48 protein-coding genes and 1 pseudogene (1 of these 49 running past the window's edge) are annotated in these 41,970 nt (G+C 57.6%); 42 read left to right on the top strand and 7 right to left on the bottom strand.

All coding sequences use genetic code 11. From position 1 onward, the window contains the following. Positions 1-14 precede the first annotated feature (14 nt). From tuf to M504_RS17715, 16 genes are all read left to right on the top strand, one after another. A complete protein-coding gene (tuf, locus tag M504_RS17790; protein ID WP_047492748.1) occupies positions 15-1,202 on the top strand; it encodes an elongation factor Tu in 1,188 nt (395 codons plus the stop codon). Positions 1,203-1,503: 301 nt separating this feature from the next. Continuing rightward, positions 1,504-2,232 (top strand): DUF882 domain-containing protein, encoded by a 729-nt coding sequence (locus M504_RS17785; protein WP_052200989.1) that lies wholly within the window; start codon positions 1,504-1,506, stop codon positions 2,230-2,232. Between the two features lie 203 nt (positions 2,233-2,435). After that, the gene (locus M504_RS17780; protein ID WP_047496504.1) at positions 2,436-4,694 is read left to right on the top strand and encodes a GH92 family glycosyl hydrolase; all 2,259 of its coding nucleotides are present in this window, start codon (positions 2,436-2,438) and stop codon (positions 4,692-4,694) included. A gap of 314 nt (positions 4,695-5,008) precedes the next feature. Further along, positions 5,009-5,329 (top strand): 30S ribosomal protein S10, encoded by a 321-nt coding sequence (gene rpsJ, locus M504_RS17775; protein ID WP_047496501.1) that lies wholly within the window; start codon positions 5,009-5,011, stop codon positions 5,327-5,329. A gap of 63 nt (positions 5,330-5,392) precedes the next feature. Beyond that, positions 5,393-6,127, top strand: coding sequence for a 50S ribosomal protein L3 (gene rplC, locus M504_RS17770; RefSeq protein ID WP_047496498.1), 735 nt, complete (start codon positions 5,393-5,395; stop codon positions 6,125-6,127). Between the two features lie 159 nt (positions 6,128-6,286). Continuing rightward, positions 6,287-6,961 carry a 50S ribosomal protein L4 gene (rplD, locus tag M504_RS17765; protein ID WP_047496492.1) on the top strand — a complete coding sequence of 225 codons (675 nt, stop codon included), beginning with the start codon at positions 6,287-6,289 and terminating at the stop codon, positions 6,959-6,961. After that, positions 6,961-7,254 carry a 50S ribosomal protein L23 gene (locus M504_RS17760; RefSeq protein WP_047496489.1) on the top strand — a complete coding sequence of 98 codons (294 nt, stop codon included), beginning with the start codon at positions 6,961-6,963 and terminating at the stop codon, positions 7,252-7,254. Before rplD ends, M504_RS17760 begins: the two co-directional genes overlap by 1 nt. A gap of 140 nt (positions 7,255-7,394) precedes the next feature. Further along, positions 7,395-8,219 carry a 50S ribosomal protein L2 gene (gene rplB, locus M504_RS17755; RefSeq protein WP_047496486.1) on the top strand — a complete coding sequence of 275 codons (825 nt, stop codon included), beginning with the start codon at positions 7,395-7,397 and terminating at the stop codon, positions 8,217-8,219. A gap of 21 nt (positions 8,220-8,240) precedes the next feature. Beyond that, positions 8,241-8,522, top strand: coding sequence for a 30S ribosomal protein S19 (gene rpsS / locus M504_RS17750; protein WP_047496483.1), 282 nt, complete (start codon positions 8,241-8,243; stop codon positions 8,520-8,522). Positions 8,523-8,578: 56 nt separating this feature from the next. After that, a complete protein-coding gene (gene rplV, locus M504_RS17745) occupies positions 8,579-9,100 on the top strand; it encodes a 50S ribosomal protein L22 (RefSeq protein ID WP_047496479.1) in 522 nt (173 codons plus the stop codon). Between the two features lie 113 nt (positions 9,101-9,213). Continuing rightward, positions 9,214-9,882 carry a 30S ribosomal protein S3 gene (gene rpsC / locus M504_RS17740; RefSeq protein ID WP_047496476.1) on the top strand — a complete coding sequence of 223 codons (669 nt, stop codon included), beginning with the start codon at positions 9,214-9,216 and terminating at the stop codon, positions 9,880-9,882. Positions 9,883-10,007: 125 nt separating this feature from the next. Next, on the top strand, positions 10,008-10,454 hold the full coding sequence (gene rplP, locus M504_RS17735) for a 50S ribosomal protein L16 (protein WP_047496472.1): 447 nt from the start codon (positions 10,008-10,010) through the stop codon (positions 10,452-10,454). A gap of 43 nt (positions 10,455-10,497) precedes the next feature. Then, positions 10,498-10,752: a 50S ribosomal protein L29 gene (gene rpmC / locus M504_RS17730; protein ID WP_047496469.1), complete on the top strand. Its 255-nt coding sequence runs from the start codon at positions 10,498-10,500 to the stop codon at positions 10,750-10,752. A 2-nt stretch (positions 10,753-10,754) separates the two neighbouring features. Then, positions 10,755-11,072, top strand: coding sequence for a 30S ribosomal protein S17 (gene rpsQ / locus M504_RS17725; protein ID WP_052200988.1), 318 nt, complete (start codon positions 10,755-10,757; stop codon positions 11,070-11,072). Between the two features lie 186 nt (positions 11,073-11,258). After that, positions 11,259-11,630: a 50S ribosomal protein L14 gene (rplN, locus tag M504_RS17720; RefSeq protein WP_047496466.1), complete on the top strand. Its 372-nt coding sequence runs from the start codon at positions 11,259-11,261 to the stop codon at positions 11,628-11,630. A 95-nt stretch (positions 11,631-11,725) separates the two neighbouring features. Further along, entirely contained in the window at positions 11,726-12,145 is a 420-nt protein-coding gene (locus tag M504_RS17715; protein ID WP_047496463.1) for a BLUF domain-containing protein, read from the top strand. 26 nt (positions 12,146-12,171) lie between these two features. Here the strand turns inward: M504_RS17715 and M504_RS17710 are convergent, their stop codons facing one another. Further along, positions 12,172-12,912, bottom strand: a complete 741-nt coding sequence (locus tag M504_RS17710) for a 3-keto-5-aminohexanoate cleavage protein (protein WP_047496459.1) — start codon at positions 12,910-12,912, stop codon at positions 12,172-12,174. A 221-nt stretch (positions 12,913-13,133) separates the two neighbouring features. Here M504_RS17710 and M504_RS17705 point away from each other — a divergent pair, with 221 nt between their 5' ends. Continuing rightward, positions 13,134-13,379: a hypothetical protein gene (locus M504_RS17705; protein ID WP_156993957.1), complete on the top strand. Its 246-nt coding sequence runs from the start codon at positions 13,134-13,136 to the stop codon at positions 13,377-13,379. Positions 13,380-13,486: 107 nt separating this feature from the next. On the opposite strand, the gene M504_RS17700 is transcribed toward M504_RS17705, so the two are convergent. After that, positions 13,487-14,395: a TIGR03435 family protein gene (locus tag M504_RS17700; protein ID WP_084214501.1), complete on the bottom strand. Its 909-nt coding sequence runs from the start codon at positions 14,393-14,395 to the stop codon at positions 13,487-13,489. A 679-nt stretch (positions 14,396-15,074) separates the two neighbouring features. Between M504_RS17700 and rplX the strand changes: the two genes are divergently transcribed. The 20 genes from rplX (at position 15,075) to M504_RS17590 (ending at position 27,534) form a co-directional block, all read left to right on the top strand. After that, on the top strand, positions 15,075-15,401 hold the full coding sequence (rplX, locus tag M504_RS17685) for a 50S ribosomal protein L24 (protein WP_047496446.1): 327 nt from the start codon (positions 15,075-15,077) through the stop codon (positions 15,399-15,401). 197 nt (positions 15,402-15,598) lie between these two features. After that, a complete protein-coding gene (gene rplE, locus M504_RS17680; protein ID WP_047496443.1) occupies positions 15,599-16,138 on the top strand; it encodes a 50S ribosomal protein L5 in 540 nt (179 codons plus the stop codon). A 26-nt stretch (positions 16,139-16,164) separates the two neighbouring features. Then, positions 16,165-16,350: a type Z 30S ribosomal protein S14 gene (locus M504_RS17675; RefSeq protein WP_047496440.1), complete on the top strand. Its 186-nt coding sequence runs from the start codon at positions 16,165-16,167 to the stop codon at positions 16,348-16,350. A gap of 176 nt (positions 16,351-16,526) precedes the next feature. Next, positions 16,527-16,925 (top strand): 30S ribosomal protein S8, encoded by a 399-nt coding sequence (rpsH, locus tag M504_RS17670; RefSeq protein WP_047496437.1) that lies wholly within the window; start codon positions 16,527-16,529, stop codon positions 16,923-16,925. A 216-nt stretch (positions 16,926-17,141) separates the two neighbouring features. Then, on the top strand, positions 17,142-17,681 hold the full coding sequence (gene rplF / locus M504_RS17665) for a 50S ribosomal protein L6 (protein ID WP_047496434.1): 540 nt from the start codon (positions 17,142-17,144) through the stop codon (positions 17,679-17,681). A gap of 156 nt (positions 17,682-17,837) precedes the next feature. Next, positions 17,838-18,203 (top strand): 50S ribosomal protein L18, encoded by a 366-nt coding sequence (rplR, locus tag M504_RS17660; RefSeq protein ID WP_047496432.1) that lies wholly within the window; start codon positions 17,838-17,840, stop codon positions 18,201-18,203. 26 nt (positions 18,204-18,229) lie between these two features. Next, a complete protein-coding gene (gene rpsE, locus M504_RS17655; RefSeq protein ID WP_047496429.1) occupies positions 18,230-18,736 on the top strand; it encodes a 30S ribosomal protein S5 in 507 nt (168 codons plus the stop codon). 51 nt (positions 18,737-18,787) lie between these two features. After that, the gene (gene rpmD / locus M504_RS17650) at positions 18,788-18,976 is read left to right on the top strand and encodes a 50S ribosomal protein L30 (RefSeq protein WP_047496428.1); all 189 of its coding nucleotides are present in this window, start codon (positions 18,788-18,790) and stop codon (positions 18,974-18,976) included. 224 nt (positions 18,977-19,200) lie between these two features. After that, the gene (rplO, locus tag M504_RS17645) at positions 19,201-19,680 is read left to right on the top strand and encodes a 50S ribosomal protein L15 (protein WP_047496911.1); all 480 of its coding nucleotides are present in this window, start codon (positions 19,201-19,203) and stop codon (positions 19,678-19,680) included. 162 nt (positions 19,681-19,842) lie between these two features. Further along, the gene (gene secY / locus M504_RS17640) at positions 19,843-21,240 is read left to right on the top strand and encodes a preprotein translocase subunit SecY (RefSeq protein WP_047496426.1); all 1,398 of its coding nucleotides are present in this window, start codon (positions 19,843-19,845) and stop codon (positions 21,238-21,240) included. Between the two features lie 6 nt (positions 21,241-21,246). After that, positions 21,247-21,999 (top strand): nucleoside monophosphate kinase, encoded by a 753-nt coding sequence (locus M504_RS17635; RefSeq protein ID WP_052200986.1) that lies wholly within the window; start codon positions 21,247-21,249, stop codon positions 21,997-21,999. Between the two features lie 9 nt (positions 22,000-22,008). Continuing rightward, the gene (map, locus tag M504_RS17630) at positions 22,009-22,758 is read left to right on the top strand and encodes a type I methionyl aminopeptidase (RefSeq protein ID WP_047496423.1); all 750 of its coding nucleotides are present in this window, start codon (positions 22,009-22,011) and stop codon (positions 22,756-22,758) included. Between the two features lie 44 nt (positions 22,759-22,802). After that, complete coding sequence (gene infA, locus M504_RS17625; RefSeq protein ID WP_014787172.1) at positions 22,803-23,021, top strand: translation initiation factor IF-1; 219 nt, start codon at positions 22,803-22,805, stop codon at positions 23,019-23,021. Between the two features lie 61 nt (positions 23,022-23,082). Next, positions 23,083-23,196: a 50S ribosomal protein L36 gene (rpmJ, locus tag M504_RS17620; protein WP_047496418.1), complete on the top strand. Its 114-nt coding sequence runs from the start codon at positions 23,083-23,085 to the stop codon at positions 23,194-23,196. Positions 23,197-23,389: 193 nt separating this feature from the next. After that, entirely contained in the window at positions 23,390-23,770 is a 381-nt protein-coding gene (gene rpsM, locus M504_RS17615) for a 30S ribosomal protein S13 (RefSeq protein ID WP_047496414.1), read from the top strand. Continuing rightward, positions 23,770-24,186 (top strand): 30S ribosomal protein S11, encoded by a 417-nt coding sequence (gene rpsK, locus M504_RS17610; RefSeq protein ID WP_047496412.1) that lies wholly within the window; start codon positions 23,770-23,772, stop codon positions 24,184-24,186. The genes rpsM and rpsK overlap by 1 nt, the downstream gene beginning before the upstream one ends. Before the next feature lie 134 nt (positions 24,187-24,320). Further along, positions 24,321-24,950 carry a 30S ribosomal protein S4 gene (gene rpsD / locus M504_RS17605; protein ID WP_047496409.1) on the top strand — a complete coding sequence of 210 codons (630 nt, stop codon included), beginning with the start codon at positions 24,321-24,323 and terminating at the stop codon, positions 24,948-24,950. A 210-nt stretch (positions 24,951-25,160) separates the two neighbouring features. Then, positions 25,161-26,249, top strand: a complete 1,089-nt coding sequence (locus M504_RS17600) for a DNA-directed RNA polymerase subunit alpha (protein WP_047496405.1) — start codon at positions 25,161-25,163, stop codon at positions 26,247-26,249. Between the two features lie 175 nt (positions 26,250-26,424). Continuing rightward, positions 26,425-26,895, top strand: coding sequence for a 50S ribosomal protein L17 (gene rplQ / locus M504_RS17595; protein WP_047496399.1), 471 nt, complete (start codon positions 26,425-26,427; stop codon positions 26,893-26,895). A 114-nt stretch (positions 26,896-27,009) separates the two neighbouring features. Further along, positions 27,010-27,534 (top strand): VanZ family protein, encoded by a 525-nt coding sequence (locus M504_RS17590; protein WP_047496397.1) that lies wholly within the window; start codon positions 27,010-27,012, stop codon positions 27,532-27,534. On the opposite strand, the gene M504_RS21530 is transcribed toward M504_RS17590, so the two are convergent. Beyond that, entirely contained in the window at positions 27,482-28,201 is a 720-nt protein-coding gene (locus M504_RS21530) for a VanZ family protein (RefSeq protein WP_052200985.1), read from the bottom strand. The two genes, M504_RS17590 and M504_RS21530, sit on opposite strands and share 53 nt — an antisense overlap. 518 nt (positions 28,202-28,719) lie before the next feature. On the opposite strand from M504_RS21530, the gene rplA reads away from it, so the two are divergent. The 5 genes from rplA (at position 28,720) to rpoC (ending at position 40,213) form a co-directional block, all read left to right on the top strand. Continuing rightward, a complete protein-coding gene (gene rplA / locus M504_RS17580; RefSeq protein WP_369792920.1) occupies positions 28,720-29,451 on the top strand; it encodes a 50S ribosomal protein L1 in 732 nt (243 codons plus the stop codon). Between the two features lie 67 nt (positions 29,452-29,518). After that, positions 29,519-30,172 (top strand): 50S ribosomal protein L10, encoded by a 654-nt coding sequence (gene rplJ / locus M504_RS17575; protein ID WP_047496392.1) that lies wholly within the window; start codon positions 29,519-29,521, stop codon positions 30,170-30,172. Positions 30,173-30,349: 177 nt separating this feature from the next. Then, on the top strand, positions 30,350-30,727 hold the full coding sequence (rplL, locus tag M504_RS17570; RefSeq protein WP_047496389.1) for a 50S ribosomal protein L7/L12: 378 nt from the start codon (positions 30,350-30,352) through the stop codon (positions 30,725-30,727). A gap of 654 nt (positions 30,728-31,381) precedes the next feature. After that, positions 31,382-35,863 (top strand): DNA-directed RNA polymerase subunit beta, encoded by a 4,482-nt coding sequence (gene rpoB / locus M504_RS17565; protein ID WP_047496386.1) that lies wholly within the window; start codon positions 31,382-31,384, stop codon positions 35,861-35,863. Positions 35,864-36,019: 156 nt separating this feature from the next. Beyond that, positions 36,020-40,213 (top strand): DNA-directed RNA polymerase subunit beta', encoded by a 4,194-nt coding sequence (gene rpoC / locus M504_RS17560; protein ID WP_047496385.1) that lies wholly within the window; start codon positions 36,020-36,022, stop codon positions 40,211-40,213. A gap of 69 nt (positions 40,214-40,282) precedes the next feature. Here rpoC and M504_RS17555 read toward each other — a convergent pair whose 3' ends face one another. The 4 genes and pseudogenes from M504_RS17555 to M504_RS17545 all read right to left on the bottom strand — a co-directional run. After that, the gene (locus M504_RS17555) at positions 40,283-40,870 is read right to left on the bottom strand and encodes a hypothetical protein (RefSeq protein WP_047496382.1); all 588 of its coding nucleotides are present in this window, start codon (positions 40,868-40,870) and stop codon (positions 40,283-40,285) included. Continuing rightward, a complete protein-coding gene (locus M504_RS22550) occupies positions 40,871-41,215 on the bottom strand; it encodes a hypothetical protein (RefSeq protein ID WP_156993953.1) in 345 nt (114 codons plus the stop codon). Positions 41,216-41,269: 54 nt separating this feature from the next. Further along, a pseudogene (locus M504_RS22795) lies at positions 41,270-41,746 on the bottom strand (hypothetical protein); the annotation flags it as partial. Between the two features lie 47 nt (positions 41,747-41,793). Further along, a protein-coding gene (locus tag M504_RS17545) for a DUF1080 domain-containing protein (protein ID WP_084214500.1) crosses the window boundary here: on the bottom strand, positions 41,794-41,970 show its final stretch. The gene runs 585 nt beyond the window's last position; only the last 177 of its 762 coding nucleotides appear in the window; the start codon falls outside the window, past its right edge; its stop codon occupies positions 41,794-41,796.

Here is a 41,970-nt window from a genome sequence, read left to right as displayed (position 1 = left end):
GGAGCAAGAGAGCAATGGCGAAGGAAAAATTTGACCGTAGTAAGCCTCACGTAAACGTTGGCACGATTGGTCATATCGATCACGGCAAGACGACGTTGACAGCGGCGATCACGAAGGTTCTTTCGAAGCACAACCCGAAGAACAGCTTCCGTTCGTTTGACACGATTGATAACGCACCGGAAGAGCGCGAGCGTGGTATCACGATCTCGACCTCGCACGTGGAGTACGAGACGGCGAACCGTCACTATGCACACGTTGACTGCCCGGGCCACGCTGACTACATCAAGAACATGATCACGGGCGCAGCGCAGATGGACGGCGCGATCCTGGTGGTTGCAGCGACCGACGGCCCGATGCCCCAGACGAAGGAGCACGTTCTGCTCGCTCGTCAGGTTGGCGTGCCGTACATCGTTGTGTTCCTGAACAAGTGCGATGCTGTGGAAGATCCCGAACTGATCGACCTGGTCGAGATGGAAGTTCGTGAACTGCTCAGCAAGTACGAGTTCCCTGGCGATGACGTTCCTGTCATCCGTGGCTCGGCTCTGGGCGCGCTGAACGGCGAAGCTCAGTGGGAAGCAAAGATCGACGAGTTGATGCAGGCCGTGGACGACAACGTTCCGCAGCCTGACCGTCTGGTCGACCTGCCGTTCCTGATGCCGATCGAAGACATCTTCTCGATCTCGGGCCGTGGAACTGTAGTGACGGGCCGTATCGAGCGTGGTCGCATCAAGGTTGGCGAGCCGGCACAGATCGTGGGCTTCCGCGATACGCAGGCGACGACCGTGACCGGCGTTGAAATGTTCAAGAAGCAGCTGGACGAAGGTCTTGCTGGCGACAACGCAGGTCTGTTGCTGCGTGGTACGGCGAAGGACGACGTGGAGCGCGGCATGGTTCTGGCGAAGCCGGGATCGATCACGCCGCACACCGTGTTCAAGGGCGAAGTGTACGTTCTGTCGAAGGAAGAAGGCGGCCGTCACACCCCGTTCTTCAACGGCTACCGTCCCCAGTTCTACTTCCGTACGACGGACGTAACGGGTTCGGCAAAGCTGCCGGAAGGCACCGAGATGGTGATGCCAGGCGACAACGTGGCTCTCGAGATCACGCTGCACACACCGGTTGCTATGGAAAAGGGTCTGCGCTTCGCCATCCGTGAGGGTGGACGTACCGTAGGCGCTGGCGCTATCTCAGAAATCGTTAAGTAAGCACTTCGTGCCGTTCTCGACATCGCTTCGCGATGTGTGTTCGGGATCGGCAGAAGATATCAACACAAGAAGGGTCAGCCGAAAGGCTGGCCCTCTTGCTTTGCCTGAAGTGAACCATTCCCGATTCGGGCTAGCACGATGCAATTTTCGGCACAAGTGTTGCGTCAGGATCACCTATTGCCTACTATGGAAACCTAGGGCTGAGTTTGCTGATTGGTTCGTATGCCTCCGGTGCTGCCGGACCCAACGAAGATGATCACCACGTCGGCGCCGCGAATCGAACCCAGGAGCTTCCGTCGCTGTGCCACTGCGCTTCTCTTCGTTAAATCTCGGCTTTGTGTCTGCTCGTACAGTTACCGCTTTCGGCGTGCTTTTGGCGCTCGGCATGACCGCTCCTTCCGCCTGTGCGCGCAAGTTTGAAGTCCGTAAGCACCCGCGCATCCGCGCTGTGGCTCACGCTTTCGTGAATGCCACCCTGCCAGGCCTCGGGCTGCTCCCCATTGAGGGCGACGAAGTGACGACGCCTTCCGAAGGCCAGAAGTACGAACTGAAGTTTGCTCACCAGGGCGGCGAGATGATCGACGTGGTGTATCGCGTAGGCGACACCTATATCCCTGAAGCGCTGGACAAGCTCAACCACTTTCTCCGTGACAGCCACAACCAGGAAGTCACAACGTTTGATCCGCGCACCTTTGACGTTCTGCACACGTTGATGGCAAAGGTGGGCAAGGGCGGTGGCGTGATCAGCGTGCTTTCTGCGTATCGCTCGCAGGAAACGAACGACGCGCTGCGCGCCAGCGGAACAACCAATGCAGCGGAGCACTCGCAGCACATTGAAGCGAAGGCCGTCGATATGCGCGTGGAGGGTGTTCCGGCTGCGCGTCTCCGCGATGCAGCCTTATCGCTGGACGCGGGTGGCGTCGGTTACTACCCGAAGAGTCAGTTCGTGCATGTTGATACGGGCCCGGTCCGCAAGTGGACGTATTCCCCGCATGCTTCCGGACATAAGCGTCGTCACAAGCGCGCCTAGAGTCGAGATCATCAGGTCAGCGAAAGCCCGGTCCCATGGATCGGGCTTTTCTGTTTGCAGATTGCAAAGGTGAAACACCCAAATTCACCGTGAAGAATCACCATCCCCAACATGCAGGCGCGCCATTGCGGATAGACTTCATGATGCGCACGCAACATGGATTCGGCATGTTGTGCGCGGATCTCTGGTAAGGACCCACCTTCATGGCTGCAACACGACGCGATTTTCTGAAAGGCACCGGTGCTCTTGCCGTTGCCGCCGGTACACCTGCTCTTACTGCGGAAGCGGCGACGCAGAAGCACAGCGCGAAATCCGCAACGCAGGCGCCGCCTACCGGTGCATTGAGCGATTACGTCAATGTGTTGCAGGGAACGAATTCCAATCCGCAGTTTTCGCGCGGCAATACGCTGCCAATTGCCGCAGAGCCGTTTGGCATGGCGCACTGGACGCTGGAATCGCGCAGCGGATCGCCGTGGATGTTTTCGCCGATCGACCAACGCATTCAGGGCTTCCGCCTGACGCATCAGTTGAGCCCGTGGCTCAGCGATTACGGGTTCACCACCATTCTGCCGGTGACCGGAGAACCAGATGTGCGTGCTTCAGCGCGAGCCAGCTCGTATCGTCCCGATGAACTGGTGGCGCATCCGTACGGCTTCAAGCTGAACCTGCTGCGTTACTGCATCGATGCGGAGCTGACACCGACGTGTCGTGGCGCAGTGTTACGTGCCACAAGCCGCTTGGGCGACGACATTTCGCTCGTGATTGATGTGCCGGAGAAGGGTGCAGAGTTTCAGTGGGATGCCAATTCTGGCACCTTGCATTGGAAGACCTCCGCAAGTGCAGGCGGTACGCCGGAAGGATTTGCAACGTACTACATTTTGCGCGCTGGCAAAGGCGCGACGTTTGAGCAGAAGGCGCTGAAGAGCAATGCTCCGGGACGCAATAACAGCGGCAGCCTGATTGGCATATTGAATCTGAAGTCGGCGAAAGCTGAGGTTGCAATCACGCATTCGTTCATCTCGTTTGATCAGGCACACCGCAACATCAATACCGAAATGGGCACGAGCGGCTTTGACGCGGTGCAGGCGAAGACGAAGGCCATGTGGGAGGAGCATCTTCGCGCAGTGGTGATTCATGGCGCAACGGAGACGCAGAATCGCACGTTCTATTCCTGCCTGTATCGCACGCTGTTGTTCCCGCGCATCTGGCATGAGATGGACGCGAGCAACAAGCCCGTCCACATGAGCCCATACACCAACAAGCTGACGCCCGGCGTGATGTACGCCGACCACGGCTACTGGGACGTGTACCGCGCCTGGTATCCCATGATGACGCTGCTGTATCCAGAGCGGCTTGGTGAGATTCTGCAGAGCTGGGTGAACGCTGGCGCCGAAGGTGGATGGATGCCGCAGTTCCCATGCCCGGGCTATCGCGCCTGCATGACGGGCTCGCTGATTGATTCGCTCTTTGGCGATGCAGTGGTGAAGGACATCTCCGGCTTTGATCGCGAAGCCGCATACCAGTTGCTGAAGAAGCACGCGACGCAGGTTGGCGATCCTTCAAAGGGATATGGACGTCGTGGCTCGGCTTCGTATCAGAAGCTGGGTTACGTGCCGAACGATGAAGTCGAACAGGCCTGCGTGGAGTCGCTGGATGCGCACTATGGCGACTTCTGCATTGGCCAGATCGCCGCGAAGCTAGGGCACGCGGAAGACGCTGCGTTCTTCGCTAAGCGCTCGAAGAACTGGCGCATGATGTGGGATCCGCAGGTGAAGTTCTTCCGTGGCAAGAATGCCGATGGCAAGTGGGCGCCTGAGTTCCGGCAGTACCAGTGGGGCTCGCCTTACGTTGAGGGCAGCGCATGGCAGCATCGCTGGAGCGTGCCGCACGAGCCTGAGGCCATGATGAATGAAGCCTTCGGCGGCAAGGATGTTTTCATTGCGGAACTGACGAAGTGCGTTGAGCAGGAGCCGCGCTTTGAGGTCGGCGTCTATCACCAGGAGATCCACGAGATGAGCGAGATGGCTGCGGTGCGCTTCGGCCAGTACGCGCATTCGAATCAGCCATCGCACCACATTCTGTGGATGTTCACGGTAGGCGGTCGTGCCGACCTGACGCAGAAGTGGGTGCGCAAGGTGCTGGATGAGCTATACACGCCCGAAAACTTCTGCGGCGACGAAGACACCGGTGCAATGGCTGCGTGGTACGTGCTGGCATCGCTGGGGTTATACACGCTGTGCCCGGGCAAGCCGGAGTGGATGCTGGGTTCCCCCATGTGGCAGAAGGCGGAAGTTCGTCGCGGTTTGAAGGGAAGCAGCTTGACGGTTGAGGCTGCGGGTGATCCCGCGACGAAGCCATACCGTGCGGGCGTTGCCGTTGATGGCAAATCACACAGTGGCGATGTGATCTCGCACGGTGATCTGGTGAAGGCCGCGACGCTGCGCTTTACCGTCAAGGCATAGCGAAATACCCAACCAGTAAGGCATCTGCACTGGAATTGGTGCAGATGCCTTTCTCTTTGTTGAATGCCGTTGAAGGCAGGTTAATTTCTGGCAGAAATGCTGCTATGATCAATTGTCTGCTGCGTGAAGGTCGCTTGCGGTATTGGCGGCTGGTTCGGGATGGCGAGTGAGTCCCGGCGCGGTGGTCCCTGACAAATTTTTGCCGTTTCACCGCATTTTCCTGTGGGAAAAGAGTCGTGCTTCGGTTACACTCAAAAGGTTGGTCTGAAGGCCAGCCGCAGTTGTAGATCTTTGCGTAAAGAGAGTTCGAACACATGGCTGCACAGCAGAGAATTCGCATTCGCCTGAAGGCGTATGACTATCGTGTCCTGGACACGTCGACCGGCGAGATCGTTGAGACCGCCAAGCGCACCGGAGCACAGGTTGCGGGTCCGATTCCCCTTCCCACGATGAAGAACAAGTACTGCGTGCTCCGTTCCCCGCACGTCGACAAGAAGTCGCGTGAGGCGTTCGAAATCCGTACGCATAAGCGGCTGATCGACATCCTGGAACCGACGCAGCAGACGGTGGACGCGCTGATGAAGCTCGACCTGCCCGCTGGCGTTGACGTGGAAATCAAGACCGTAACCAAGTAACACCAAATTCAATACACCGGCAGTGCCCCGCTGCGTGCGCGGGCATGATGAGGAGAGAATCACATGGCAGTAACAGGTTTGCTCGGCAAGAAGATTGGCATGACCCAGGTGTTTGACGACGCCGGTGTTGTGCACCCGGTCACCGTGATCAAGGTTGGCCCCTGCGTTGTCACCCAGGTGAAGACGCAGAAGACTGACGGCTACGATGCCGCACAGATCGGTCTGGTGGAGTTCGTGAAGGCCTCCAAGCTGACCAAGGGTCTGGCTGGTCACCTGGCGAAGAGCGATGCTCCGCCGGTTCGTGAGATCCGCGAAGTGGGCATCGAGTCCACCACGGGTGAGAACGAGGGTGAAGGCGCTGTGAAGGCTGGCGATCGCGTTCTGGTCGACATCTTCGACGGCGAGCGTTTCGTTGACATCATTGGTAAGTCGAAGGGCCGCGGTTTCGCGGGCGTGGTTCGTCGCCACGGCTTCGGCGGTGGCCCCAAGTCGCACGGCCACATGTTCCAGATTCAGGGTTCGATCGGTGCATCGTCGTTCCCCTCGCGCGTATTCCCGGGCCAGCGTATGCCGGGTCACCACGGTGACGCGCAGATCACGGTTCGCAACCTGCGTATCCGCGGCATCGACCTTGAGGACAACCTCCTCTTGGTTGAGGGTGCAGTTCCGGGACCCCGTGATGGTGTGATTTTGATCTCGAAGTCGAAGAATCCGCCGCGTGAGCGTCGTGGATTCGCCGGCTCCGGTACGGTCGATCCGTTGAAGGCTTCGAAGAAGGCTTCCGGTAAGAAGAAGTAAGGACTGACGGCAGAGCAATCTCTGGTTGCTCTGCCGCTTAGTTTTGTAAGTGAAGTACATCGCATCGTCTGCGGACTTGGTCGAAATGAGTAAGTCGACGGCAGGATGACAAATTGAACTTAGGGCGCTCGCAATAGAACGAGGGCCAGAGGAAGCAAGATGGCAAAGATTAACGTAGTCGATCTCGGCGGGAACAAGGTCAGCGAGCTTGAGCTTGCGGACGAAGTGTTCGGCGTCGAAGTGAATGAGGCCCTGCTGTGGGAGTCGGTGAAGCATTACCGCGCTGCCCTCCGTCAGGGAACCGCCGCCACCAAGAACAAGAAGCTCGTGTCGGGTTCCGGCAAGAAGCTGTGGAAGCAGAAGGGAACCGGTCGTGCCCGTGTGGGTTCGGTTCGTTCGCCCATCTGGCGCCACGGTGGTACGGTTCACGGACCCCAGCCCCGCTCGTATGAGTACGCCTTCCCCAAGAAGAAGCTGCTCGGCGCTCTGAGCTCCGCTCTCGCTTCCAAGCTGCAGGACGGCAAGCTGACGGTTGTTTCCACTCTGGATGTTGCTGAGCCGAAGACCAAGCTCTACCGCCAGGCCCTGGACAAGCTGGATGCCAAGAAGACCGCTCTGCTGGTCGTAAGTGGCCAGAAGCTGACCGACAACCTGTTCTTGGGTTCGCGCAATCTTGACGGTGTTGAGCTGGTGCTGAGCTCGGAGGTTCACCCCTACGATCTGCTGCGCTACGAGCACGCCATCTTCTCCCAGGATGCCATTGAGGCTCTGCAGGAGACGCTGAAGAAGAATGTGTCGCGCCGTAAGCTGGCTGCGAAGAAGGAGGTTGCGTAATGGCAACTGTTTACACCACCATTCGCCGCCCGCTGATTACGGAAAAGGGCATGATCGCCAAGGAGACCGAAGGCACTCTGGTGTTTGAGGTTGCTGCTGGCGCGACGAAGAATGAAGTGAAGCATGCAGTGGAGAACCTGTTCAAGGTGAAGGTTGCTGCGGTTCGTACCGCCAACTACCTGGGCAAGGAGCGCCGCCGCGGTCGCTTTACCGGTTTCAAGCCGGACTGGAAGAAGGCATACGTTCGCCTGGTTCCGGGTTCGAAGATGCCGGAGTATGTCAACTCGCTCTAAGGAGCGAAACAGGCCAGCAAGTCAGCGAGTTTGCAAGTCAGCGGATCTCGCGCAGTAAGTGAACTTGAGGGCTTGAGTACACGAAGTAACCCCAATCCGCGCGCCTGACTAGCTATGCGGATGGTAAGGAAGTTAGGGAAATGCCGATTAAGACATTCCGACCGATTACGCCGACACTGCGCTTCCAGTCGAAGCTGGTGAACTCGGACATCACGACGAACCAGCCGTACAAGCCGCTGCTGGCAACCAAGCAGCGCACAGGCGGCCGTAACTCCACCGGTAAGCTGACGATCCGTCATCACGGTGGTGGCCACAAGAAGAAGCTTCGTATTATCGATTTCAAGCGCGACAAGTTCGGTGTTCCCGGAACCGTTGCGACGATCGAATACGATCCGAACCGCTCCTCGCGTATTGCTCTGATCAGCTACCGCGACGGTGAGAAGCGCTACATCATTCAGCCGGTTGGCCTGAAGGTTGGCATGACGGTGACCTCTGGTCCCGACGCCGACATTCTGGTTGGCAATGCTCTGCCGCTGCGCAACATCCCTGCTGGTACGACGGTCCACAATGTGGAACTGCGTCCTGGTAAGGGTGCACAGATGGTTCGCTCTGCTGGTTCGTCCGCGCAGTTGGTTGCGAAGGAAGGCGATTACGCTCTCCTGAAGCTGCCCTCCGGCGAAACCCGCCGCGTGCTGGTGGATTGCATGGCAACGGTTGGCCAGGTTGGCAACACGGATCATGAGAACATCTCGCTCGGTAAGGCCGGTGCAAGCCGCTGGCGCGGTATCCGTCCGACGAACCGTGGTGTTTCTATGAACCCGGTGGATCACCCGCACGGTGGTGGTGAAGGTAAGACCTCAGGCGGACGTCATCCTGTTACGCCGTGGGGACAGCCGACACGTGGCTACAAGACCCGTAACAACAAGCGGACCGATGTGTTCATCGTGAACCGCCGCAGCAAGTAAGTCAGGGAGCGAGAGGAAAATATGGCACGTTCTACGAAGAAGGGCCCATTTATCGACGCCCACCTGATGACGAAGGTTGAGGTGCTGAACACCGCGGACAAGAAGGAAGTCGTTAAGACTTGGTCGCGTCGTTCCACCATCTTCCCGGAGTTCGTCGGTCACACCATTGCTGTGCACAACGGCAAGAAGTTCATCCCGGTCTACGTGACGGAGAACATGGTGGGTCACAAGCTGGGTGAGTTTGCCGCGACGCGTACCTTCAAGGGTCACGCAGCCAAGGCTGAAACCGCCAAGGGTCGTTAAGTCGGGATTTAGTTACGTCAGCCTCCGGTTTTGCCGGAGCGCGATAAGGAAGAGTTATGGCGAAGACAGCCGAGAAGAGTGCAGTACGTGAGTTCCGCGCCGAGGCGCGGTTCCAGCGGACCAGCCCGCAAAAGGCGAAGCTGGTGCTGGACACGATCAAGGGCCAGAGCGTGGAAAACGCTCTGAACACCCTGATGTTCACCCGCAAGCGCATCGCTCCCATCGTGGAGAAGGCGCTGCGTTCCGCAGTGCAGAACGCAAACTACCTGAGCCAGGAACAGGGCTTCGATCTGGACATCGATCGTCTGTTCGTGAAGCAGGCTGTTGCTAACGAAGGCCCGCGTATGAAGCGTATCCGCCCTGCCCCCATGGGCCGTGCGTTTCGCTATCAGCGTCGCCTTGCTCACATCATCGTAACGGTGGCGGAGAAGAAGTCTGTTGAGGCAACAAAGCAGGCTGAAGCTCCGGTAGCGGCTGCGGAGGGTGGCAAGAAGAAGGCTGCTCCGGCAAAGAAGGCTGCTGCCAAGAAGGCTCCGGCGAAGAAGGCCGCGAGCAAGAAGGCTGCCGCGACTGCGTAAATTTATGGCCGGGCTGTAAGCCGGCCCGGCATCGCCGAGAAGTTGAGGCGGCGAGTAAGTACTGAGTAAGTTCGGAACTAAGTTCTCCGGACGCGAAGTGAAGGGATTAAGTTATGGGTCAGAAGGTCCATCCGTATGGTTTCCGCCTCGGCGTGAACAAGCCGTGGAAGTCGCGCTGGTTTGTGGAGCGTGACTACGACAAGCTGCTGGTTGAGGACGTGAAGCTCAAGGCTGAGCTGCGCGAAAAGCTGAAGGCCGCTGGTGTCTCGTCCGTTGAGATCGAGCGCCCGGGCAACAAGCTGCGCCTCATCATCAAGACCGCCCGTCCGGGCATCATCATCGGCCGCAAGGGCGCTGAGATCGACAAGCTGAAGGCAGACATCCAGAAGCGTACGAACCGCGAAGTGTTCATCGACATTCTGGAAGTCAACAAGCCTGAGCTGGATGCGCAGCTGGTCGCAGAGAACATCGCTCTGCAGCTGGAGAAGCGTGTGTCGTTCCGTCGCGCGATGCGTAAGAGCGTTGATTCGGCTCTGCGTTTCGGCTGCAAGGGTATCAAGGTTCGTGTATCGGGCCGTCTGAACGGCAACGAAATCGCACGTTCCGAGTGGTATCTGCAGGGTCGTCTGCCGCTGCACACGCTGCGCGCAGACATCGACTACGGCTTTGCCGAAGCGAAGACCACCTACGGCATCATCGGCGTGAAGACCTGGGTCTACCGCGGCGATATCTATGAGCAGAAGCGCCGCCGTGACAATGTCACGACGACGGGTGCGTTCTAAGTAACGCCAAACATTGCGGGGTTGAGCAATCAACCCCGCGTAACACCAAGAACAGAAGGCGCGCGGAGACTGGGCCACTTATCTAACTAAGTGACGCCAAGGCCGCAGCGGGAAAGAGTGCAGTTATGTTGCAGCCCAAGAAGGTTAAGTACCGTAAACAGCAAAAGGGCAAGATGCGCGGTAAGGCATGGCGCGGTTCCGAGCTTGCATTTGGCGACTACGGTTTGAAGGTTGTGGAGTGCGGCTACATCACCGATCGTCAGATCGAAGCAAGCCGTATCGCAATGACCCGTTACATCAAGCGTGGCGGTAAGGTTTGGCTCCGGATCTTCCCGGATAAGCCGATCACCAAGAAGCCGGCTGAAGTTCGAATGGGTTCCGGTAAGGGTGCGTTGGATCACTGGGTTGCAGTGGTTCGCCCCGGCAAGCTGCTGTTTGAGATGGAAGGCGTTCCGGTTGAGATTGCGAAGGAGGCCATGCGCCTTGCTTCGAACAAGCTTCCGCTCCGCACCGTTTTCGTGCAGCGTCCGAACATCAAGGCGATTGACCCCAAGGCTTCCGCAGCCGCGTAACTGCATAGCGTCTCTGAATGCAGACGCTGAATGAGAGATTGAAATGGAACTGAACAAGATCCGCGAATTTACGGACAGCGAACTGAAGGAGCAGCAGGCCCAGGCGGGCGAGCAGCTCTTCCGCGTTCGCTTCCAGAAGAGCCTGGGCGATGCCGCAGGCGTGAACAAGCTGCGCGAACTGAAGAAAGACATCGCGCGCATCAAGACTGTGGCGCGCCAGCGTGAGCTTGGCCAGGCCGTGGCTCCGACGGAGTCGGCTGCGCCCGCGAAGAAGACCCGTAAGGCGAAGAAGGCATAACGATGGCTGAGACGACTGCTACGACTACTGCTACGGCAGAGAAGATTGGCCACCGCACCGAGAAGATCGGCCTGGTGACCTCGACCAAGATGGACAAGACGATCGTTGTTTCGGTGGAAATGCGCAAGGCGCACCCCAAGTACAAGCGCATCGTGAAGTCGAACAAGAAGTTCTACGCGCATGACGAGCAGAACTCAGCCCGCGTTGGCGATCAGGTCCGCATCCGTGAGACCCGTCCCACCAGCAAGCTGAAGCGCTGGAACCTCGAAGAGATCGTTCGCCGCTCGAGCCTGAGCGAAGCGACTCCGGCTTCGAAGTAAGATAAGAGTTTGCCCGTCGCCGGCATCGTTCGGTGACACTATGGGCATGACGCGTCCAGCGCGACGATCGTTGAAGATGTCGTTCAGCGATCCGCTCCGCGGCCGCGACCATTTAGTGGATTTGACTGGGGCGAGATAGCCCCCGGCCTTAGGCTCTGGAAGCCTCGAAGGTCAGGAGAAGAAGCAATGTCCGTACAAATGCGTACGATTCTGGACGTAGCCGATAACTCTGGCGCACGCCGTCTGCAGGTCATCCTGCCTCTCGGTGGTGGTCTCGGTAAGAAGGCTGGTCTGGGCGATGTGGTGACGGCAGCGGTGAAGGAAGCTTCGCCCGACGGCACCGTGAAGAAGGGCAAGGTTGTGAAGGCCGTGATCGTGCGCACCCGCAAGGAAGCGCGCCGCAAGGACGGTACCTACATCCGCTTTGACCAGAACGCAGCCGTCGTGATCAACGACGCAGGCGAGCCGGTGGGAACCCGTGTATTCGGACCCGTAGCCCGCGAACTGCGCGACAAGAAGTTCCTGAAGATCGTTTCGCTCGCTCCGGAAGTTATCTAACTCTCTCGAAGCGTAGGTTCCATACAAAGACCGCCGGCAGTCGCTGGCGGTCTTTGTCGTCTGGACACATAACTTTCAGAGGGAAGAATAGAACCATGGAGTACCGACTTATCTATTGCAGCCGTAACCGGATCGAGGGCTCGGAGCAGCAGATTGCCGAAGAAATTGAAAAGATCCTTGTGAGTTCCCGCAGGAATAACGAGAAGCACAACATTACAGGTGCTCTCCTGTTCAACGGCCTTGCGTTTGCGCAGGTGCTGGAAGGGCCACGTCTCGCCGTGGAAACTCTCTACGCAACGATCTGTGAGGATAACCGGAACAGCCACAACGTACTGCTGGAGACCGCCGACATTGCAAAGCGGGACTTCGGTCGTTGGTCGATGGCGTATTCCGGCCCGGATTCCGGTGGCCATCTCTACGAACACCTGAAACTCGCCGATGTCGAGACAGATGGATCGGGTGTCGCAAAGCGTGTGCTGGACCTATTGAAGAGCGTGGTGCACGCACACGTATAGGCTCCGCGCTATATGCACCTGCAGTGCTAGCGCAGACGACTGCCACTGTTGCGGATCAGTTCAACTGCCGCGGTTGTGAGATCAGCATTGTTTGCAGCGGGGCTTCCATCTGGGAGTGTGATCACATCCTCAAGCCCTGTGCGGATGCTATGGCCGCGTTGTAGAGCCCGCCGATTCACATCCCAGCAAGCCATTCCATAGCCGTGGTGGAGCTGTTCAAGCTGGATACCGGCATCGGTCACGATTCGCTCCATTGCGGCTGCTCGTTGCAAGGCGACTTGTGGATCAAGATCGAGCGGCTCAATCAGGATGCAGCGACAATGCCTTGCCAAACCGGATGCAACAAATGCTTCTGCATCGCTTTCCGTCAGGAGACCGGCTTCGATTCCGACACCGCGACCCAGAAGGTGTTCACAGAGTGGAATGATGCCGGGCTCTCCCTGATTGGCTGAGACCAGATCCGGCAAATCATCCCAATCCTGAATGAGCCGCAGACGTTCCGCAGGATTGCTGACGATGGCAGCGGACGTTGTGAGCGATATCGGAGTGTCAGGGCACAGTCTCCGAATCGCACGAAGAACCTGACCGCACTCGTGTCCGTGAAGTGTCTCTTTCCCATCGCTGTCGTAGGCATGAACGTGGACGGAATGGGCCCCGGCATGGACGACCGAAAGGGCCACCTCTGCAATGGCTTCTGGAGTACGCGGAGCAGCGGGGTGAGGGGAGTCTCCGTTGAGCGCTACCTGAAGGAAGACTGGGGTGACCATGAGTTTCAGACTACGGGATGGTTGGCCTAGTCCGGTGTTGGCTGGGCGATGTGGTCCACAATCAACTCTTCGATTTGACCTGTGCCTTTCTTAAGGCGCAGGTCAGGTTGTTTTTCCAGGGCGCCGGTAAAGGTCTGGGCGCCGCCATTCTGGCATAATCTTTTCGCAAACAAAGGCGGGCAGAAGTGCTATTTGATCGGTTCAATTTGGCGATACTTCGAGTGGAAGATGCTTTGGGCGAGCAGCAGGTACGCCGGGCGCGGTTAAAGCGGCTTCGGGTACAGGCTATGATCCTGCTTATTGTGACCGCGATTCTTGGCGGGCTACGCTATCGCGGCGCCGATTTGCAGACGACCGAGTCGAAGGTTGTGTGGGCCGTGTTCGTCGGAATGATCCTCTTAATTTTTGCTGGCAGGATCTATTACACAAGTCGCCGACTAGCTGCTTTGGAAGAAGCGGGGAAATGACCTCCTGAACCCATAATTTTCACTTGGGGCGTGTACATCGCATTCGCTCATTCGAACGTATACAGCTTCATGAGAAGGCCGTTTTGTATGGCGGAAAAGATAACAAGTTAGTCCGCTGTGGGCTGGGCGATGTGGTCCACAATCAGATCTTCAATCTGACCTGTGCCTTTCTTAAGGCGTAGGCCAAGTTGTTTTTCCAGGGCGCCGGTAAAGGTCGGGGCGCCCCCATCGCTGGTAGTCTGCGGGGCGTTCGCTTCGTCGATCTGGAAGTCGAGCGTCATGTCGTAATGGCCAGTCAGACCGGTCGCATCCACCATGCGGTCCATGCCGCGGCCGCCGAGAACACCGCCCAGGCCATCGAAGAGGGTACAGGCTTCCGGCAGGGTGACGTCGATCATGCTCACGTGCATGATGCCGCCCTCTCTGCGGTTGATCTGCAGCCCGCAAAGGACAGGGGATGGTTTACCGGCAACGGTTTCCGGAACAGGCGTACCGGGCTTAATGCAACCCGGCGATGTTTCATGAGGCTTCAGATTCGGACCAGTCGCACCGGGCCTCGCCACGCTCAGCAGGTTGACCATCCCTGTGTGGTTTTCCCGGTGAGCTTTCAGCGCGAAACGGTCTTCCAACAGATTGCGCAGCATCAGGCGTATGTCTTCCATGCTCTGCGAACCTTCCGGCGGACGCGCAACGATCGTGTACTTCTGGTGCTGCCCCCAGTCAGGCAACCGTGCCCGCATGGCTCGGGCCTCCACTTCGTCGTCTACGCCATAGGCGAACATGATGAGCGGTGGGAGCGGCCCAGTCATAGTCAGCAGGCCGTGCGGTGTTTGCGCCCTGCCCAGGGCGATCATGAAACCAAGGCCTTCCATGGGGGCGTCGGGAGAGGCAGGTTTGACGGAGGCGGATTCGAAGGTGGGGAGTGGGGCTGCTGCTTGTTGTGACCTAGCGAGCGTGCAAAAGAGAAAGAGACTGAATGCCAACCTTGCAATTGGTCCTTGGCAACTCAACTTCATTCGGTACCTCCCTGTTTGCAGTTTGGCTACCGAAGTGAGAGTGCACTTTCCCAAATCTGGCCAGCACGGTAGGGTCCATCTCCGTCCGCATCGAACTGAGGTTCGTCGAACCAGACCCAGTACACTCGATGTTTGCCGAGCGCACTATTCTCAATGCGTGTAAGGCCTCCCTCTCTGTTGAGGGGATGCGCAGAGACGGTCCCTGTTGCGCCCTTCGCCCAGAAGAAGTCTTCAGCTACACGAATCTGATCGTCTACTTTGAACCTGTCCATGCCGCTATCTGTTTCCATTTCGAGTGCAATCGTCGCGCTGTTACTCTCGCTGACATGATCGTGTACGTCAAGCTCTTAGACGAAGGTACAGATGCATGGGCACCCGTTGATGCGTCGCATGTGCGAGATGATGTTTATGAGCTGACTACTGCTGGCGAGAGTCTCGCGGATGCAGAATTGGAGTTCCCACCCGGGACTCTCGTTCGGTGCAGCATCCATCCCGGTAGCGAGAACTCATTCCTGGCTGCCTACGAGCAACTTTCGTCGATCTGATAGCGAGATTTATTGCAATTCCTCGTATTTTCGCGTAAAGTAGACAAGTTTGGTCCAACTGCATCACCTCGACCTGCGGAGGTACTCGCAGAGGCCTGTGTCCGGGACCACGGCACGGGATAGGGAGTAAAGCAATGGCACATGTTTTGAAGAACGACAACGTGATTGTTCTGGCAGGTAAGGACAAGGGTAAGACCGGCCGCGTACTGCGGATTGTTACGGACAAGAACCGTGTTCTGGTGCAGGGCGTTGGCATGATCAAGAAGCACGTCAAGCCGAATCCTCAGGCAAACATCAAGGGCGGCATCCTGGAGCAGGAAGCTCCGATCCACCTTTCGAATGTGGCTCTGGTGGATGGTAACGGTAAGGCGACTCGTGTAAGCATTCGCGTGGTTGACGGCAAGCGTGAGCGCATTGCCAAGACGACCGGCGAAACGATTGCTTATCCGAAGGTGAAGTAAGCGATTTTCAGATAGCAGGTGCGTAAGCGCCTGCGCTGTTCGTTGGAAGACCTCTCTGGCTTGCCAGGTGCGTTCCGGCGAAGTCCTCAAGCGAGCAGCGAATCCAGAAACAAAGGAACACCCCACGAAACGGTATACGGGCCGTGACGCGAGTCGAAGCCCAATCCGATGACCGTGGAGAAAGCGAAGTAACGACAGTGGCACGACTCCGTGAGAAATATACAAACGAGTTGAAGGCGGCCGTTCAGAAGGAGCTGGGCATCACGAACGTGATGGCAGTGCCGAAGATCGAGAAGATCGTCATCAATATGGGCCTCGGTGAGGCGACGCAGAACAACAAGATCATCGACCCCCTGGTCAGCGATCTGGCAGCCGTAACCGGCCAGAAGCCGGTTCTGACCAAGGCGAAGAAGTCCATCGCTCAGTTCAAGGTGCGTGAAGGCCAGTCGATCGGCGCCATGGTCACCCTGCGCGGTGAAGCAATGTTCGAGTTCCTTGATCGTCTGATCTCGGTGGCTCTGCCCCGCGTGCGCGACTTCAAGGGTGTCTCCTCGAAGAGCTTCGACGGCCGCGGCAACTACACGCTCGGTCTGCGTGATCAGCTCATCTTCCCCGAAATCGATTACTCGAAGGTGGAGAAGCTGAAGGGTATGAACGTGACCATCGTGACGACCGCTGCGGACGATAACAGCGCGCGCGTCCTCCTCAAGCACTTCGGCATGCCGTTCCGCGCATAGCCCAATAGAGATCGGAGCAAATAGATATGTCGACTACTGCAAAAGCAGTCAAGGACGCAAAGAAGCCCAAGTTCAAGTGCCGCCAGCACAACCGCTGCCAGCTCTGCGGTCGCCCCCGCGCATTCCTCCGCAAGTTCGGCATCTGCCGGCTGTGCTTCCGTGGTCTGGCGCTCAAGGGTGAAATCCCAGGCGTCGTAAAGTCCAGCTGGTAGTGCTTCGCACCGGTTTTTCACGTCGCCTCCGCGACATGATCCGGTGAAAGCAAAGAGTATGGGCCGGCTCGCTTCACGGCGAGCCGGCTGAATGAAGTAAGCAGTACAGCCAAATCCTTCGCCAGTTCTGCCAGCACATCGCTCGCAGAGAACGGGAGGTAGAGAGAAGAGTTCACATGAACCTGACCGACCCAGTAGCAGACTTCCTGACCCGCGTCCGTAACGCCATCAATGCCCGTCACCAGAAGATGGATGTTCCCGCTTCGAACCTGAAGGCGGAGATTGCCCGCATTCTGAAGGAAGAAGGCTACATCGCGAACTACAAGATGGTGGAAGAGAATGACCGCCGCGTTCTCCGCGTTTACCTGAAGTACGACGCAGAAGGCACCTGCGCCATTCTTGACCTGAAGCGTATCTCCAAGCCCGGTTCGCGCGTGTACCTCGGTGCACAGGACATCCGCCGCGTGCAGGGTGGACTCGGTATCTCGATCCTCACCACGCCGAAGGGTGTGATGACGGGCCGTACCGCTCGCAAGGAAAACGTTGGCGGCGAAGTCCTAGCTCACGTCTGGTAGTGCTTCGCACCGTTTTCGACGTCGCTTCGCGACGTGGTTCGTGCAACGGTGCAACATCGTGGCCAGAGCTTTGCTCTGGATATGGTTTGAAGTCTCGCAGTACAAGTTGTTCCCGCGAAGTGATTCGCGATGGCTGCAGTGGAACGGTCTGTAGTGGTTAGTTCGCAAAGCTAACTGCTGCATGATCCGGGACTCGCAAGCCGCAAGGAAAAGTAAATGTCACGTATTGGTTTGAAGCCGATTCCTGTTGCTACCACCGTGAAGTACACGGTGAATGGCAACATCGTTGAAGTAACTGGCCCCAAGGGCACCGTCAATGCTCTTCTGCCCACCGGCATCCGCCTGGAGCAGAAGGATGGTTTCGTGCACGCCGTGCGCGACAACGATTCGCAGAAGGCCATCCACGGTCTGGCTCGCGCTCTGGTATTCAACGCCATTGAGGGTGTGACGAACGGTTGGAAGAAGGAACTGGACATCGTCGGTATCGGTTACCGTGCTGAGATGAAGGGCAAGGATATGGTCGTGTTCACGCTCGGCTACTCCCACCCGATCGAGTTCCCGCTGCCCGCCGGCATCGTAGTCACCATCGATCCGAAGCAGACGCACCTGACGATCGAAGGCATCGATCGCCAGAAGGTTGGCCAGGTGGCCGCCGATATGCGTTCGCTGCGTAAGCCTGATCCGTACAAGAACAAGGGCGTACGTTACTCGGACGAGAAGCTGAAGAAGAAGGTCGGCAAGACCGGCTCGAAATAAGTTTTGAGGTCGCGGTAGGTAGTTGTGGTTCTGACTGCCTACTGCGACTAAGAACTAAAACTGAAACATCAACCCGAGGCGATGGACGAGATGCCATCGCTCACCATACCGAACGCAGATGCAAGGCATCTGCGCCGATAGGGAAGGAAAGAAGAAATGATCACTGCACCTCAGCGCAATGTCATCCGGAAGCGCGTTCACAAGCGCGTTCGTGCGAAGGTCGCCGGCACCACCGAGCGTCCTCGCCTGAACATCTTCCGTTCGCTCAACCACATCTACGCACAGGTCATCGACGACTCCACGCACACCACGCTGGCTTCCGCCTCCACTATCGCCAAGAAGGGTGAAGAGAAGAAGAGCGGCGGCAACATCGCTGCAGCCCAGGAAGTGGGCAAGCTGGTTGCAGAGCGTGCCAAGGAAGCAGGCGTGACCAAGGTTGTGTTTGACCGTGGTGGTTACCTGTATCACGGCCGTATCAAGGCCCTGGCCGATGCCGCGCGTGAAGCCGGTCTCGAGTTCTAACTCAGGTTTAGCGAAAGAGGATATAGATGGCAATTCGCAAGAAGATTGATGCAAACAAGCTGAACCTGAAGGACCAGGTCGTCGCGATCAACCGCGTGACCAAGGTCGTTAAGGGCGGTAAGAATATGTCGTTCGCAGCACTGGTTGTGATCGGCGATCCGGAGCAGGGCATTGTGGGTTACGGCAGCGGCAAGGCCAAGGAAGTTCCCCAGGCCATCCGCAAGGGCATTGAAGCGGCCAAGAAGAACCTGCACAAGGTGAACCTGACCGAGACCTCGATTCCGCACCAGGTGCTGGGCCGTTACGGCTCGGGTCACGTGCTGCTGAAGCCGGCTCCTGAAGGTACCGGTGTGATCGCAGGTGGTGCGGTGCGTGCGGTGATGACGTCTGCCGGTGTGCAGAACGTTCTGACCAAGTCGCTGGGAACAGCGAACCCGCACAACGTGATCAAGGCCACGTTTGACGCGCTGATCCAGCTGCGTGACAAGGCTGCTGTTGCAGCTCTGCGCGGCAAGGATGTTCACGAACTCTAAGGCTGGAACGAGATTTGCGGAACGGTTTCCGTTCCTCATGAGGATAAGGTAATGGCAGAAAACACGGGCAAGATCAAGATCCAGTACTACCGCTCGAAGATCGCGACGCCGGTCAAGCACAAGCTGGTAGTTAAGGGCCTGGGCTTTACGCGTCTGAATCAGATCGTGGAGCGCGAGGACACACCCTCGGTTCGCGGCATGGTTGCGGCAATCCCGCACCTGGTTCGCATCGTCGAGTAGGCACTTCGTGCAGTTCTCGACATCGCTTCGCGATGTGTGGACTGGGCGGGAATAACATCTGTTGCCTTGCCTCTGCATAAGAGGCAAGGCACAGCTTCAAAACAAAGCCTTTGATAAGGCGATAACGAGACTGACATAGAACTATGTCAGTTGCCGCAGAAAACATCGCGGCAAATGCGAGTCGGACTTACCGGTTCGGCGTGAGCGAGGAAAGCACAATGGCACTGAATCTTTCGAATTTGAATGCGCCGAAGGGCGCAAACAGCAACAAAAAGCGCGTGGGCCGCGGTATGGGTTCGGGCATGGGTAAGACGTCGACGCGTGGTCATGATGGTCAGCGTGCACGTTCCGGTTCGCGCATGATGCGTGGTTTTGAAGGCGGCCAGATGCCGCTGCACCGCCGTCTGCCGAAGCGTGGCTTCACCAACATCTTCCGTCAGGAGTACCAGGTTCTGGCTCTCGACACGATCCAGCTGTTTGCTGCAACGAAGAACGTCACCGAGCTGACCTTCGAAGCGATGCTGGAAAACGGTCTGGTTCGCAAGAAGAAGGCCCTCGTGAAGGTGCTGGCAAACGGCGAGATCAACACCGCTGTGACCGTGTACGCGCACAAGGCTTCCAAGGCTGCACAGGCGAAGATCGAAGCAGCCGGCGGCAAGCTGGTTCTGCTCGGCGCGCCGGCTGCAGAAGAAGCAGCAGCGTAAGTGGTGTCTTCGCTGCGCGTCTGCGGTCTCTGCGCGTAGAATGAAGGCACACGGATTTCAAGGGAAGGGTCGAGCCGTGATGGCTCGGCCTTTGCCTGTATCGGATAACTCCGAAAGTTTAAGTAGAACGGGCCGCAAGGCCTGACTGGATAAGCCCCGCCGATGTTTGACAAGCTGGCCAATATCTTCCGCATTCCTGAGCTACGCCAACGCGTTCTGTTTACGCTTGGCCTGCTTGCCGTCTACCGCCTTGGCGGACACATCCCCACGCCCGGTATCAACGCTGACCTTCTGGCGCAGTACTTTGCGCAGAATGCCGGCTCCTCGCTCGGTCTTGTGGATCTGTTCACTGGTGGTTCGCTTCGCCGCCTCACCATCTTCGCGCTGGGAATCATGCCGTACATCACGGCGTCCATCATCTTCCAGTTGCTGACGGTGATCTATGAGCCGTTGGCCAAGCTGCAGAAGGAAGGCGAAGTGGGTCGCCGCAAGATCACACAGTGGACCCGCTACGTAACAGTGCTGCTGGCCATTGTGCAGTCGTTCGCGATTGCCATGATGCTTACCAAGTCCACGACCGGCGCGCCGATGGTGACGATGGGTTCGAAGTCGTTCATTGCGCTCTGCGTGCTGACGCTTACGACCGGTACCGGCTTCATCATGTGGCTGGGTGAGCAGATTACAGAACGCGGTATCGGCAACGGTATGTCGCTGCTGATCTTCACGGGTATCGTGGCTGGCCTGCCGAACGGCATTAACGATCTGTACGAGAAGGCTCGCGATTCAGCATGGGGCGGATTCACGCCGCTGGCAATTGCCATCCTCATCGTTGCAATGGTCGGCGTCGTGTACTTCATCGTCTTCGTTGAAAAGTCGGAGCGCCGCATCCCGGTGCAGTATGCGAAGCGTATTGTCGGCCGCAAGATGATGGGCGGTCAGTCGACGCATCTGCCGCTGAAGGTGAACTCCGGTGGTGTAATGCCGGTGATCTTCGCTTCGTCGATCCTGTCGGCTCCGCTGCTCTTTGCAAACACGCAGTTCGTACAGAATCACACGTTCTTCCGCGTGATTGCAGATGGTCTGAAGCCGGGCGAGCCCTGGTACCAGATTCTCAGCGCCGCCGCGATCATCTTCTTCGCGTACTTCTACATCTCCATCGTCTTCCGTCCGGATGACATTGCCGACAACCTGCGCAAGTATGGTGGGTTCATCCCCGGCATCCGTCCCGGCCGTCGTACGAGCGACTTCATCAACGACATCCTGACCCGCATCACGTTGGTCGGCGCCATCTACCTGATCATCATTCAGCTCATTCCGCAGATGATGATCTCCGGTGTGCACCTGAACCATCTCTGGCTGGTTGGACCGTTCTTTGATCGCCTGCCCAACTGGATCACGAATGGTCTGGGCGTGAACTTCTACTTCGGCGGTACCTCGCTGCTGATCGTAGTGGGCGTGGCCATGGACACTGTTCAACAGGTCGAGTCGCAGTTGATCATGCGTCATTACGAAGGCTTCACGCCAAAGAGCGGCCGTTCGCGTGGCCGGCGGAGCTGGTAAGCAGACGTGTCAGAACATGAACTGAATCAAACACCGGCTCCAGTGGATGGCTTCATCCCTGGGCCGGTGCTTCTTCTGGGCGCACCCGGAGTAGGCAAGGGAACGCAGGCGCAGATCCTGATGGACCTGTGGGGCATCCCGCAGATTTCCACCGGCGACATCATCCGCGAGAACATCAAGCTGGGCACCCCGGTAGGCCTCGAGTTTCAGGATCTGGTGGCACAGGGCATCTTCGTGCCGGATGAGTTGGTTAACCGTATGGTGGCATTGCGTTTAAGCCAGCCGGATGCCGCGCGCGGTTACATCCTGGACGGCTATCCCCGGACGTTGGGGCAGGCACAGTGGCTGGACGCGCAGCTTTTCGGAGACGGATTCCCGGGTACAAACGGCGAAATCACGCCTGCCGGACGACTTCCAGTCGTTGCAGTAAGTATCGAAGTTCGGTATGATGAGTTGTTGCGTCGTATCACTGGTCGGCGCACAGGTCCGGTCTCCAAGCGGATTTACAACATCTACACCAATCCTCCGCTCGTTGAGGGGGTTGATGATGTGGATGGTCAGCCGCTTGTGCAGCGCCCGGACGACACCGAAGAAGTTTTTGCGGAGCGGATGCGGCAGTTTGCGGATCTGACTGCGCCGGTGATCGAGCATTATCGCGCCCAGGGCCGGTTTGAGGTTGTGGACGGCGAGCAGCCGGTGGAAGTGGTAACGGAAACAATCGTCGCGGCGCTGAAGCGTCTGCGGCGCGAGGGCATGTAAGCAGTACCGATGGCGATCGCGATTAAAACACCGCAGGAAATCGAGAAGATGCGTGCAAGCGGACGCATCCTGCGTCAGGTCCACGTTGCAGTGGAAGCGGCTGTGAAGCCGGGCGCCACAACGATGGATCTGGAGCGCGTTGCCGAGGCAAAGATTCGTGAGCTGGGCGGCAAGCCGGCATTCAAGGGATACAACGATTACCCCTGCTGCCTGTGCACCTCAGTGAACAGCGAGGTGATCCATGGGATCCCCTCGGAGAAGAAGGTTCTGCAGGAAGGCGACATTGTGTCGGTGGACTGCGGCGTGATTCTGGAAGGCTATTACTCTGACGCAGCGGGAACGTACCCCGTGGGTAAGATCAGCCCGGAAACACGCAAGCTGCTGGATGTGACGAAAGCGTCGCTCGAGCAGGCGATTCAGGAAGTACGCGTTGGTGGCACGGTAGGTGACATTGGCGCGGTCGTGCAGGAGATTTGCGAAGCCGAAGGATACGGTGTGGTCAAGGATTTTGTAGGCCACGGCATCGGCAAGAACATGCACGAAGACCCGCAGGTTCCGAACTACGGAAAGCGCGGCAAGGGAACAAAGCTCAAGGCAGGCATGGTGCTTGCGATCGAGCCGATGATTAACGCTGGAACGGCTGACGTGAAGGTGTTGAAGGACGGATGGACCGCAGTGACGACGGACGGCAGCATGAGCGCCCACTTCGAACACACGGTAGCTGTTACGAAAGATGGTCCGGTCGTCCTCACGCAGTAAGTGAAGTTTGCAGTAGTGGTTGTGAGTAGTTACAAGGAGACGGTTTGCCGAAGGAAGATGCAATTGAAGTAATGGCAGTGGTTGTAGAAACCCTGCCGAACGCGATGTTCAAGGTGGAACTGGAGAACAAGCACCAGGTGCTGGCCCACGTTTCCGGCCGCATGCGCAAGAACTTCATCCGCATCCTCCCCGGAGACCGTGTCGCTATTGAGTTGAGCCCGTATGACTTGAACCGCGGGCGTATTGTGTACCGCTACAAGTAGTTCTGTAGCGGATAACAACACAGCAGGCGCACGATGATCTGCTGGAGAAGGAAAGAAGCAAATGAAGGTACGCGCTTCAGTTAAGAAGATTTGCGACAAGTGCCAGATCGTTCACCGTAAGGGTGTTGTACGAGTGATCTGCGAAGTTGCAAAGCACAAGCAGCGCCAGGGATAACCTGTAGCAGCTTGTTTGAGTAACAAACACCGCGGAACCCGCGGCTTCCACTTAGAGAAGACTTACTAAGTGTGGAGACGTTCCTCAGGGGCGAGTTAGCCGAAGCAAAGGCTTGCGATGAACCCCGGGTCACACCGCATAACCCGGTTCTGTACGACAGCGTCAGGACCAAGAAGTACACGAGGAAAGACACATGGCACGTATTGCCGGAGTCGATGTGCCCAACAACAAGCAGGCACGCATCGGACTCACCTACATCTACGGAATCGGCGACACTCGCGCGCTGCAGATTCTTGCAAAGGCGGAAATCGATCCCCTGCGCAAGGTAAGCACGCTGGACGAGGATGAGCTGAACAAGATCCGTGCAGTCATCGAGCAGGAAGGCGGCATTGAAGGCGATCTCCGCAAAGAAATCGGTCTCAACATCAAGCGCCTGATGGAAATCCAGAGCTACCGCGGTATCCGTCACCGCCGTAACCTGCCTGTTCGCGGACAGCGCACCCACACGAACGCCCGCACGCGCAAAGGCCCCCGTAAGGGCACGGTTGCCGGAAAGAAGAAGGCGACTAAGTAATGGCTAAGCAGCAGAATGCAGCCGGAAAGTCCGGCAAGGGCAAGAAGTTTAAGAAGCGGGAACGGAAAAATGTCCCGTACGGTCTGGTATTCATCCAGGCATCGTTCAACAACACCATCGTGACCATCACGGACCAGCAGGGCAACACCCTCAGCTGGAAGAGCTCGGGTTCGCTCGGCTTCCGTGGTTCGCGTAAGGGAACGCCGTTCGCGGCACAGCAGGCTGCTATGAACGCTGCCACTGCTGCTCGCGATCACGGTCTGCGTTCGGTTGACGTGCGCGTCTCCGGCCCCGGTTCGGGCCGTGAGTCGGCAGTACGTGCGCTGGCTGCTGCCGGTATCGATGTGCGTAGCATCCGCGACGTCACGCCGATCCCGCACAACGGCTGTCGCCCGCCGAAGCGTCGCCGCGTATAAGTTCTCCCGCTATGTGGAGGCATGGAATTCTGTGCCTCCACTGCGGGATTTCAATCATTTCAACTGGATCGCGATGAAGGGCCAGCCAGGCTGTAAAGCGATCGACATCGGAAGTTTCGAAAGAGAGTTATTCAATGGCACGTTACACAGGAGCTGTCTGCCGTCTTTGCCGGCGTGATGGAGTTAAGTTGTTCCTCAAGGGATCCCGTTGCTTTAGCGAAAAGTGCGCCATCGACAAGCGCAACTTCCCCCCGGGACAGCATGGTCAGGCACGCGCGAAGAAGATCGTAGGCTACGGTCTGCAGCTGCGTGAAAAGCAGAAGGCAAAGCGCATCTACTTCACGCTCGAAGGCCAGTTCCGCTCGTACTACGAGAAGGCTTCGAACAAGACCGGTGTTACCGGCGAACTGCTGCTTCAGCAGCTTGAGCGCCGTCTTGATGCTCTGGTATACCGCGCGGGCTTCGCCCTTTCGCGTCGCCAGGCTCGTCAGCTCGTCCGTCACGGCCACGTGCTCGTGAACGGCAAGAAGGTAAATATTCCTTCCTACCAGATCAAGATTGGCGACAATGTTGAACTGAAGGAAGCGACGAAGAAGCTCGACATTGTGGAAGGCGCGGCTCAGTTCCACGCCGGTCTGGCACAGCCCACCTGGCTGCAGATCGACCGCGAAGGCCGCACCGTGAAGGTTCTCGCTCTGCCGAAGCGCGAAGAGATCCAGATCCCGGTCAACGAGCAGCTGATCGTCGAACTGTACTCGAAGTAAGCCATAGCGGCAGATGCGGGTTCGCTCGCATCTGCCGCGTAGCTGCTTCGAATCGAGGCACGGCCACTCGATGTTATGGCCGTAAGTCCCACCTGGGGCTCTGTAGCAATACGGGGTTCCCTGAAGTGACTCAACCGAAGGAACCGACCTTCACGCACCGCAAAATGCTTCGCGGCATGCGATGAAGCCAGGAAATGAGGAGAGTAGCCAATGTTGTGGAGAGGTTTTCAAAAGCCGAAGCGTCTTGCGGTTGACACCGAAACGCTGACGGAGAAGTACGGTAAGTTCAGCGCGCAGCCCTTTGAGCGTGGCTTTGGTACGACGGTAGGCAACAGCCTGCGCCGCACCCTGCTCAGCTCCATCGAAGGCGCCGCTGTCACGGCCGTGAAGATTGAAGGCGTGCTGCACGAGTTCCAGTCGATCACCGGTGTGGTGGAAGACGCGACCGACATCATCCTGAACCTGAAGCAGATCCCGTTCAAGCTGAACGGCGACGGCCCCAAGGCTCTGTATCTGCGTGCAGATCAGCCCGGTGTTGTCACCAGCGGCATGATCGAAGCTGACGGCGACGTAGAGATCCTGGACAAGGACATCTACATCGCAACCGTGTCTGAAGGCGGCAAGCTGGACATGGAAATGCGCTTGAAGCGTGGCCGTGGCTACGTTTCGGCAGACAAGAATTTTGATCCGGACCTTGGTATCGGCTTCATTCCGGTGGATTCGGTTCACTCGCCTGTACGTAAGGTGAACTACGCAGTCGAGGCAGCACGTCTCGGTCAGATCACCGACTATGACAAGCTGACCATCGAAATCTGGACGAACGGCACGGTACTTCCGGCTGACGCACTCGGTCTCTCGGCAAAGCTGATGAAGGATCACATGACGATCTTCATCAACTTTGAAGAAGAGCTGGAGAGCGGCTTGGATGGATCGCACGACGGTCCTGCTCTGCGTAACGACAACCTGAACCGTTCGGTTGAGGAACTGGAACTGTCGGTTCGCAGCTACAACTGCCTGAAGAACGCCAACATCGCGACGATCGGTGAACTGATTCAGAAGACCGAAGCCGAGATGCTGAAGACGAAGAACTTCGGCCGCAAGAGCCTGAACGAGATCAAGGAAATCCTTGCTCAGATGGGCCTCTCGCTCGGCATGAAGATCGACGATCAGGGCAACCCGGTCCCGGGACCGACCTCGGTTCTGCCTGCGGCAACGCTGGCCGCCTCCTTCGGCAACTTCGATGATGAAGAAGACGAAGATGAGGACGACCTCGTAATGCCGGAGACGGAAAACTTTTAAGCTCTTAGTCGCTGGCACTTAACTGCATAAGTTAGGTGCCGGCGACGGAGCGAAGCACTTAGCTTCCTTCTGGGTATTCGCCAGAAGCGATAAGCTAAGAGCTGTGGCTGAAAGCTTAGTGTTAGCGATGCGCTCCAGTGCGAGCCGTCGAATTTGAAATTGGAAGGTAAGTACTATGCGTCATCGCAAAGCTGGAAATAAACTCGGACGGAACACGAGCCACCGCCGCGCTCTTCTGCGCAACCTGGTGACCTCGATTCTGATTGAAGATCGCGTGGAGACGACCCTGGCAAAGGCCAAGGCAGTTCGCCCGCTCGTTGAAAAGATGATCACCCTGGGCAAGAAGGGCGACGTGCATTCGCGTCGTCAGGCTCTTGCGTTCATGATGACGGACGAGTCCGTGACCCGTCTGTTTGCCACTGTGGCTCCCCGTTACGGCGATCGTCAGGGCGGCTACCTGCGCATCGTGAAGGCGGGCTTCCGTCAGGGCGATGGCGGCGAAAAGGCCATCATCGAACTGTTGGGTGCTGAGAAGGAACTGGGCGCGAAGCAGCAGAAGCGCGAAGACCTCAAGGCCAAGAAGCGCGAAGAGCTGCAGAAGCAGCTTGCCGAGCAGGGTGGCGACGAGAACAGCGAAGCAGCGTAAGCCGCTTTTGAATTGAGCATGACAGCAGAGGGCCCATGGAATTCCATGCGGCCCTTCGCTATGTGCGTCAGGAATTTCGACTCAAGATGACCCTATCTCAAAGCAGGAGCTGTGATGAGCCGGCCTGTACTACTTGGTGGCCGTCAGGCTCCCGCCACAACAACCTTTCTGAGTTGGCTGCTTCGCACCTGGCTACCGGTAATGATCATGCTGGTGGCGATCGCAACGGAATCGACGCATACATTCTCGTCGGATCACACTTCGGGATGGCTGCAGGCGGTATATCAGGCGATTGCAGGGCGCGTTTCTGCTGAGCGATGGTTGACGATCCATCACCACATTCGCAAGACCGGACATTTCACTGGCTACGGGCTGCTGGGGCTCGCATGGCTGCGAGCGTGGTTGCTCTTCTGGCTGATCCCAATGAAGCATCGTTCGGAAGGTGTTTGGCGTGGTTACGCCATGGGAATGGCGCTTGCCTGCACGACTCTGGTGGCGTCGTTGGACGAGCTGCACCAAAGCTTTATGGCAGACCGCACCGGGCTGGTATCCGATGTGTGGCTGGATACCAGCGGCGCTGCCTGTCTTATCCTTCTGTCGTTTCTGTTAGGGAAGTTGCTGCGCCCTGCGAGCGAGTAAAAGTAGGCGTCCGCAGCGAGGGGGCCGACCAGCGCTTCGTGTTGCGAACTCCGCGGCGAATTTCGGCAATACCTTTCACGGATTGAGCGCGCAGAATCCGCACGTCGTGCGAGTTTGCGAATTGTTCCGGCAGCTGTGCGAACGACAGTCCCAGGGTGATGAACTGGGTTTGCGGATGCAGCAGGGCGTTGCGTCGCGCTGCCAGAAACGCAAGAAACAGACTATTCAGCACAACCGCTCCACTGGTATCAAGAAGCACATCCCAAATAGACGCACCGCGTGTTGGCAGGAAGATCTGATGAATCTCATCGGCCGATGCGATCACAGCCGTCGATAGAATTCCAAACATCGCTGCCCGCATACGAAGTGTGCTCCAGCTGGCAACGACACGGCGCCGAAGGACCGAGTACCATCCCCGCGCAAAGAAAATTCCCAGCAGACCGTAGCCGGTGAAGTGGCCCGACTTCCGCAGAAGATGATTGACGAGAGCGACAAGACCGTCCGAGTGGCCAGACCAGGCGGCGAGCTGAGACAGCCAGATGCTGGTGTGGTTCGCGCCCATGGTATTCGTGGATTCGCCGCAAATAACGGCAATGCCGAAAAGTACAGGAAGCCAGGCGATCTGCTGATTGCGTACAGATGCGGGAGCCGTTCTTGCAATAGCCATAACTACAGTCCCTCCGGGGGAAGTCAAATTTCAGGAGACGGTGGTCCATCTCGCGTCTGCACTGGGTAGATGCAACTAGCGTGCCATTCCGTAGCACCCCGTCAAACTATTGAAATAGATGTGTTTAGGTGTATTTGGCGGCGTTTGTCGCTGTGGAAGAAATCACGGTCTTCTCGAAACCTTTGCCCGTCCCACAGACTGAAACACACTTGTGCTTGACATTTCTATCCTTTCGCCGGATACTGATAAGAGTGTCCGAGCCTCCGTTTGCACTCAGTGCAGCGGTCCTCGAATACATGGAAGTTGCGAAAGCAGCTTCCGTCCAACACCACGGCCGAACGGCTCGTTCCCCGCAGCAGTTGAGTAATCGCAATTCGGGACGGGTTCAGCGTGAAAATTACGCTGCGGATAAAGGGCGGGGCCCTCGCTGTAAGTGGACGAAAGTCCGGATGTCAGCGCGAGGCATGCCCGCTGGGCTAGAAGAATCCATCAGCCCGCTTTGTCCAATGGTTCAGGCGGTGGGAGACAAAGGAATAGGAATGGCACGCAAGATTTCGAAGAATCTGGCTAAGGCGCGCGCGGCTGTTGAGCCCCGCACCTACGCCCTGACGGACGCAGTCCCCCTCCTGCAGAAGATCAAGTACGCGAAGTTCGATGAGAACGTCGACATCACCCTGCGCCTTGGCGTAGACACGCGTCATGCTGACCAGATGGTCCGCGCGACCGTTCTGCTGCCCCACGGTCTGGGCAAGACGAAGAAGGTTGCCGTGATTTCGACCGCGGAAAACCAGCGTCTGGCTACAGAAGCCGGTGCAGACATCGTCGGCGGCGAAGAGCTCGTTGAAAAGATCCAGAAGGAATCCTGGACGGACTTTGACGCCCTGATCGCAACGCCGGACATGATGCGTTCGATCGGTCGTCTCGGTAAGGTTCTCGGCCCCCGTGGCCTGATGCCGAACCCGAAGACGGGCACTGTGACCACCGATGTGGCTGCTGCTGTAAAGGAAATCAAGGCCGGTAAGGTCGAGTTCCGCGCAGACAAGACCGCGCTGGTTCACGTTCCGGTAGGCAAGAGCTCCTTTGAAGCGGAGAAGCTGGTCGAGAACGCAATGACCGTGATCGGCGCCGTTGTGAAGGCGAAGCCGGCTGCTGCCAAGGGCAAGTACATCAAGGCGATGTACATCTCTTCCACGATGGGCCCTGGCATTGAGCTGGATCAGGCTGTCGCTGAGGCTGCCGCAAAGGCGTAACGATTTCGCCGCTGCGAACGCGGCTCGATAGATTCGGCCGGGCATGTGCCCGGCGAGGGATAAGACAATGGCATTGACCAAGCAGAAGAAGCAGGAGAAGGTTGCGGCGCTCGCAGGCGAGCTGCAGGGCGCGACCGCTGCCATCATCGGCACCTTCACCGCGATGACCGCGGCAAAGGATGTTGATCTCCGTAAGACTGTCCGCAACGCGGGCGGCAAGTATCAGGTGCTGAAGAACAAGCTGGCCCCCAAGGCTGGCGAAGGCACCAAGATTGAAGACGCACTGGGCGGCCTGAAGGGCGTCAGCTCCATTGCATACACCTCCGGCGATCCGGTAGCTCTGGCGAAGGCTCTGAGCACCTGGGTGAAGGACAACTCGCAGTTCACCTTCAAGCTGGGCATTGTGGACGGCAAGGTTCTTTCCGTTGCGGAAGTGAATCAGCTGGCAACCATGCCGGGCAAGGAAGAGCTGTTCGCGAAGCTCCTGTTCCTCATCAACGCTCCGGCACAGCGTCTGGCTACGGTCATCAACGCAACCGGTCGCGATCTGGCTGTGGTGATCAACCAGGCCGTGGAGCAGAACAAGCTGGGTGGCGCGGCTCCTGCCGCTGCTGTGGAAGCTGCTCCGGCAGTGGAAGCAGAAGCTGCTCCTGCTGCGGACACGGAAGGTGCTTCGGCTCAGGCCGAGGCGGCTGCCGACGAAGCTCCCGCAGAGGGATAAAAGTTTGACCCGGCAGGGTACCGCCGGGTTCGCATAAGTTTTGTCGTGACTGTTTCAGGGGGCGCAAGTCTGGGCGCATCGGAAACCTTGAATACGGGAAGGGCAGCCGGAATAGAAGTTCGATTCCGGGGACGTAATCAGCAGTATCCAGATTGAATTATTAAAGAGGGAATTACCATGGCAGACATCCAGCAGTTGGAAGACGCAATCGTTAGCCTCAGCCTGCTCGAAGCAGCTGAACTCGTGAAGAAGCTTGAAGAGCGCCTCGGCGTTTCGGCAGCAGCTGCTGCTGTAGCCGCTGCTCCTGCAGCAGGTGGCGGCGCAGCCGCTCCGGCAGCAGAAGAGAAGACCGAGTTCACCGTTATCCTGAAGGATGCCGGCGCAAACAAGATCAACACCATCAAGGCTGTCCGTGAAGTGACCGCTCTTGGCCTGAAGGAAGCTAAGGACCTGGTTGACGGCGCTCCGAAGCCCCTGAAGGAGAACATCTCCAAGGATGACGCAGCTGCTATCGCCAAGAAGTTCGACGGCATCGCAACTGTTGAAATCAAGTAGTTTCAGCCATTGCGGCTCCCGGCGCTAGCGCCGGGAGCCCTTTGCTGTGTATGCGATTTGCTTTCTATTCACGAAAGCAGTATTCTTTCGTTTGGAAGATGACCGCCCTGCGTAGGACTGCGTAACGGCGCGACGGTCGGCCTCAAAACGACATTCGAACCTTCTCCGGTTCAAGCAAGAACCGGCCACGGTATGCCTCAGGCGGCGGAGGTCTATCGTGCAGTCAACGCCTCAAGTCTCCTGCCCCGCCAGGCAGTGAGAAAGGTAACAAGGGCGGCAGTTATTTTTAGCAAATTTGAACTGGTGCAAAAGTCGGATCTTGCGCTCACGGGCTTTCCTGTCCCTGTGGGCCATTTCGCGTCTCCGGAAAAACCTCCGAGTAGACCGCATACACCGGCGTAGCACTGTAACGGCAGGAAATCAGCAGTAACTGAAACACAAGCTTCGTATCACCCTGAACGGGCATCAAGCCCATCTCAATTGCGCGCGGAACTCGCACCGGGGCAGAGCCTCCGCAGGAACTTTAAGCGCACACCACCCACGAAACAGCCGCCCACACGGCTATGTTTCGGCTCTCAATCGAAACTCTACCGCATCGGATGCGGTGGAAATCGGAAGGGAGGCCTCGGCACGACCAAGGGGAGTCTACAACGTATGGCAAGCAACACCGAAACGCGCGCACTCCGCAGCCGTCTCGACTTTTCCAAGATCCCAACCGCAATTCAGATCCCAAATCTGATCGAGGTCCAGCGTCGTTCGTATGAGCGCTTCCTCCAGATGGATAAGCTGCCCCAGGAGCGCGAGGACAACGGCCTGCAGTCCGTCTTCACCTCTGTGTTCCCGATTACGGATTTCCGTAATGTGAGCGAGCTCGAGTTTGTCGATTACTCCATCGGCAACTGGGAGTGCAAGTGCGGTTACTTGAAGGGTCTGAACCACCTGCGCACGGCCTGCACCACCTGCGGCCACATGGTCATCACGGACCCGTTCCATCCCGGCGACGTGCTCTGCCATTTCTGCGGTACCTACAACAAGAACACGCCGGACTTCTGCACCAAGTGCGGTGACCCGGTGGGTCTGCAGTTGAAGTACGACCAGGCTGAATGCGAAGAGCGTGGCATGACTTACTCTGCTCCGCTCAAGGTCACCATCCGCCTGAAGATTTACGACAAGGACCCGGAGACGGGCGTGAAGACCCTGCGCGACATGAAGGAGCAGGAAGTCTTCTTCGGCGACATTCCTTTGATGTCGGCCAACGGTACGTTCATCGTGAACGGCACCGAGCGTGTCATCGTGTCGCAGTTGCACCGTTCGCCCGGCGTCTTTTTTGAGACGGCGAACAACCGTACCTACTTCCTGGGCAAGATCATCCCTTACCGCGGAAGCTGGGTCGAGTTCGAGTTCGACCAGAAGAACATCCTGTACGTCCGCATCGACCGTAAGCGTAAGTTCCTGGGAACCATCTTCCTGCGCGCTCTTGGCCTGCGTACGGACGAAGAGATCCTCAAGACCTTCTACACGGCAGACACCATCCAGATTCGCGATGGCAAGCTCTTCTGGCAGATCCCTGCAGAAGGCGCGACCAACATTGTTGGTGTGAAGCCTGCTAATGCGATCAACGGCACCGACGGCACGGAAATCGTTGCTGCTGGCCGCAAGATCAGCACTGCGCTGCTGTCCAAGCTGCGTGCGGGCGGCGTCACGGAAATCGAAGTTGCGCAGAGCGATTTCGATGGCTCCATCTTCGCTGCTGACGTTGTCGATCTGACCACGGGCGAGCTGCTGTATGAGGCCAATCAGGAAGCTGGCGCTGACAAGCTGCACAAGACGCTGCAGTCTGGCGCCACCAGCTTTGAAGTCTTCTTCCCTGAGAAGGACGACGTTGGCAACATCATCACGAACACGCTGAAGCGTGACTCGGTTCGCAAGCCGGAAGAAGCTCTCATCGAGATCTACCGCAAGCTGCGTCCGGGCGACCCGCCGACGCTGGACACCGCGACTGCGCTCTTCGAAGGCATGTTCTTCGATCCGCGCAAGTATGACTTCTCGCGCGTGGGCCGTCTCAAGTTCAACATCAAGCTGTACGAGAACCAGGATGCAACCAACCTGGACAAGCGCACGCTGACGCCGGAAGACTTCTACGGAACCATCCGTTACCTGCTCAAGCTGCGTAAGAACATCGGCCTTGTGGACGACATCGATCACCTCGGCAACCGTCGCGTTCGCGCGGTGGGCGAGTTGATGGAGAACCAGTTCCGCATTGGTCTTGTGCGTATGGAACGCGCCATCAAGGAAAAGATGAGCGTGTACCAGGAGATGTCGACGGCCATGCCGCACGATCTCATCAACGCAAAGCCCGTCATGGCTGCGATCCGCGAATTCTTCGGATCGTCGCAGCTCTCGCAGTTCATGGATCAGACGAACCCGCTGAGCGAAATCACGCACAAGCGTCGTCTTTCGGCCCTTGGACCGGGTGGTCTCTCACGTGAACGTGCAGGCTTCGAAGTTCGAGACGTGCACCCGACGCACTACGGCCGTATCTGCCCGATCGAAACGCCGGAAGGTCCGAACATCGGTCTGATCTCGTCGTTGAGCTGCTTTGCGCGCATCAACGAATACGGCTTCATCGAGTCGCCTTACCGCAAGGTTAAGGACGGCAAGGTCATTGACTATGTCGCGATCACCAATGCTGGTGAGAGCGGTCTGCGTCAGGGTGATCCCGTTGAAGTCAACGAAGCCCGCAAGATGAAGCAGGATCTGGCGAAGGCTGGCAAGCGTGTCATTGAGACCGAGCCGTTCAGCTTCTACCTGTCTGCATGGGAAGAAGATCGTCACACGATCGCCCAGGCAAACGTGGAAATGGACGAGGAAGGCAAGTTGACGGAAGACCTGGTCAACGCACGTCGTCAGGGTAACTTCGTACTCGTTCCCCAGGCTGAGATCGACTACATCGACGTATCGCCGAAGCAGCTTGTGTCGGTTGCAGCTTCGCTCGTGCCGTTCCTTGAGCACGACGACGCGAACCGCGCTCTAATGGGTGCGAACATGCAGCGTCAGTCGGTTCCGTTGCTGATGGCGGAAGCTCCGTTCGTCGGTACCGGTATGGAAGGCGTCACCGCTCGCGATTCAGGTGCTGTGATCCTTGCTCGCCGTAACGGCATCATTGACTCGGTCGATTCCGAACGCATCATCGTGCGCGTAGAAGGCGAGCATCATCCCACGCAGCTGTCGCGTGAGGTGGGTTCGGACATCTATCAGCTCACGAAGTTCAAGCGCTCGAACCAGAACACCTGCATCAACCAGAAGCCGATCGTTCGTAAGGGCGACCGCGTAATCAAGGGCCAGGTCATTGCAGACGGTCCTTGCACGGAGCAGGGCGAGCTTGGTCTCGGTCGTAACGTCCTCGTCGCGTTCATGCCGTGGCGCGGTTACAACTTCGAAGACGCAATCCTCATCTCGGAAAAGCTGGTCCGCGAGGACTACTACACCTCGATTCACATCGAGGAGTTCGAGATCGAAGCGCGCGACACGAAGCTTGGACCGGAAGAAATCACGCGTGATATTCCGAACGTTTCTGAGCACGCTCTGCGTGACCTGGACGAGTCAGGCATCATCCGCATCGGCGCGAAGGTTGGTCACAACGACATCCTCGTGGGCAAGGTAACGCCGAAGGGCGAAACCCAGCTGACGCCGGAAGAGAAGCTGCTGCGCGCCATCTTCGGTGAGAAGGCTGGCGATGTACGTGATGCTTCGCTGACGTGCCCTCCGGGCATCGAAGGCACGGTTGTGGACGTCCGCATCTTCTCCCGCAAGGGTCAGGAGAAGGATGAGCGCGCCAAGCTGATTGAGCAGGAGCAGATCGAACGCCTGGAGAAGAACCTGGCGGACGAAATCCGAATCCTGACCGATGAGCGCCTGAAGCGTCTTGAGGCAATTCTGGGTGCAAAGGAAGTGCAGGCTGACCTGCATGACGAGCGCACCAACAAGAAGCTGCTCTCCAAGGGCGACATCCTCGACCGCGACACCATCGAGCTGATCAGCACGCGTAACCTCAAGCGTATTCGTTACGCCGACAAGGATCCGCGCGTGAACGAGCAGATCGACGAGATCGAAGAGATGACCTCGCGTCAGATCGACGTTCTGCGCAAGATCACCAACGAGAAGATCAGCAAGATGCAGAAGGGCGATGAGCTTTCGCCTGGCGTCATCAAGATGGTCAAGGTGTACATCGCCATGAAGCGCCGCCTCTCGGTCGGTGACAAGATGGCCGGTCGTCACGGTAACAAGGGTGTGGTTGCACGCATCCTGCCTGAGGAAGACATGCCGTACCTGCCGGATGGAACGCCGGTAGAAATCGTGCTGAATCCTCTGGGTGTGCCTTCGCGTATGAACGTGGGTCAGATCCTCGAAACGCACCTCGGTTGGGCTGCACACACACTCGGACAGAAGATTGCCGAGATGGCGCAGCAGGCTGCGGATGCCAACGAAGTTCGCGAGATCTTCAAGGCTCGCTTTGCGAAGACGGCCGCTCTGAACCAGCTCCTGGAGCTGGATGACGAGATGACGCTTCGCGTGGCGAAGGGCATGAAGCGCGGCATCTGGTTCGGCACGGCGGTGTTCGACGGCGCACAGGAAGGCGAAATCAAGGCGCTGCTCGCAGCGGCTGGTCTGCCTTCTTCCGGTAAGACGGAACTCTTCGACGGTATGACCGGCGATGCGTTCGAACAGCCGGCGACCGTTGGTTACATCTACATGCTGAAGCTGTCGCATCTTGTCGACGACAAGATCCACGCTCGCTCCATCGGACCGTACTCCCTCATCACGCAGCAGCCGCTGGGTGGTAAGGCACAGTTCGGCGGACAGCGCTTCGGTGAGATGGAAGTGTGGGCCCTGGAAGCATACGGCGCGGCTTACATCCTGCAGGAGCTGCTCACGGCCAAGTCGGATGACGTCTTCGGACGTACGAAGATTTACGAGGCCATCGTGAAGGGCGAAGCGGCGATCGAACCCGGCGTGCCGGAGTCGTTCAACGTGCTCATCCGCGAACTGCAGTCGCTCTGCCTGGATGTCGAACTGGTCAAGCAGGAAGATCTGAAGAAGATCCCGATGCTTCCCATCGCGGCAGCCGCCGACTAAACGCCGGATCGGTGTCGAGGGTGATCCCTCGACACCCGGTTCGCGCGCACAGAGTTTTGGAATGGGCATGCGGCCCGCCACAAGTGACCGCGAAGCAGCAGTACCAACCGCAGGACCGGTTCCCCACAGAACCGCAACTGCACGGAGACTAACTACATGTTCCGTTCAAGCCCGTTTGAACTGTCCGGCCCCATCACCGACTTTGACGCGATCCGTATCTCTCTCGCATCCCCCGAGAAGATTCGTTCGTGGTCGCACGGTGAAGTGACGAAGCCGGAAACCATCAACTACCGTACCTTCAAGCCCGAACGCGATGGCCTCTTCTGCGCCCGCATCTTTGGACCCATCACGGACTGGGAATGCCTCTGCGGCAAGTACAAGCGCATGAAGCACCGCGGCGTGATCTGCGATAAGTGCGGCGTCGAAGTCACACTGTCCAAGGTTCGTCGTGAGCGCCTTGGCCACATTGAGCTGGCATCGCCTTGCTCGCACGTCTGGTTCTTCAAGGGCCTGCCGTCGCGTATCGGTCACCTGCTCGACATCTCTCTGCGTGAGCTCGAAGCTGTTCTCTACTTCGAGTCGTACGTTGTCATCGACGCTGGTGACGCGCCCGTGAAGGAGCGCGAAATCATCAAGGACGAGCAGCGTTTCCGTGAGCTCGATCAGCAGTACCGTCCCTCTGGCTTCAAGGCCATGATGGGTGCGGAAGCCATCAAGGAACTGCTGAAGCGTGTTGAGATCGAAGAGCTCGCCATCGAGATGCGCGAGAAGATGAAGGTCGAACAGAGCCTTCAGAAGAAGCTTAAGTACGCCAAGCGTCTCAAGGTTGTTGAGGCTTTCCGTCGCAGCGACAACAAGCCCCAGTGGATGATTCTCGACGTGATCCCCGTGATCCCGCCTGAGCTTCGCCCCCTCGTGCCATTGGACGGCGGCCGCTTCGCGACTTCGGATCTTAACGATCTGTATCGCCGCGTGATCAACCGTAACAACCGTCTGAAGAAGCTGATGGACCTGCATGCTCCTGAAGTCATCGTGCGCAACGAAAAGCGCATGCTGCAGGAAGCAGTCGACGCGCTGTTTGACAACGGCCGTCGTGGCCGCGTGCTGCGCGGTGCAAACAACCGTCCGCTGAAGTCGCTCTCTGACACCCTCAAGGGTAAGCAGGGCCGCTTCCGTCAGAACCTGCTCGGTAAGCGTGTGGATTACTCAGGCCGTTCCGTTATCGTGGTCGGTCCTGAGCTGAAGCTGCACCAGTGCGGTCTGCCGAAGAAGATGGCGCTTGAACTCTTCAAGCCCTTCATCTATCACCGCCTCGAGCAGACAGGTCACTGCACCACCATCAAGCAGGCCAAGGAAATGGTGGAGATGCAGGAGCCCATCGTTTGGGACATCCTGGAAGAGGTCATCAAGGATCACCCGGTCCTGCTGAACCGCGCTCCAACACTGCATCGCCTCGGCATCCAGGCGTTTGAGCCTGTGCTCGTCGAAGGTAAGGCCATCAAGATTCACCCGCTCGTCTGCACGGCGTTCAACGCCGACTTCGACGGTGACCAGATGGCTGTGCACATTCCGCTGTCGCCGGAAGCTCAGGTTGAAGCCAGCGTGCTGATGCTCGCAGCGCACAACATCCTGTCGCCCGCGTCGGGTCAGCCCATCACCGTGCCCACGCAGGACATGGTTCTTGGTCTGTACTACCTGACCAAGGCCAAGGTTGGCGCCAAGGGTGAAGGCCGCGTCTTCGCGAACATTGAAGAAGTGCTGATGGCTCTCGAAGCCAAGCAGGTGGAAACGCTCACGCCGATCCGTCTGCGCTACACCGGCCCCGTGCTTGACCTCACGACGGCATACGACGATCAGGATCTGACGCACACGGAAGTGGTGGACTACAACAAGCAGTTCATCAACACGACCGTAGGCCGCGCCATCCTGAACGACGCTCTGCCGGAAGGCATGCCGTACGTTAACGGCCTGCTGAAGAAGAAGGGCATCGGCCAGCTCATCAACTACTGCTACCTGAACCTGGGCCTTGAAGTCACGGTGAAGGCGCTCGACCGCATCAAGGAACTCGGCTTCCAGTTCGCCACGCGTTCCGGCCTCTCGGTCGGTCTCGACGACATGGTGATCCCGGAGTCGAAGTACACCGTTGTGCACGAAGCGGAAAAGCAGGTCATCGCTGTGCAGCAGCAGTACCTCGACGGTGCCATCACCAACGGTGAGCGTTCGAACAAGGTCATCCAGATGTGGTCCGGTGTAACGGAGCGCGTTGCCGATGAGATGTTCAACAACATGAAGCGCGCGGACAAGGAAGGAGCCATGAACCCGATCTACATCATGGCCGACTCCGGTGCGCGTGGTTCGAAGCAGCAGATCCGTCAGCTCTCCGGTATGCGTGGTTTGATGGCTAAGCCCTCGGGCGAAATCATCGAAGTTCCCATCACTGCGAACTTCCGTGAAGGCCTCACGGTGCAGCAGTACTTCATCTCGACGCACGGCGCGCGTAAGGGCCTTGCGGATACCGCGTTGAAGACCGCTGACTCGGGCTACCTGACCCGTCGTCTCGTTGACGTCGCTCAGGACGTCATCATCACCGAGAGCGATTGCGGCACCAGCAAGGGTATCTACGTGATGCCGATCATCGAAGCTGGCGAAATCATCGAGCCGCTGCGCGACCGTATCATCGGCCGTGTAACGACCGAAGAGTACAAGGACCAGGAAGGCAACATCGTCATCGGTCCGAACCAGGAGATCGACGAGCAGCTCGCAACCGACATCCAGGCCGCTGGCGTGGAGAAGGTCAAGATCCGCTCGGTGCTCACCTGCGAATCCAAGCGTGGCGTCTGCAAGCTTTGCTACGGCCGTAACCTCGGCTCGGGCAAGCTGGTTGAAATGGGCGAAGCAGTAGGTGTCATCGCTGCTCAGTCCATCGGTGAACCCGGAACGCAGCTCACCATGCGTACCTTCCACGTGGGTGGTACGGCATCGCGAGTTTCCGATCAGTCGCACCTCGACGCGAAGAACGCCGGAGCGGTTAAGTTCATTAACCTTTCAACCGTTCGCGCCAAGGACGGCAGCCTGGTTGCCATGAACCGTTCCGGTCAGGTCGCCATCATTGACGACAAGGGCCGCGAACGCGAGCGTTACCCCATCGTTTACGGTGCAAAGCTGCGCGTAGAAGATGGCGCTCAGGTTGAAATCGGCACCACGCTCGGCGAGTGGGATCCGTACACCTACTCCATCGTTACGGAAATCGGCGGCACCATCCAGTTCAAGGATCTGCAGGAAGGTGTCACGCTCAACGACGAAGTGGACGAAGTCACCGGCCTGTCGCGCCTGGTGGTTGCGGACGCTCCGGATGAAAAGCGCCAGCCGGCACTGCTCGTCAACGGAACCGACGGTGGCAAGAAGCGTTACCTCATGCCCAGCCGTGCAAACCTCATGGTGCAGGACGGACAGGAAGTGGGACCGGGCGACATCCTCGCCAAGATCCCGCGTGAGTCCACCCGTACCAAGGACATCACGGGCGGTCTGCCGCGCGTTGTGGAACTGTTCGAAGCGCGTAAGCCGCGCGAGACGGCCACAATTGCCGAGATCGACGGTGTGGTTCGCTTCGGCGACGTGGTCAAGGGTCAGCGCAAGATCTACATCACGGGCGACACCGGCGAAGAGCGCGAGTACTCTGTGCCGCGCAGCATCTACGTCAACGTGCAGGAAGGCGAGCGTCTGGCAGCCGGCGAAAAGCTGTTCGACGGTCCGCTCAACCCGCATGACGTTCTTGCCGTCCTCGGTGAACAGGAACTGCAGCGTTACCTGGTGAACGAAATCCAGGAAGTCTACCGTCTGCAGGGCGTGGCCATCTCGGATAAGCACATCGAGGTGATCGTTCGCCAGATGCTCCGCTGGGTCAAGATCGACGAAGTGGGTGATTCGACCTTCCTCCTCGAGCAGCAGGTGGATCGCTTCCGCTACAACGCGGAGCGCCAGCGCTGCCTGAACGATGGTGGCCGTCCGCCGCTTGGCCGTCCTCTGCTGCTGGGTATCACGAAGGCGTCGCTGTCCACTGACAGCTTCATCTCCGCGGCCAGCTTCCAGGAGACGACCCGCGTACTCACCGAGGCGTCCATCAACGGCGCCGTGGATACCCTCCGCGGCCTGAAGGAAAACGTCATCGTCGGCCGACTCATCCCCGCCGGCACCGGCATGGAGTACTACCGCAACGTTCAGCTCTCACCCGAGCTGGAAGAAGCGGCAGCCAAGATCCAGCAGGAAGTCCAGGAAGCGCACGACGCAGAAGAGCGCGAACTCGAAGCAATGCGCATGGAAGGCGAGCAGGAAGAACTCGCAGCCGAATAAGCGCGATCACAACAAGCAACACAAAGGGCGGACTCGAAAGAGTCCGCCCTTCTTCTTGGTCCGTGTTATTTAATTATGTTTGTCCTCGTGCTCATCAGATTCATTCGCTGTAATGTACTGAAGGGCGACAGGGTGAGCTGGGTGAGCAGCTTGTTCATCGACGGTATACGTGTAGTCACCTTTGTTGATCTTGTTTTGAGCACGTTTAAAACACCATTCGGGAGCCGTAAAGCTTTCTGACCTCGCTTTCTCTAGCCGCTTGAAGAGAGGCTGTACGTCCGCTTCAAACTCGGGGAAAGTTTTGTGGAAGCTGATATCGCCTGCCTGCCTAAACCGATCTTGAAGGTTCTTGAATTCGCCCGCGAGACGGCAGCATTGATCGAGGTGCCTGTCGAGTTTCAATGCCGCGTAAACGGCAGGGAGTAAGCCAGCGAGAAAAGAAAAAAGCGCAGTGAGGTTGCGGAAACTTTCAACATTAGAACGGGTGAGAACGCTCCAAGTACCCAATGAACCGCAAACGAGAGGAACTACTAGGAAGGCCGTCTTTAAAAAGCGGCAGAATCTCAACCAGATATAGAAAGTCGTGGACGTGTATAAACACGTGTCCACTAGGCGGTAACACTCTTTTCTCAGCGCTTCTGATCTATCATCGGCCATTTAATTCAACGGTACATCGTCCCCGAAGATGTTCTTCCATTCCCACCAAGCATCCACATTCTTATTTGCCGCTTCGTGATCACAGGCCTTGCGGGCACGTTCATAAGCACTCTCTGCTCGGCTTTTCCAAGCATCCCCAAGTGATATCGCCTCATAGGTGATAGGGAGGAAAATATATGTGTTGGCTTGTCCCTTTAGCCATGAAAAGAAATCACGAACCATCCAATCGTAATAGACAGAGGATTTCCCTCGATAGGACCAGTTCGCTATAAATTCTTCTGCCAGCCTCTCCAACCAGAAGGATTTCAAGGGAACATTGCAGTAGTTTTGCCACTTCTTCATCATCCGAATCAGATCTCGTGTGTTTCCTGAACTGTTGGTATCGGACTGTTGGAGGCTATTTTGTTGGGCTGTGGGATCAACGATTTTGTACGACCCACCGCTGTTCGTGTCACAAATCTTGTACAGTCCATTCCAATGTAAAAAGCAAGGAGCGAGCTCTACTGTTTGTGTGGCGAATGGCACAAGAACGATCTGTCCGTCCGCTGACATCTTCGTTGTTGAATAGCAATTGCATAGAACATTTTTCACTTCTTGCAGTAGCTGAGATTGTTTGTTTCCGGGTTTTGATTCGTATCTGTCATAGACCGACCTCGGAAGTACAAACATCACATCAATGTCCCGCGGAGGTCTCACTCGTGTATGCCTTGCCCATGATCCAATCAGGAGACTATTTGCCGTTTCGGAATTAAGGCTGTAGTAGTGCCTATTCAGGCAAGAGCGGACCCCAGCGTGATTTCGCCTCCCGTCCTCTTTCTGCCGATCTGTCATTGCAATGTTGTTTAGGAAACCAGTGAACCGCTGACTAACTGTCATGATGTTATGCAGTGTAGCCCGGGAGACAGAAGACAGCACCTGATTTATCAGCTATGCAATTCACGAATCTTGATATTCCGAAACCAAACCGGAAAGCCATGGTCCTGCAGCAAAAGATAGCCGCTGGTTTCCTGACCATACTGCGGAAACACATGGTACTTGCTGGCAGCACGAATGGCTTTGAACTCCGGTGAATCGCGATCGTACTCAAGAACCTTCACACC

The organism is Terriglobus sp. TAA 43 (assembly GCF_000800015.1).
Lineage (GTDB): Bacteria > Acidobacteriota > Terriglobia > Terriglobales > Acidobacteriaceae > Terriglobus.
The sequence above is the reverse complement of the archived record's forward strand: the minus strand, read 5'-3'. Positions and strand labels throughout refer to the sequence as shown.

Excerpts from the sequence above, each read along its gene's own strand:
- tuf (WP_047492748.1), top strand. The coding sequence starts at position 15 with ATGGCGAAGGAAAAATTTGACCGTAGTAAGCCTCACGTAAACGTTGGC.
- M504_RS17780 (WP_047496504.1), top strand. The coding sequence starts at position 2,436 with ATGGCTGCAACACGACGCGATTTTCTGAAAGGCACCGGTGCTCTTGCC.
- rpsJ (WP_047496501.1), top strand. The coding sequence starts at position 5,009 with ATGGCTGCACAGCAGAGAATTCGCATTCGCCTGAAGGCGTATGACTAT.
- rplC (WP_047496498.1), top strand. The coding sequence starts at position 5,393 with ATGGCAGTAACAGGTTTGCTCGGCAAGAAGATTGGCATGACCCAGGTG.
- rplD (WP_047496492.1), top strand. The coding sequence starts at position 6,287 with ATGGCAAAGATTAACGTAGTCGATCTCGGCGGGAACAAGGTCAGCGAG.
- M504_RS17760 (WP_047496489.1), top strand. The coding sequence starts at position 6,961 with ATGGCAACTGTTTACACCACCATTCGCCGCCCGCTGATTACGGAAAAG.
- rplB (WP_047496486.1), top strand. The coding sequence starts at position 7,395 with ATGCCGATTAAGACATTCCGACCGATTACGCCGACACTGCGCTTCCAG.
- rpsS (WP_047496483.1), top strand. The coding sequence starts at position 8,241 with ATGGCACGTTCTACGAAGAAGGGCCCATTTATCGACGCCCACCTGATG.
- rplV (WP_047496479.1), top strand. The coding sequence starts at position 8,579 with ATGGCGAAGACAGCCGAGAAGAGTGCAGTACGTGAGTTCCGCGCCGAG.
- rpsC (WP_047496476.1), top strand. The coding sequence starts at position 9,214 with ATGGGTCAGAAGGTCCATCCGTATGGTTTCCGCCTCGGCGTGAACAAG.
- rplP (WP_047496472.1), top strand. The coding sequence starts at position 10,008 with ATGTTGCAGCCCAAGAAGGTTAAGTACCGTAAACAGCAAAAGGGCAAG.
- rpmC (WP_047496469.1), top strand. The coding sequence starts at position 10,498 with ATGGAACTGAACAAGATCCGCGAATTTACGGACAGCGAACTGAAGGAG.
- rpsQ (WP_052200988.1), top strand. The coding sequence starts at position 10,755 with ATGGCTGAGACGACTGCTACGACTACTGCTACGGCAGAGAAGATTGGC.
- rplN (WP_047496466.1), top strand. The coding sequence starts at position 11,259 with ATGTCCGTACAAATGCGTACGATTCTGGACGTAGCCGATAACTCTGGC.
- M504_RS17715 (WP_047496463.1), top strand. The coding sequence starts at position 11,726 with ATGGAGTACCGACTTATCTATTGCAGCCGTAACCGGATCGAGGGCTCG.
- M504_RS17710 (WP_047496459.1), bottom strand. The coding sequence starts at position 12,912 with ATGGTCACCCCAGTCTTCCTTCAGGTAGCGCTCAACGGAGACTCCCCT.
- M504_RS17700 (WP_084214501.1), bottom strand. The coding sequence starts at position 14,395 with ATGAAGTTGAGTTGCCAAGGACCAATTGCAAGGTTGGCATTCAGTCTC.
- rplX (WP_047496446.1), top strand. The coding sequence starts at position 15,075 with ATGGCACATGTTTTGAAGAACGACAACGTGATTGTTCTGGCAGGTAAG.
- M504_RS17675 (WP_047496440.1), top strand. The coding sequence starts at position 16,165 with ATGTCGACTACTGCAAAAGCAGTCAAGGACGCAAAGAAGCCCAAGTTC.
- rpsH (WP_047496437.1), top strand. The coding sequence starts at position 16,527 with ATGAACCTGACCGACCCAGTAGCAGACTTCCTGACCCGCGTCCGTAAC.
- rplF (WP_047496434.1), top strand. The coding sequence starts at position 17,142 with ATGTCACGTATTGGTTTGAAGCCGATTCCTGTTGCTACCACCGTGAAG.
- rplR (WP_047496432.1), top strand. The coding sequence starts at position 17,838 with ATGATCACTGCACCTCAGCGCAATGTCATCCGGAAGCGCGTTCACAAG.
- rpsE (WP_047496429.1), top strand. The coding sequence starts at position 18,230 with ATGGCAATTCGCAAGAAGATTGATGCAAACAAGCTGAACCTGAAGGAC.
- rpmD (WP_047496428.1), top strand. The coding sequence starts at position 18,788 with ATGGCAGAAAACACGGGCAAGATCAAGATCCAGTACTACCGCTCGAAG.
- secY (WP_047496426.1), top strand. The coding sequence starts at position 19,843 with ATGTTTGACAAGCTGGCCAATATCTTCCGCATTCCTGAGCTACGCCAA.
- map (WP_047496423.1), top strand. The coding sequence starts at position 22,009 with ATGGCGATCGCGATTAAAACACCGCAGGAAATCGAGAAGATGCGTGCA.
- rpmJ (WP_047496418.1), top strand. The coding sequence starts at position 23,083 with ATGAAGGTACGCGCTTCAGTTAAGAAGATTTGCGACAAGTGCCAGATC.
- rpsM (WP_047496414.1), top strand. The coding sequence starts at position 23,390 with ATGGCACGTATTGCCGGAGTCGATGTGCCCAACAACAAGCAGGCACGC.
- rpsK (WP_047496412.1), top strand. The coding sequence starts at position 23,770 with ATGGCTAAGCAGCAGAATGCAGCCGGAAAGTCCGGCAAGGGCAAGAAG.
- rpsD (WP_047496409.1), top strand. The coding sequence starts at position 24,321 with ATGGCACGTTACACAGGAGCTGTCTGCCGTCTTTGCCGGCGTGATGGA.
- M504_RS17600 (WP_047496405.1), top strand. The coding sequence starts at position 25,161 with ATGTTGTGGAGAGGTTTTCAAAAGCCGAAGCGTCTTGCGGTTGACACC.
- rplQ (WP_047496399.1), top strand. The coding sequence starts at position 26,425 with ATGCGTCATCGCAAAGCTGGAAATAAACTCGGACGGAACACGAGCCAC.
- M504_RS17590 (WP_047496397.1), top strand. The coding sequence starts at position 27,010 with ATGAGCCGGCCTGTACTACTTGGTGGCCGTCAGGCTCCCGCCACAACA.
- M504_RS21530 (WP_052200985.1), bottom strand. The coding sequence starts at position 28,201 with ATGGCTATTGCAAGAACGGCTCCCGCATCTGTACGCAATCAGCAGATC.
- rplJ (WP_047496392.1), top strand. The coding sequence starts at position 29,519 with ATGGCATTGACCAAGCAGAAGAAGCAGGAGAAGGTTGCGGCGCTCGCA.
- rplL (WP_047496389.1), top strand. The coding sequence starts at position 30,350 with ATGGCAGACATCCAGCAGTTGGAAGACGCAATCGTTAGCCTCAGCCTG.
- rpoB (WP_047496386.1), top strand. The coding sequence starts at position 31,382 with ATGGCAAGCAACACCGAAACGCGCGCACTCCGCAGCCGTCTCGACTTT.
- rpoC (WP_047496385.1), top strand. The coding sequence starts at position 36,020 with ATGTTCCGTTCAAGCCCGTTTGAACTGTCCGGCCCCATCACCGACTTT.
- M504_RS17555 (WP_047496382.1), bottom strand. The coding sequence starts at position 40,870 with ATGGCCGATGATAGATCAGAAGCGCTGAGAAAAGAGTGTTACCGCCTA.
- M504_RS22550 (WP_156993953.1), bottom strand. The coding sequence starts at position 41,215 with ATGATGAAGAAGTGGCAAAACTACTGCAATGTTCCCTTGAAATCCTTC.